This window comes from Enterobacter sp. 198 (assembly GCF_009025585.1).
GTDB lineage: Bacteria > Pseudomonadota > Gammaproteobacteria > Enterobacterales > Enterobacteriaceae > Enterobacter > Enterobacter ludwigii.
The window spans coordinates 229461-287131 of record NZ_WCIM01000022.1; the positions used below are offsets into that span (position 1 = coordinate 229461).

A 57671-nucleotide genomic window follows, 5' to 3' on the forward strand; every position below is an offset into this window, starting at 1 on the left:
ACCGCAAGATAGCTTCGCACACCGTGCACAGGACGTTTAAGGGTCAGACGCTGCCCGGCTTTCGCCCGCAGCCGCCAGCCTGTCCAGACCGCTTTGCCATCCAGCTCGGCGTCACAAGCGGCCCCGGTTAAGGCAAACCAGGTCTCCTCGCCGAATTCAATCACACACTGGCCAAGCGTAATTTCGAGTGCCGCCGTGCTGCCAGGGTTGCCCACCAGCACGTTAGCAATCTCCAGCGCAGGCCTGTCCAGCGCACCACAGTAGCTCACGCCCGACTGACGCATGCCAAAGCGGCCGGCATCCTGTACGGACGTGTAAAGCCCGGCGCGAATCAGCGTTAACATACCCCCTCCTTCTGCGGGATAAAGCGCAGGGTATCGCCGGGACGAAGGAGTATGGGAACCTCCTGCCCTGGTTCAAATAACGGCCTGGACGTATGCCCGATAAGCTGCCAGCCCCCCGGTGACGTCAGAGGATAAATGCCGGTCTGTTCACCACCGATAGCCACCGTGCCCGCCGGCACGCTCAGGCGGGGTTCGGCGCGACGCGGCGTATGCAATTGCGGTGAGAGCCCCCCCAGATAGGGGAAGCCCGGCTGGAAACCTAAGAACCAGACCACGTAATCAACGCAGGCGTGCAATTCAACCACCTGCTTTTCCGTTAATCCGCAGTGTTCCGCCACTACGCCAAGATCGGGTCCATGCTCGCCGCCATACACCACCGGGATCTCAATTGTCCGGGAATCCGGCTCCAGCGCCTCGCTCTCTTCCCACCAGCGCTGCAAACGTTCAATAGCATCCAGCGCCAGCGTATGCGGATTACGCAGCACCACGGTGATGTTATTCATACCCGGAATCGCTTCAACCACTTCAGGCACATCGGCCAGGCGCTGCGTTAGCCGCCAGATACGCTTTTGCGTGGCAAGGGTCACTGGCGGTTCCAGCTCCAGAACCACTGCCGTTTCCCCCAGAAGATAACAACGCGCTCGCTGCACTCAGATACCTCTCATCAGGCCGGGTTAGGGATATCAATAAACGTGACATCCAGATCGGTATTTTCGGTCAGCCATTCACTGAGGGCGCGAATTCCGCCACGCTCGGTGGCATGGTGACCTGCCGCGTAAAAATGCAGACCTTGTTCACGCGCCGAATGGACGGTCTGCTCGGACACTTCTCCAGTGATGAAGGCGTCGACACCAAAGCGTGCCGCGCTGTCAATAAAGCCCTGACCACCACCAGTACACCAGGCAACCCGCTTCACCGTATCCGGACCGGTGTCACCGCACCAGAGCGGACGGCGTCCCAGACGCGCTTCAATCCATGAGGCCAGCTCCAGGCCGGGCACCGGCATGGCCAGCTCTCCCCAGGGCACCAGCGGCTCAATTTCACCCATGACGGTAATCCCCAACAGCTGCGCGAGCTGTACGTTATTGCCCAGCTCCGGGTGCGCATCCAGCGGCAGATGGTAACCGTACAGGTTGATATCATTTGCCAGCAGCGTTTTCAGGCGGTTTCGCTTCATACCGCGAATGATCGGTGCTTCGTTTTTCCAGAAATAACCGTGATGGACAATAACGGCATCCGCTTCCTGACGGACGGCTTCGTCCAGCAGCGCCTGGCTTGCCGTCACGCCAGTGACAATTTTCTGCACCGTTTCGCGTCCTTCAACCTGGAGGCCGTTCGGGCCGTAATCGCTGAAGGAGGCGCTGTTCAGTTTTTCGTTAATCAGGCTTTCCAGTTCGCTGTTTTTCATCATCACTCTCTTAAGCTTTGCGAGCGGCCTCGTACGCCGCCAGCGTGGCGACACGCGCCTGTTTATGGTCAACAATCGGACGGGGATAATCGAGCTTCACACCCTGTTTATCCGCCCATGCCCACGGGTCGTGGATCGCTTTTGCAGGGACATTGCTCAGCGCGGGCAACCAGCGGCGGATAAACTCGCCGTCTGCATCAAATTTTTGTCCCTGCGTGGCAGGATTAAAAATACGGAAATAGGGCGCGGCGTCGGTTCCAGTGGACGCCGCCCACTGCCAGCCGCCGTTATTCGCCGCCAGATCGCCATCGATCAGCTGAGAAATAAAATACCGCTCCCCGACACGCCAGTCGATAAGCAGATCCTTCACCAGGAAGCTGGCGGTAATCATTCGCAGCCGATTGTGCATCCATCCGGTTTCATTGAGCTGGCGCATCGCGGCATCAACAATCGGGAAGCCCGTTTCGCCTTTCTGCCAGGCCTGTAAGTGGCTCTCGTTGTGTTGCCATTTTACGTTATCAGTCCAGGGTATAAACGGACGATGCTTACATAAATCAGGGTGATACGTCATCAAATGGCGATAAAATTCGCGCCAGATAAGTTCGTTAAGCCAGACGGAGCCGGGCCCCCCGTCCAGTGCCTGCGGTTGTTCCGCCAGAAGACGATGCAGACACTGGCGCGGAGAGAGCACGCCCAGCGCCAGACAGGCCGATAAACGGCTGGTGCCCTCTGTCGCGGGAAAATCCCTGCGCGCGTCGTAATCGCCTGCGCCCGCTTTACAAAACTGGCGCAGCTTCGCGATAGCGTTTTTTTCGGTAGCCGGGAACAGAGTCTCATCAAACGCCTGTTGCGGATAGTCAAACTCCCGCTCGGGTATCTCCGTTATGGCGTCTCCCCTCACGTTAGGTGCAGCCACGCATTCCGGCAGTGCCTCCTTCAGTCTTTTAATGAAGGCATTTTTAAACGGCGTAAAGACTTTATACATCTCGTGGTTGCCGGTCATGACACTGCCCGGCGGCAGCATGACGCTGCCCGGCGGCAGCATGACGCTGTCATCAAAACCCTGACACTCTACATCCTGCAGGATTTTCTCCAGCTGACGATCCCGCTGACGTTCATTGAATTCGTACTGATAGTTGTAAAAAAGGTGGGTGACATCGTACTGCTCACAGATTGCCTTCACAGCCTGGCATTGCGCGGAGAAGTCACTGACCTCTTTATAAATGAGCGGGATCCCTTTTTCGGCAAGCGAACACTGCAAGCCATTCAGATGTGAGCTGAGGTAAGCCGCCTGGCGTGGTGCCATAGCATGCTGCTGCCACTGCCCGGGGGTGGCGATAAACACCGCCAGCACGCGGGCTTCCGGGGAGCGGCAGGCAGCCGCAAGGGCGAGATTGTCATGTACGCGCAGGTCCGCGCGAAACCAAACCAGATGGGTGGGCATAAAACTCCTGGCAATTATCCATTATGTCCGTAAGGCCATGCCACTAAAGAGAAAATGCGGCTGGCTTTTATCTACTTTGCCATGAAGTGTAGACGCGATGAAATAAAAAAGGCCGCCCGGGGCGGCCTTAACGCTACGTGTCCTGCGCCATCATGGTAAAAGCAATAAACACTGTCGGTTCATCACGTCTTACCACGAGTACGCTGGCGATAATGAACGCAATGCAAAAAGAGCGTTTCATCATGCGGCCCCTGCTGCTAACCGCTCCACCGTTCACCACCGGTGATAAGTCGGTGGACACACGCTCTGACGAGAGCCCAAAAACGGCCCAACGGACCGCGGACCCTGAGGAATAAAAAAAACCGCCACATTGCTGTAGGCGGTTTTTTTTATTGCTGTGTGTCGTCTTCGTATCAGTAAAAATCGCAGGTCGCTTTCTCGGCCTGATCCATCCACACCGGCTTCTCGCTGGTTTTGGCCCAGACGCGGTGCAAATAGCTATAAAAACGTGCGCGGTCTTTCCAGAAGAGCATCACCGGCAGGGCCAGCACGCCAGCCACTACGGCGAAAGTGCGACGCATGAAAACGATATGAGCCGGATACGCTTTATAAAGATCCATATTTTCTCCCCTATAGTTGGCCGGAAACATGCTCCGGAAAATTTGAAATCTGTGATCTGGCTAAAATAATACCGCTTTGTTTGTAATTTTACTACTCATCAGACCAGTTATTTTCATCCATTTAGTGAATATTTACATTTCCGCCGTAAGTAAGTTACAAAAAAGTTAACGATTTACTTACCAATAGTTAAATTGTGCCTTTTCCATTTTTATACTTTTTTTACACCCACCCTGCCGATTTTTGCGAAATCTTTGCGCCATAAATCCTACCGTTAACACAAATACAAATGTCACTCGGAGGTGGATTGTGAGTGCAGGTCTGATTACCGGCATCGTGCTGGTGTTCCTGTTATTGGGTTATCTGGTCTACGCCCTGATTAATGCGGAGGCCTTCTGATGGCTGCTCAGGCGTTTTTACTTATAGCCAGCTTTTTACTGGTCTTATTGGTGCTTGCCAGACCGCTGGGAACGGGGCTCGCGCGGCTGATCAACAACGTGTCCTTACCGGGTACGGGAAGTATCGAAAAAGGGATCTGGCGCGTACTGGGAATACGCGATCAGGAGATGAACTGGCGTCAGTATCTGGTCGCTATTCTGTTGCTGAATATTGTTGGGCTGGTCGCGCTCTTTGTCATGCTGATGTTGCAGGGTAGCCTGCCGCTGAACCCGCAACAGTTACCGGGCCTGTCCTGGCATCTTGCGCTGAATACGGCCGTCAGCTTTGTCACCAATACCAACTGGCAATCCTACGCCGGCGAAACCACGCTGAGCTACTTCAGCCAGATGGTGGGATTAACCGTACAAAATTTCCTCTCAGCAGCCAGCGGCATCGCGGTTGTCTTCGCGCTGACGCGTGCGTTTGCACGTCAGAATATGGGTACGCTGGGCAATGCCTGGGTTGATCTCACGCGCATTACTCTGTGGGTCTTACTTCCAATTGCTCTGCTCATCGCGCTGTTCTTTATTCAGCAAGGTACGCTGCAAAACCTGCTGCCTTACGCCCCTTATACCTCGCTTGAAGGGGCAAAACAGCTTCTGCCGATGGGGCCTGTGGCCTCACAGGAAGCCATTAAGATGCTCGGTACGAATGGTGGCGGTTTCTTCAATGCCAACTCATCGCATCCGTTTGAAAACCCAACGGCACTGACCAACGCTGTGCAAATGCTGGCGATCTTCCTGATCCCCGCAGCGCTGTGCTTTGCTTTTGGCGATGTAGTGAACGATCGTCGTCAGGGTCGCACCCTGCTCTGGACCATGTCGCTCATCTTTGTCGTCTGTGTTGCGCTGGTGATGTGGGCCGAATGGCAAGGTAACCCGCATTTCCTGACGCTGGGCGCTGACGGCACCATGAATATGGAAGGGAAAGAGAGCCGCTTTGGCATTCTCGCCAGTAGCCTTTATGCCGTGGTCACGACGGCGGCATCCTGCGGGGCGGTCAATGCTATGCACGACTCCTTCACGGCACTGGGCGGCATGATCCCGATGTGGCTGATGCAGATCGGTGAAGTGGTATTCGGCGGCGTAGGCTCGGGTCTTTACGGCATGCTGCTGTTTGTTCTGCTGGCGGTGTTCATTGCGGGTCTGATGATTGGTCGCACCCCGGAATATCTGGGCAAAAAAATCGATGTCCGTGAGATGAAGTTAACCGCGCTGGCGATTCTGGTCACCCCCGCCCTCGTGCTGGCTGGTACCGCACTGGCACTGATGACGGAGGCCGGACGCAGCGGCATCTTCAACCCTGGCATCCACGGCTTTAGCGAAGTGCTTTATGCCGTCTCTTCTGCTTCTAACAATAACGGTAGTGCCTTCGCAGGCTTAAGCGCTAACTCACCGTTCTGGAACTGTCTGCTGGCGTTCTGCATGTTCGTGGGTCGTTTCGGGGTCATTGTGCCGGTGCTGGCGATTGCCGGGTCGCTGGTGAGCAAAAAAATTCAACCGACCACCAGCGGGACGTTGCCGACCCACGGCGCGCTGTTTATCGGACTGCTGACCGGTACCGTGCTGCTGGTCGGCGCCCTGACCTTTATCCCCGCCCTCGCGTTAGGCCCGGTCGCGGAATACCTCTCTTTACGCTGATTTTGCGGAGAATTTGTCATGAGTCGTAAACAAATGGCCCTGTTCGAACCGTCGTTAGTTCGACAGGCCCTCATGGATGCGGTGAAAAAGTTGAGCCCGCGCGTGCAGTGGCACAACCCGGTGATGTTTATCGTCTGGATAGGGAGTTTACTCACCACCGCGCTGGCGATTGCCATGGGAACGGGTCATCTGCAGGGGAATGCGATGTTCACCGGCGCTATCAGCCTGTGGCTGTGGTTCACCGTACTGTTTGCCAACTTTGCGGAAGCGCTGGCGGAAGGCCGCAGCAAAGCGCAGGCCAATAGCCTCAAAGGGGTGAAAAAGACCGCTTTTGCGCGCAAATTACGCGAACCGAAATACGGTGCCCAGATGGACCATGTCCCGGCAGATGAACTGCGTAAAGGTGACGTGGTGCTGGTCGAAGCCGGGGACATTATCCCCTGCGACGGTGAAGTCATCGAAGGCGGCGCGTCGGTAGATGAAAGTGCCATCACCGGGGAATCCGCTCCCGTCATACGTGAATCCGGGGGTGATTTCGCCTCCGTAACGGGCGGGACACGCATTCTCTCCGACTGGCTGGTGATCCAGTGTAGCGTCAACCCGGGTGAAACCTTCCTTGACCGTATGATTGCCATGGTGGAAGGCGCGCAGCGTCGTAAAACACCAAACGAAATTGCCCTGACCATCCTGCTGGTGGCGCTGACGATTGTCTTTCTGCTGGCAACCGCCACGTTGTGGCCATTCTCCGCTTACGGCGGTACCGCGGTCACCACCACCGTTCTGGTGGCGCTGCTGGTCTGCCTGATCCCGACCACCATCGGGGGGCTGCTGTCGGCCATCGGTGTGGCCGGTATGAGCCGTATGCTGGGCGCGAACGTCATCGCGACCAGCGGACGTGCGGTCGAGGCCGCAGGGGATGTGGACGTTCTGCTGCTGGATAAAACCGGGACAATTACCCTCGGTAACCGCCAGGCGTCAGAGTTCTTACCTGCCCCCGGCGTGGATGAAAAAACGCTGGCGGATGCGGCGCAACTCTCTTCCCTCGCCGATGAAACGCCGGAAGGCCGCAGTATCGTGATCCTCGCCAAGCAGCGCTTTAACCTGCGCCAGCGCGACGTTCAGAGTCTCCATGCGACTTTCGTTCCCTTCACGGCACAAACCCGAATGAGCGGCATCAACATTCAGGACCGCATGATCCGTAAAGGCTCCGTCGACGCAATTCGTCGCCACATTGAAGCCAATAATGGTCATTTCCCACCAGAAGTGGACAATCTGGTCGAGAGCGTGGCACGTCAGGGCGCGACGCCGCTGGTGGTGGCTGAAGGGGCACATGTGCTGGGGGTGATTTCGCTGAAGGATATCGTAAAAGGCGGGATTAAAGAGCGCTTTGCCCAGCTGCGGAAAATGGGGATCAAAACGGTGATGATCACCGGGGACAACCGTCTGACCGCCGCCGCGATTGCTGCCGAAGCGGGCGTGGATGATTTTCTCTCGGAGGCAACGCCTGAAGCCAAGCTGGCGTTAATTCGTCAGTATCAGGCGGAAGGTCGCCTGGTGGCGATGACGGGTGATGGCACCAACGATGCCCCAGCCCTTGCGCAGGCCGACGTGGCGGTGGCCATGAACTCCGGTACCCAGGCGGCGAAAGAGGCGGGCAACATGGTCGACCTCGACTCGAACCCGACCAAGCTGATTGAAGTTGTGCACATTGGTAAGCAGATGCTGATGACGCGCGGTTCACTGACAACGTTCAGTATCGCCAACGACGTCGCAAAATACTTTGCCATCATTCCCGCGGCGTTTGCGGCCACCTATCCGCAGCTTAATGCGCTGAACGTGATGCATCTGCACTCGCCAGCATCAGCCATTCTCAGTGCGGTTATTTTTAACGCCCTGATTATTGTCTTCCTGATCCCGCTGGCGCTCAAAGGGGTGAGCTACAAACCGCTGACCGCGGCGGCCATGCTGCGCCGCAACCTGTGGATTTACGGGCTGGGTGGGCTGATTGTCCCCTTCATCGGTATCAAGGTTATCGACCTGCTGTTGACGCTGTTTGGGCTGGTTTAAAAGGTGAATCAAATGACGATGTTACGTCCCGCTATACTTCTGTTTATTCTGTTGTCGCTTATTACCGGCGGGCTTTATCCGCTGGTGACCACCGCGCTGGGCCAGTGGTGGTTTAAGGATCAGGCCAACGGCTCGCTGATCATGCAAAACGGTGAAAACCGCGGTTCGCGTCTGATTGGACAGAATTTTACCGACGCCCGTTACTTCCAGGGACGCCCTTCCGCCACTGCCGAAAGCCCGTATAATCCGATGGCATCCGGTGGCAGTAACCTGGCCGGCAGCAACCCGGAGCTGGATAAAGCCATTGCCGAACGTGTAGCCGCCCTGCGCGCCGCAAATCCACAGGCCAGCCGGGAGGTGCCTGTGGAGCTGGTGACGGCCTCTGCAAGCGGGCTGGACTACAGCCTGACGCCGAAGGCGGTGGCATGGCAGATCCCCCGCGTCGCGGCGGCCCGTCAGCTGACGGTGGAACAGGTGAGCAAGCTGGTCGCAGAGCATACGCAAAAACCGCTGGTCAGCTTCATCGGCATGCCCGTGGTGAATATTGTTGAGCTGAATCTGGCGCTGGACGCGCTAAGGAAAAACTAAATGACCGACGAGCCCATGCGCCCGGATCCGGACAGGCTGCTCGAACAGACGGCTGAAGCCCATCGCGGCAAACTGAAAATCTTCTTCGGCGCCTGTGCTGGCGTCGGGAAAACCTTCGCCATGCTGACAGAAGCCCAGCGGCTTCGGGCGCAGGGGCTCGATATTCTTATCGGCGTGGTGGAAACCCACGGCCGGAAAGAGACGGCAGCACTGTTGAAGGGGCTGGCGACACAGCCGCCTCGCCGTATCAGCCATCGTGGGCGTCTGGTCACGGAGTTCGATCTCGACGCCGCCCTCGCCCGCAGGCCCGCGCTTATCCTGATGGACGAACTGGCACACAGTAATGCCTCAGGCTCGCGCCACCCCAAACGCTGGCAGGACGTTGAAGAACTGCTTGAAGCAGGCATTGATGTTTTCACCACGGTAAATGTTCAGCATCTCGAAAGCCTGAACGACGTGGTCAGCGGCGTGACCGGGATTCAGGTTCGCGAAACCGTACCCGATCCCTTTTTCGACTCTGCGGACGAAGTGGTGCTGGTCGATCTGCCTCCAGACGATCTGCGCCAGCGACTGCATGAAGGAAAAGTCTATATTGCAGGTCAGGCCGAACGCGCCATCGAACATTTCTTTCGCAAAGGCAACCTGATAGCCCTGCGCGAGCTGGCCCTGCGTCGCACGGCGGATCGCGTGGACGATCAGATGCGCGCCTGGCGTGACCTGCAAGGGCAGGAGCGCGTCTGGCATACGCGGGATGCCATTCTGCTGTGTGTGGGTCACGGCAGCGGCAATGAAAAGCTCGTCCGCACCGCAGCGCGCCTGGCGGCCAAGTTTGGCAGCGTCTGGCATGCGGTCTATGTCGAGACGCCGCAGCTTCACGCGCTGCCTGAAAACCAGCGCCGCGCGATCTTAAGTTCGCTGCGTCTGGCACAGGAGCTGGGCGCAGAAACCGCCACTCTCTCCGATCCCCAGGAAGATAAAGCCATTCTGCGCTACGCGCGTGAGCACAACCTCGGGAAAATTGTCATTGGCCGTCGTCAGCATCGTCGCTGGTTTAGCCGCGAATCCTTTGCTGACAAACTGGCCCGGCGTGCTCCCGACCTCGATCTGGTGATTGTCGCACTGGATGACAAACCCACCCCTTTACCCAACCGCGCACCGGACAGCCGCACTTTTAATGATAAATGGCGAATTCAGATCCGCGGCTGTCTTGTTGCCGTCGTGCTCTGCGCGCTGATCACCGTGATTGCCAGCCACTGGCTGATTGCCTTCGATGCGGCCAATCTGGTGATGATCTACCTGCTCGGCGTGGTCGTGGTGGCGCTCTTTTACGGGCGCTGGCCCTCGGTACTGGCAACGTTCATCAACGTCATCAGCTTCGATCTGTTCTTTATCGCGCCCCGCGGAACGCTCGCCGTTTCGGATGTGCAGTACATTCTCACCTTTGCCGTGATGCTTACCGTTGGGCTGGTGATCGGTAATCTGACGGCGGGCGTACGCTATCAGGCCCGTATCGCCCGCTACCGCGAACAGCGCACACGGCATCTCTATGAGATGTCTAAATCGCTGGCGGTTGGCCGTACACCGCTGGATATTGTGCAGACCAGCGAGCAGTTTATCCGCTCGACCTTTCACGCCAGCAACCTGATTTTACTTCCGGACGAACACGGGAAACTGCGCCCGCTGACCTCGGCCTCAGGTATGACGCCCTGGGATGAAGCCATTGCGCGCTGGAGCTTTGATAAAGGACTCCCTGCGGGTGCAGGAACGGACACCCTGCCCGGCGTACCGTATCAAATTCTGCCGCTGCGCAGTGCCGATAAAAATCAGGGGCTGGTGATCGTTGAACCTTCGAATCTGCGCCAGCTGATGATCCCCGAACAGCAGCGATTGCTGGAAACATTTACCCTGCTGGTGGCAAGCGCGCTGGAACGGCTGGCGCTTACCGCCAGCGAAGAACAGGCCCGTCTGGCAAGCGAGCGCGAGAGCATTCGTAACTCATTGCTGGCCGCCCTCTCCCACGACCTTCGCACCCCACTCACCGTGCTGTTTGGCCAGTCAGAAATTTTGACGCTGGATTTGGCAGCGGAAGGCTCGAAACATGCGTTGCAGGCCAGCGAGATCCGCCAGCATGTGCTGAACACCACACGCCTGGTAAATAATCTGCTTGATATGGCGCGTATTCAGTCGGGCGGATTTAACCTCAAAAAAGAGTGGCTCACGCTCGAAGAGGTGGTGGGTAGCGCCCTGAAAATGCTGGAGCCAGGCCTCGGTGGGCGCCATATTGCGCTGAACATGCCCGAACCGCTGACGTTAATTCACGTTGATGGCCCGCTGTTTGAACGCGTGCTGATCAATCTGCTGGAAAATGCCGGCAAATACGCAGGAGCAAACGCCCGGATTGGGGTGGATGCCACAGTGGAAGATCACACGCTACGGCTTGACGTCTGGGATACCGGGCCGGGTATCCCTGCCGGACAGGAGTTCGCTATTTTCGAGAAATTTGCCCGCGGTAATAAAGAGTCGGCCATTCCCGGCGTGGGTCTGGGTCTGGCGATTTGCCAGGCGATTATTGACGTTCATGGCGGTACCATTTCGGCGGAGAATCGCCCGGAAGGCGGTGCACGTTTTTGTGTTAAACTTCCTCTGGAAGCCCCGCCAGAACTTAATGAATTACCAGAGGATTTGTGATCAACGTTCTGATTGTTGAAGATGAGATCGCCATTAGCCGGTTTCTGCGTGCTGCGCTGGAAGGCGATGGCCTGCGCGTTCATGACGCCGGCACGCTCCAGCGGGGTTTGATTGAAGCGGCCACGCGCAAACCTGATCTGGTGATCCTCGATCTCGGCCTGCCGGATGGCGACGGCATCGATTTTATTCGTGAGGTTCGACAGTGGAGTCAGATGCCCATTCTGGTGCTGTCAGCCCGTACCGAAGAGTCGGATAAAATCGCGGCGCTGGATGCCGGAGCGGATGACTATCTGATTAAGCCTTTTGGTATTGGCGAACTGCAGGCTCGCCTTCGTGTCGCGCTGCGTCGTCACAGCGCCACCACCCCTGCCGACCCAACATACACGTTTGGTGATATTCGGGTTGATCTGGCAGCACGGCGCATCGCTCGCGGTGAAGAGGAAATCCATCTCACCCCCATCGAGTTTCGGCTACTCGCCGTTTTGCTCAATAATCACGGTAAGGTACTCACCCAGCGCCAGCTGTTGAGTCAGGTGTGGGGGCCAAACGTCGTGGAACATAGTCACTATTTACGCATATATATGGGACACCTTCGACAAAAACTGGAAGTTGACCCCGCGCGTCCTCGTCATTTATTAACTGAAACCGGTATCGGTTATCGGTTCATGCTTTGAATAACTATTCAGTTTATTTTTAAATAAAAATCCACCCTCCCATAAAATACGCGCAAAAATAATCTCTGGGTTATTTTTTGGTGTATTTATGTCCATTCAGCACATTCATAACACAATCCGTTAACGCAACATCAACATATCAGCATTTTGATCTGCAATATTCATCAAAATCGAATATTTATTTCTGATTTGATCGGTTAACGGTGATCTGTTTCACAGTTAATCGCTTTTTCCAGGATAAAATGTCCATGCTTTCAATTACTGAAAGGAAATGAAACATGGAAAACAATAATCGTTTAATGCCCCATATAAGGCGGACAACTCATATCATGATGTTTGCCCACCGAAACTGTTTTGACTTTCATATCTTTAATGCCCGGTAGTCCTTCGACTTCTGGCGCACCCGCTTACAGGTTATCCTGAAACACCCTATTTTACAGGCCCTTGCCTGTGAACCCGTGCGCTCATTCATCTTAATTCAGGCTCATCCGCGACCGGGCGGACTGAATTCTATTCAGCAAAAAACGCATTACTGATTTTTTTAATCAGCGGCCTCCTTTTGCTGTTTTCCGGCATATTATCGATTTCTTTTCTGCAAGAAATCGAGGGACTGTTATTACCTAAAATAAAGAGAGAAAGATGAAAAGTTTAAAAATTGCAGCCAGCCGCGCCTGCCCTGATTGCTTTACCACTCACCGTGAACTGGTGGATATCAACGCCACGGATTATATTGATGTTGCCGCCATTGTTCTGGCCGTCAGCGATATTTTCACTGGTCGTATAGAAGAAATAGAAGCAACCGGATTTGGCATTCCTGTTTTTGTCGCGACGCATAAAGAAGAAATTATCCCGGCAGAGTATTTATCGCGGATCCACGGCGTATTCGAAGCATCAGACACCAGCAACGACTTCCACGGACGCCAACTGGAAGCGGCCGCGCAGAAGTATGAAACCCAACTGCGTCCGCCGTTTTTCCGGGCTCTGGTCGACTATGTCAAACAGGGTAACAGTGCCTTCGACTGTCCGGGTCACCAGGGCGGGCAATTCTTCCGCCGTCACCCTGCCGGCAATCAGTTTGTCGATTTCTTTGGCGAAACCCTTTTCCGCTCAGACCTGTGCAACGCCGACGTGGCGATGGGCGATCTGCTGATCCACGAAGGGGCACCCTGCATTGCGCAGCAGCATGCGGCGAAAGTCTTTAATGCCGATAAAACCTACTTCGTGCTGAACGGAACCTCATCGTCCAACAAAGTGGTGCTCAACGCCCTTCTCACTCCGGGCGACCTGGTCCTGTTCGATCGCAACAACCATAAATCCAACCACCACGGAGCACTTCTTCAGGCGGGCGCAACGCCGGTCTATCTGGAAACCGCACGTAACCCGTACGGCTTTATTGGCGGCATCGACGCCCACTGCTTCGAGGAGAATTATCTGCGTGAGCTGGTGTCCGAAGTGGCGCCGGGCCGTGCCCGCGACGCGCGTCCGTTCCGCCTGGCGGTGATCCAGCTGGGTACCTACGATGGCACCATCTATAACGCTCGCCAGGTCGTGGATAACATCGGCCATCTGTGCGACTACATCCTGTTTGACTCTGCCTGGGTGGGTTACGAGCAGTTTATTCCGATGATGGCCGATTGCTCTCCGCTGCTGCTGGAGCTGAATGAAAACGATCCGGGGATCCTGGTCACCCAGTCAGTCCATAAACAGCAGGCCGGTTTCTCGCAGACCTCGCAAATCCACAAGAAGGACAGCCACATCAAAGGCCAGCAGCGCTATGTTCCGCATAAGCGGCTGAATAATGCCTTCATGATGCACGCGTCCACCAGCCCGTTCTATCCGCTGTTTGCTGCACTGGATATCAACGCCCGCATGCATGAGGGACAGAGCGGCCGCAACATGTGGATGGACTGCGTGGTGACCGGTATCGAAGCCCGTAAGCTGATCCTGCAGAACTGCCTGTATCTTCGCCCATTCGTGCCGGAACTGGTTGATGGCCGTCCGTGGGAAAGCTGGGACACCGCTGAGATTGCCACGGACCTGCGCTTCTTCCATTTCGTGCCCGGTGAACACTGGCACGCCTTCGAAGGCTATGCCGAACATCAGTATTTTATCGATCCGTGCAAACTGCTGCTGACCACGCCGGGTATTAACGCCCGGACCGGTGAGTACGAGGATTTCGGCGTCCCCGCCACTATTCTCGCCAACTTCCTGCGTGAAAACGGCATCGTGCCGGAAAAATGCGATCTCAACTCCATCCTGTTCCTGCTCACGCCTGCCGAGGATATGGGCAAACTGCAGCAACTGGTCGCGCAACTGGTGCGCTTCGAAAAACTGCTCGAGACGGATGCCCCCCTCAAAGAGGTGCTGCCTTCTGTCTGTAAACAGTACCCGGAGCGCTATGCAGATTACACCCTGCGCCAGATTTGCCAGGAAATGCATGAGCTGTACGCCCGCCACAACGTGAAGCAGCTGCAAAAAGAGATGTTCCGCAAGTCTCACTTCCCGCGCGTCATGATGAACCCGCAAGAGGCGAACTATGCCTACCTGCGGGGTGAGGTCGAGCTGGTCTCGCTGCGCGATGCGGAAGGTCGCATTGCCGCCGAAGGTGCCCTTCCTTATCCACCGGGGGTGTTGTGCGTTGTGCCGGGTGAAGTCTGGGGCGGTTCCGTGCTGCGCTACTTTGCTGCGCTGGAAGAGGGTATCAACCTTTTACCGGGCTTCGCGCCGGAACTGCAGGGTGTTTACGTTGAGGAGTGTGACGGTCGTAAGCAGGTTCGTTGTAACGTCATCAAACACGCTGCCGCTCAGCCATCGCTGCTGAAAGGAGAAAAATTATGAGCAAGTCCAATAAAATGGGCGTGGTGCAGCTGACCATTCTCACCATGGTAAACATGATGGGGTCCGGGATCATCATGCTGCCCACCAAGCTTGCGGAAGTAGGAACCATTTCGATTATCTCCTGGATGGTGACCGCAGTGGGGTCAATGGCACTGGCCTGGGCATTCGCCAAGTGCGGTATGTTCAGCCGCAAGCCCGGGGGGATGGGCGGCTACGCCGAGTATGCCTTTGGCAAATCCGGTAACTTCATGGCCAACTACACCTACGGCGTTTCTTTGCTGATCGCTAACGTGGCGATTGCCATTTCCGCCGTGGGTTACGGTACGGAGCTGTTCGGTGTGGCGCTGACCCCGGTGCAAATCGGGCTGGCGACCATCGGCGTGCTGTGGATCTGCACCGTGGCTAACTTTGGCGGCGCGCGCATTACCGGACAGATCAGCAGTATTACCGTCTGGGGGGTCATTATCCCGGTGGTTGGGCTGTGCATCATCGGCTGGTTCTGGTTTAGCCCCACGCTGTACGTCAACTCCTGGAACCCACACCATGTTCCGTTCTTCACCGCAGTGGGCTCTTCCATCGCCATGACGCTGTGGGCCTTCCTGGGGCTGGAATCTGCGTGTGCTAACGCCGAAGTGGTGGAAAACCCGGAGAAGAACGTACCGATTGCCGTGCTTGGCGGTACGCTGGGCGCTGCGGCCATTTACATTGTCTCAACCAACGTGATTGCAGGGATTGTACCGAACATGGATCTTGCCAGTTCCACGGCACCGTTCGGTCTGGCCTTTGCGCAGATGTTTACGCCGGGTGTCGGGAAAGTGATCATGGGGCTGATGGTGATGTCCTGCTGCGGCTCGCTTCTCGGCTGGCAGTTCACCATCGCTCAGGTCTTTAAATCATCCGCTGACGAAGGGTATTTCCCGAAAATCTTCTCCCGGGTCAGCAAAGCAGAGGCACCGGTTCAGGGCATGCTGGCGATTGTTATCTTCCAGAGTGGGTTATCTTTGATGACCATCAGCCCGTCGCTGAACAGCCAGTTCAACGTGCTGGTCAACCTGGCGGTAGTGACCAATATCATTCCGTATATTCTGTCGATGGCGGCGCTGGTCATCATTCAGAAGGTGGCGAAGGTGGACGCAGGCAAAGCGAGGGTGGCGAATATTGTGGCGCTGATTGGGGCAATTTACAGCTTCTATGCGCTCTACTCTTCCGGCCAGGAAGCCATGCTGTATGGTGCGATGGTGACCTTTATGGGCTGGACACTGTACGGTCTGGTATCACCGCGGTTTGAATTGAAAAATAAACACAGTTAATGCAAAAGCAAAACGGCAACCCTGGGGTTGCCGTTTTGACTGCATCGTGAGGGCATCAGCCCACCGCGATTTACGCGTTTTTCAGCACTTCGCTGACAATCTCTACCGCTTCTTTCTCAATCAGCTTACGGTGTTCGTCGCCGAGGAAGCTCTCACAATAGATTTTGTATGCATCTTCCGTACCGGATGGACGCGCGGCAAACCAGCCGTTTTCGGTCATCACTTTCAGACCACCGATAGAGGCACCGTTACCCGGGGCAGCCGTCAGACGGGCCGTGATAGGGTCACCGGCCAGCGTGCTGGCACTGACCATCTCCGGAGAGAGTTTAGACAGCGCCGCTTTCTGCGCGGAGGTCGCGCCAGCCTGAATACGGTTATAGCTTGGCGCGCCAAAGCGTGCCGCCAGCTCGTTATAGTGTTCCTGCGGATTTTTACCGGTGACAGCCGTGATTTCCGCTGCCAGCAGGCACATGATAATCCCGTCTTTATCGGTAGACCATGGCGTGCCGTCGAAACGCAGGAAGGATGCGCCCGCGCTCTCTTCACCGCCAAAACCGAAGCTGCCGTCGTGCAGACCGTCAACAAACCATTTGAAGCCTACCGGTACTTCCACCAGCTTACGGCCCAGCGCCTCAACCACGCGGTCAATCATCGCCGAGGAGACCAGCGTTTTACCTACAGCCACCTCTTTGCCCCACTGCGGACGATGCTGGAACAGGTAGTTGATGGCAACCGCAAGATAATGGTTCGGGTTCATCAGCCCTGCCGGGGTGACAATACCGTGGCGGTCATAATCCGGGTCGTTGGCAAACGCCAGGTCAAATTTATCACGCAGCGCCAGCAGGCCCGCCATCGCACACTCGGAAGAGCAGTCCATACGGATTGCGCCGTCTTTATCCAGGTGCATAAAGCGGAAGGTCTGATCAACGTGATCGTTAACGATGGTCAGGTTCAGCTTGTAATGCTCTGCGATGCGTTTCCAGTATTCGATACCGGAGCCGCCGAGAGGGTCAACGCCCAGCTTCAGACCGGCTTTCTGGATGGCCGCCATATCGACGATATCCGCCAGACCTTCCACAAATGGCTGTACCAGATCCTGCTCTTTCACATGGCCGGATGCCATGGCCGCATCCAGAGAGAGGCGTTTCACCCCTTTCAGGCCATCCGCCAGCAGCGCATTGGCACGATCTTCAACCACTTTCGTGACGTTCGTGTCTGCCGGTCCACCGTTAGGCGGGTTGTATTTGATCCCACCGTCTTCCGGCGGGTTGTGTGATGGGGTGATCACAATCCCGTCAGCCAGCGCACCGCCTTTTTTGTTGTGGACAAGGATCGCGTTAGAGACCGCAGGGGTCGGCGTGAAGCCGTTATTTTCCTGAACAATGACGTCAACGCCATTCGCCGTCAGCACTTCCAGCACGGAAATGAACGCCGGTTCAGACAGAGCATGGGTATCTTTTCCCACATAGCACGGACCGGTAACGCCGTTTTTAGCGCGCTCTTCCGCGATGGCCTGAGCAATAGCCAGAATGTGCGGTTCGTTAAAGCTATGGCGCGCCGCGCTACCGCGGTGGCCAGATGTACCAAACTTCACTGCGTGTTCTGCGTTGCCCACGACCGGTTTCAGCACGTAATACTGCGCGGTCAGCTGAGCGACGTTAATCAAATCGCTTTGTTGTGCAGGTTGGCCTGCACGGCTGTGATTTGCCATTACCGGGTCCTTCTGATGCAAGGGTTAAATTGTACCGCAAACCTTTTCAATCAATTCCGCCGGGAACTGCATGGACTGCATGATGTGTTCAACCATGCTGCACTTGCGGCCCGTATTGGTATTGGTGATGACCCAGTACGGCGTGCCGGGGACATGTTTAGGTTTGGTTTGGTTGCCATTTTGCAGCAGCGTTTGCTCGTCGCCCGCGAAATAGACGCGGGTACGACCGTGCAGCGACTCGGTCGCTTCAGCAAACGCTTTGTTATCCAGTGAATAGAGTGTAGACAGCACCAGCATGAAGCGGTTAACCGCTTTTTTCTGCTCGGCGTACTCATCAGAGAGCAGCAACTCGCGCATCGCACGTACTTTGTCTTTCACTTGCGCGACGGCAGGTTTTGCTTGTGCAACAACGTTTTGTTGAGACACGACATCTTTAGTGACTGGGGTAGCAGGCTGTGAGGCGGCGGAAATTTTAAGCATGCGCCGTAAAATGTCGGACGCACTCTCCCCGATATGCCGCGTCTGGCTGGCAATATACTGATAGAGTTCGTCATCAACTTCGATTGTTTTCATCTTAATCCAGTGCGATATCTTATCTGAATACAAGTCGTTGGGATTATAAAGTTAAATTCCAACAGCGGATAGCGTCAAACCAGGTTGGCGGCAAAAGTCAGATTAAACTGGAACCTTGCAGCCGGGCGGCAGAATGGTCAACATGATACCCTAACCTGACATACGTAAAAAAAGAACTTTGCCATGAAATTGAATACCCGAGCGCAAACTGCACAATCGCCGAACAATAATTCTCCCATCGTACTGGTTCACGGGCTTTTTGGCAGCCTGGATAACCTGGGGGTGCTGGCGCGCGATCTGGTTACCGATCACGATATTTTGCAGGTCGATATGCGAAATCACGGTCTTTCCGGGCGTTCAGAGGAGATGACCTACGCGGCAATGGCCCAGGATCTGCTCGATACGCTTGATGCCAACCATCTTCAGAAGGTGACGCTCATCGGGCATTCTATGGGCGGCAAGGCGGTAATGGCCCTGACGGCGCTGGCACCGGACAGAATCAACGGTCTGGTCGTGATCGACGTTGCCCCGGTGGATTACGACGTGCGCCGTCATGACGACATTTTTGCTGCCATCAATGCGGTGACAGAGGCTGGGGTTTCAACCCGCCAACAGGCCACAGCCGTCATGCGCGAACATCTTAATGAAGAAGGCGTTATTCAGTTTCTGCTGAAGTCGTTTGTCGACGGCCAGTGGCGTTTCAACGTGCCGGTACTCTGGGCGCAGTACAACAACATCGTCGGCTGGGATACGGTGCCCGCCTGGCAACACCCTACCCTCTTTATTCGCGGCGGTAACTCCCCTTATGTCACCGATGCCTACCGCGACATCTTGCTGGCGCAATTCCCTCAGGCCCGCGCCCATGTCATCGCCGGTGCCGGACACTGGGTTCACGCGGAAAAACCTGACGCCGTGTTACGCGCCATCCGACGCTATCTCTCTGATACTGCGAATTGATTAAAAAGAGAGCGACTGGAAGGTTGCGGGCTTCCAGTCGTTGGCGTGCCGTTTTTGGTGATGTATGATGGCGCGCTCATCGCCCGGGCAATAGCAGGGCGGCTTGTTTCCCCCGAAGTCTCAGAATCATGGCCAAAGAACAAACGGACCGTACGACACTAGATCTGTTCGCGAATGAGCGTCGACCGGGACGACCGAAAACGAATCCGCTTTCGCGCGATGAACAGCTGCGTATTAATAAACGCAACCAGCTTAAACGCGATAAAAATCGTGGGCTTAAGCGTGTCGAACTGAAGCTCAATGCCGACGCCGTCGATGCGCTTAACGAACTGGCTGAAGCGCGTAATATCAGCCGTAGCGAGCTCATTGAAGAGATGTTGATCGCCCAGCTTGAGACGTTGCGCCGCCAGGCATAAGTCTGAAAATCCCCTTTCTTACCCTTTTCATGTAGCACAGAGTGCAGTCCTGCGCGATAGCTGTTTCCGCGGGGTTGCCAGTTCTGCTATTATTGCCCTTATCCGTGGACAAATTGCGCCACCATACCATTAAGTTTCAAGAGGTTATTTTACTCATGGCAATCATCGGCATTTTCTTCGGCAGTGATACCGGCAATACCGAAAATATCGCAAAAAACATTCAAAAACAGCTCGGTAAAGACGTTGCCGATGTGCATGACATCGCCAAGAGCAGCAAAGAAGATCTCGAAGGCTATGACATCCTGTTGCTGGGTATCCCAACCTGGTACTACGGTGAAGCCCAGTGTGACTGGGATGATTTCTTCCCGACGCTGGAAGAAGTGGACTTCAACGGCAAGCTGGTCGCCCTGTTTGGCTGCGGCGATCAGGAAGACTACGCTGAGTACTTCTGTGACGCGCTGGGCACTATCCGCGATATCATTGAACCGAATGGTGCAGTTATCGTAGGCCACTGGCCGACTGCCGGTTACCACTTCGAAGCGTCTAAAGGCCTGGCCGATGACGACCACTTCGTGGGTCTGGCGATCGACGAAGACCGTCAGCCAGAACTGACCGCAGAGCGCGTTGAGAAGTGGGTGAAGCAGATCCGCGAAGAACTGCACCTGGACGATATTCTTAACGCCTGATTGTTAGTGTGGCGCAACCCCGGTTGCGCCCAGGAACCAGGTCAAACGATTAAATTAATCGCTACAATCTTTTAACTTTTTCGCCCAGACCTGTACAATGTCTCCCAGGTAAAATGGGGTGCCATTGAGTAAGTTTGTCGGTGATACCACGTTTTTATAAGCATACTTTGCCTGAGACTTGCAGTTTTCATTTAGCCATGGCAGTTCTATAATGAGACGCATTATTCCAGGTGCATTTTCTGTCACTTCCTCCAGAAGTGAATCGTTTAGCAACAGGACAGATTCCGCATGACTGACAACAATACCGCATTAAAGAAGGCTGGCCTGAAAGTTACGCTTCCTCGGTTAAAAATCCTTGAAGTGCTTCAGGGTCCAGACAATCACCATGTCAGTGCGGAAGACCTTTACAAGCGTCTTATCGACATCGGTGAAGAGATTGGGCTGGCAACCGTCTATCGCGTGCTGAACCAGTTTGATGACGCGGGCATTGTTACCCGTCATAATTTCGAAGGCGGTAAATCTGTATTCGAACTGACCCAGCAGCAGCACCACGATCACCTGATCTGCCTGGATTGTGGCAAGGTCATTGAATTTAGCGATGATTCCATCGAAGCACGTCAGCGTGAAATCGCTGCTCGTCATGGTATCCGCCTGACCAACCATAGCCTGTATCTGTATGGTCACTGTGCTGAAGGTGATTGCCGCGAAGACGATCACGCACACGACGCCAAATAAGTCGAACTTTCATACTCTGAGCCAGCCGCAAGGTTGGCTTTTTTTTGCCTGTCATCCGGCAAAAAAAAGCCCGGTAAGCACAGCGCCACCGGGCCTTAACACACTTACTTAATTTCCGTTGTTACTGCGTATTTCCTTCCAGATCTGGTCGCAACGCTTCGCCACTTCCTGATCGTTACCGGTTTTACGCGCCTGAATACAGGCCTGATAGTCCATTACGCGAACATTTTCCTGCGTCGCAAACTGCTCATGCGCCTTCTCTTTCTTCAGCACATTCAGCACGCTCTGGCAGGCTTCAATTTTCTCCGGTGAACCTTCAGCGGTGTTAATGCAGGCGCTGTAAGCCTCCTTCAGGCGAGAATCTTCTTTCGGTGCCGGGTCCTGGGCGCAAGCCACCAGCCCCGAGGCCAGCAACGCGACGATTACCATTTTTTTCATCATGTGCAGTCTCCATTCCGGCGGGACGGAACCCGCCGGAGCGTTCATCAGAAGATAGTGAATGGTGCGATAACCATGAATTTCACGTCACGTTCATCCTGGAAGATGTTGCCGTAACCGCCCGCGTAGCTTGGAATATCAGAGTGGTTGTCATACTGCGTGAAGTGCAGCTTGAACATCGTGCCTTTCGCACGTCCATCCTGCACGGTATAGATGGCATCCAGGCTGTAAGAGGACTCTTTCAGACGGTAGTTCGGATCGTAGTACGCATCCGGTGTGGCCATGTCGCCCGGTTTGGCGTCCCAGGCATACGCGTAGGAGGCGCCCACCGCCCAGCCCGGCAGGTTCCAGTTTTTCAGGTCATACATTGCGCCGAAGAAGACCGCTTTTTCGCCATCGGCGTTGAAGTCAGAGCGGTTATCCCACCAGATATCCAGACGACCGTTGGAAGATGCGTAAGTCGGGGTCATACGCTGCAGGAAGTAGCCCTGCTGCCCTTCCGCCTTCACCCATGTCCCTTCCAGACGCAAATCCACCTGCCCCACTTTGTAGCCAAAGGTCAGCGCCTGCAGCCAGGCCGTGCCGTCATAAATATCGTTGACGCCACCATCGCTGACTTTGTCTCGCGTTCCATAGAACTGGTAACTGGTACTCAACGGACTCCCTGCGATATCAAACTTGTAGCTGGCTTTGGCAAAATACTGATCGATATAGCCTTCAGCCTGACCAAAGGCGGCTTCTAACACGAGGTCGTTTTTAAAATCGTACTTCGCACCCAGCGAGTGGAGGTAATCCACTTTGGTTTTTTTATCGTTCTGGTAAAACTTATCCATTTCGATATGCCACGGGGCTTTGTATTCGTTGGTCCACATATAGGAGAAACTCAACGCACCCGCATCACCGTAGTCAAAGTTAGCGCCAGCTTCAGCGCCCTGGTAAGTACCAGGCATAAAACTCCAGTGTGGCGCTAACAGGGTTTGGCCAGTTGGCTGAATATATCCGCCGCGCGCCCAGACTGGACCATATTTGAATTTTGCAGCGGCTTTATACAGACTGATACCGCTTTTATCGCCGGACCAGTCTTCTTTATAGGCCTTATTGCTGGACGAGAAGGCAATTTCGTTCGGGTGTCCGCTGTCGCCATTTTCCGCCATTTCAATTGCCGTGAATGCGGCAATATCCAGGCCGAACATATCGGCGGCATAGCCTGACTGGAAGTCGAGGTTGGCGTTCCAGGTAGAGTGAGAAAGGTTGGTTTTGTATTTGTCTTCGGTAACGTCTTTACGGTCACGTTCACGCTGCCAGTAATAAATACCGCCCGTGAGGGTAGAATCTTCGATGAAACCTGCTGCCTTAGCCTCTGGCGCAATCACCAGGCCTGACATTGCTGTCACACCGGCGATAGCCAGCGCCAGCGCACTACGTTTGCCACTGAACGTACGCATAGATTATTCCTCTTTGACGAATTAAAACGCCTGAACGGCGAAAAATATAAAAGACCAAAAGGTCAGGGGTAGTCAGAAATACCCTCGAATTAACTACCGCCTTTAGGTTATTTTTCGCGACGCGAATTATCAATGCTTTTCAGTGGGCAAAAGTCAGGATTATGACGAAGTGCACATAATTAGTAGTGCTTTGTAACATTTAGCGGGAGACGAGATTTGGCGGGGCAAGTCATTAAATTTAAGCCAGTAATTGTGTAAATTACTGGTTGTTTTCAGGCCTTCACTATTTTCAGAAATATACAAACTTTTTTTAGAAAAATAAGTAGCACCACATTGACCTGAATATTGCGCAGACATTATTTTTGCTCGCGCTTAACGATATGATCATTCAATAAAAAAACGCCGCATTACGCGGCGTTTGTCTCTCATTGACCAGAGCAGCGTTATTATTCGCCGACTTTAGTCCAGGTATCACGCAGACCAACGGTACGGTTAAACACCGGTTTTTCCGAGGTACTGTGACGGCTGTCGAGGCAGAAGTAGCCTTCACGTTCGAACTGGAACGCTTTGCCCGCTTCAGCGGCTTTCAGAGACGGCTCAGCATACCCCTGCTTGATGACCAGAGATTCCGGGTTGATTGTCGCCAGGAAGTCTTCTGCTGCACCTGGGTTAGGCACGCTGAACAGACGATCGTACAGGCGAATTTCAACCGGCAGCGCATGTGTTGCACTTACCCAGTGGATCACGCCTTTCACTTTGCGGCCATCTGCCGGATCTTTGCTCAGGGTTTCAGCGTCGTAAGAGCAGAAGATGGTAGTGATATTCCCTTCTGCATCTTTCTCAACACGCTCAGCTTTGATCACGTATGCGTTACGCAGACGCACCTCTTTACCCAGCACCAGACGCTTGTACTGCTTGTTCGCTTCTTCGCGGAAGTCAGCACGATCGATCCAGATTTCACCGCTGAACGGCACGTCACGTGTGCCCATTTCCGGCTTGTTCGGATGGTTAGGCATGGAGACCATTTCGCTCGCGCCCTGCGGGTAGTTTTCGATAACCAGTTTAACCGGATCGATGACGGCCATTGCGCGCGGCGCGTTGTCGTTCAGATCTTCACGGATGCAGGATTCCAGAGAGGCGATCTCAATGGTGTTATCCTGCTTGGTCACGCCGATGCGCTTACAGAACTCGCGAATAGACGCGGCAGTATAACCACGGCGACGCAGACCCGAGATGGTTGGCATACGCGGATCGTCCCATCCCTCAACGTGCTTGTCGGTCACCAGCAGGTTCAGCTTACGCTTGGACATCACCGTGTATTCCAGATTCAGACGAGAGAATTCGTACTGACGCGGATGCACCGGGATCGTGATGTTATCCAGAACCCAGTCGTACAGACGGCGGTTATCCTGGAACTCCAGCGTACACAGGGAGTGCGTAATGCCTTCCAGCGCATCGCTGATGCAGTGGGTAAAGTCGTACATCGGGTAGATGCACCACTTGTTACCGGTCTGATGGTGTTCAGCGAACTTGATACGGTACAGAACCGGATCGCGCATCACGATGAACGGTGATGCCATGTCGATTTTGGCACGCAGGCACGCTTTACCTTCCTCGAAGCCACCCGCACGCATTTTTTCAAACAGCGCCAGGTTCTCTTCAACGCTGCGATCGCGGAACGGGCTGTTTTTACCCGGCGCGGTCAGCGTGCCGCGGTATTCGCGGATCTCTTCAGCAGACAGCTCGTCGACATACGCCAGACCTTTATTGATAAGCTCGACCGCATAGGCATACAGCTGATCAAAATAGTCAGAGGAGTAGCAGATATCGCCAGACCAGTTGAAGCCCAGCCATTGCACGTCATTCTTAATAGACTCAACGTATTCGATGTCTTCTTTTACTGGGTTGGTGTCATCGAAACGCAGGTTGCACTGTCCCTGGTAGTCTTGCGCGATGCCAAAGTTCAGGCAGATCGATTTTGCATGACCAATATGCAGGTAGCCGTTTGGCTCCGGCGGGAAACGGGTATGAACTGTGGTGTGCTTACCACTGGCCAGATCTTCATCGATGATCTGACGAATAAAGTTACTCGGGCGGGCTTCAGCCTCACTCATCGTGGATTCCTCAAAGCGTAAACAACGTATAACGGCATATGATCTTATAAGCCGGACGTAGTGACAACCCTTAAAACGTCTCTGAAGAAAATAATGGGGGCAATTGCTGCAAAAAAAAGCGGCGGAGGAAAACCCCCGCCGCTTAAGGCATGACTCTACTCAGGAGCGATTACTTGCCTTTAATCTCATACAGTGGCGTCTGGCCCGCAACGACCTGACCTCTCGCCTGAATTACCAGGCCGCTGAAGTCGTCGATATTGCTGCAAACGACCGGGCTAATCATGGAGCGCGCGTTAGCGTTCAGGTAATCCAGATCCATTTCCAGAATCGGCTGACCTGCCACCACGTCGGCCCCCTCTTCCACCAGGCGAGTAAAGCCCTGACCGTTCAGCGCGACGGTATCGATACCCATATGGACAACGATCTCCGCGCCCTTTTCAGTTTCGAGGCAGAACGCATGGTTGGTGTTGAAGATTTTAACGATGGTCCCGGCAGCCGGTGACACCACAGTTTTGTCCGTTGGTTTCACCGCCACACCGTCACCGACAGCTTTGCTGGCAAACGCTTCGTCAGGCACCTGCTCAATCGCAACCACTTCACCGGTAATCGGTGAAACCAGCGCGGCAATGGTCGTTGCGTTAGGGACGGCCTGCGGTTTTGCCACCGGGGCTTCCGTCACTGGCGCGCTGTTCGCTGCAGAAGCCGCGATCGGTCCACGGGCAACCACTTTCTTCATTTCATCGCCAATCGATTCCGCTTTCGCACCCACGATAACCTGGATGGTCTGCTTGTTCAGTTTCACCACACCGGATGCGCCAAGGCGTTTACACATGGCATCGTTAACGCGCGCAGAATCCCCTACCGTCAGGCGCAGACGGGTAATACATGCATCGATAGCTTTCAGGTTATCCGTACCGCCTACTGCGGCAATATAATTGGTTGCCAGCTGGGTCAGCCCTTCTTCGGTATTGCTGTTAGCTTCGCCAGTAACGATGTCGTCTTTCGTATCTTCGCGGCCTGGTGTTTTCAGGTTAAACATACGAATGACTGCGCTGAACAGAACGAAGTAGATAACGAAGAACACCAGACCCATTGCGACCAGCATCCAGACGTTCTTGCTCGCCGCGGGCAGGTTGTACATCAACACGTAGTCGATCGCGCCTGCGGAGAAGGAGAAGCCCGCATGGATACCCAGCAGCGTTGCAACAAACAGGCTAATACCCGTCAGCACAGCGTGCATGAGGTACAGCAGCGGAGCCAGGAACATGAACAGGAATTCCAGCGGCTCAGTAACACCGGTCAGGAACGCGGTGATGGCAACTGACAGCAGCATCCCGCCAACCATTGGACGACGCGCTTTCGGTGCGGCCAGGTACATAGCCAGCGCCGCGCCCGGCAGACCAAACATCATGATAGGGAAGAAGCCCGACATGAACATGCCCGCGGTGCCGTCACCTGCATAGAAGCGGTTGATATCCCCGTGGAATACCGCGCCCGCGGCGTTGGTAAACTCACCAATCTGGAACCAGGCAATGGTGTTCAGCACCTGATGCAGGCCGGTTGGGATCAACAGACGGTTGATGAAACCGAAGATACCCGCACCCACTGCGCCAGCGGAAACAATCCACTCACCGCCCGCATGGATAGCGTGCTGCACCGGTGGCCAGATGTAGCCAAAGATCGCGGCCAGAATCAGACAGAAGAAGCCTGTCGCAATCGGCACAAAACGTTTTCCACCAAAGAAGCTCAGGAAGTCTGGCAGTTTGATCCCCGCCCAACGGTTATAAACAGCCCCGCCGACCAGACCGGTAATGATACCTGCCAGAACGCCCATGTTAATTTCTGGGTTTATCGTCACCATCGCTTTCGTCAGGATGAAGTAACCGACAGCCCCGGCCAGCGCCGCTGCACCCGCGCTGTCTTTTGACCAGCTGGATGCCACACCGATGGCGAAAATCAGCGCCAGATTGTCAAAAATCGCGCCACCCGCTTGCGCGATAAATGGCACATTAAGCAGATCGGGTTGCCCGAATCGCAGCAGCAGTGCTGCAACCGGTAGCACGGCGATAGGGAGCTGCAAAGCCCTACCGAGGCGCTGGAAAAAACCTAAAATATTCATCCTATTCCCCCTACGAGACCCTTATTAAGGCTCGTGCATAAACTATGTTTTTATTGTGTCGACAACGATAAATACAGTTGATGATTCACTGGCATTGTGAGTGTGTGAAAAATTAATTCGTATCGCAAATTAAACACGTATTTTTTGTGATTTTTGTCACCAAATATCGTTAATAACCCTCCCTTTCTCTGGCTAACAGTGAAAACTTATTTTATCATTCAAAAAATCAAGACGGATTGATCCGGCCTGAAAGGTTCCAGGTTACGCTTAGTTCAGGTTCCGATAGCCATCCGCCCACTCTTCTACTTTAACTCTTGAGGTGAACAATGAGACTGATTCCCCTGGCAACTGCTGAACAAGTCGGTAAATGGGCCGCCCGTCATATCGTTAACCGTATTAACGCGTTCAAACCCACCGCCGATCGTCCTTTCGTTCTCGGCCTTCCTACCGGCGGCACGCCGCTGACCGCGTATAAAGCCCTGGTTGAGATGCATAAAGCAGGCCAGGTTAGCTTTAAACATGTTGTGACCTTCAACATGGATGAGTATGTCGGCTTACCCAAGGATCATCCGGAAAGCTACCATAGCTTTATGCACCGTAATTTCTTTGATCACGTTGATATTCCGGCTGAAAACATTAACCTGCTGAATGGAAACGCGCCTGATATTGACGCAGAATGCCGTCAGTATGAAGAAAAAATCCGTTCCTACGGTAAAATCCACCTGTTCATGGGTGGCGTGGGCAACGATGGTCATATCGCGTTCAACGAACCGGCCTCTTCTCTGGCTTCCCGTACGCGTATTAAAACCCTGACCCATGACACGCGCGTGGCAAACTCCCGCTTCTTTGACGGTGATGTTAACCAGGTTCCAAAATACGCCCTGACCGTAGGCGTAGGCACCCTGCTGGATGCCGAAGAAGTGATGATTCTGGTTCTGGGCGGCGTGAAAGCGCAGGCGCTCCAGGCTGCCGTTGAAGGCAACGTTAACCACATGTGGACCATCAGCTGCCTGCAGCTGCATCCAAAATCAGTCATCGTGTGCGACGAACCGTCCACGATGGAGCTGAAAGTGAAAACGCTTAAATACTTCAACGAGTTAGAAGCTGAGAACATCAAAGGTCTGTAATTGAATAACCGCCTCTTCATCAAGAGGCGGCCGCTTTTTTTAACCGGGGGTCGTTATGTACGCTTTAACCCACGGTCGGATTTATACCGGCCATGATATTCTGGATGACCATGCGATTGTTATCGCCGATGGCCTGATTGAACGTGTTTGCCCGCTGGCAGAGCTGCCGCCGGGGATTGAACAGCGCTCACTCAATGGAGCAGTAATCTCCCCCGGTTTCATCGACGTACAGCTGAACGGCTGCGGCGGTGTGCAATTTAATGACACGGCGGAGGCGGTGACGGTCGACACGCTGGAAATCATGCAGAAAGCCAACGAGAAATCGGGCTGCACCAGCTATCTGCCAACCCTCATCACCAGCAGTGATGAGCTCATGAAACAGGGTATCCGCGTGATGCGCGACTACCTGGCAAAACACCCTAATCAGGCGCTGGGTCTGCATCTTGAAGGACCGTGGCTGAACATCGTGAAAAAAGGGACGCATAACCCGGATTACGTGCGTAAACCTGACGCTGAGCTGGTTGACTACCTGTGTGCCAACGCCGATGTGATCACCAAAGTGACGCTGGCTCCTGAAATCGCGGGACCTGACGTTATCAGCAAACTGGCCGCCGCCGGGATTGTCGTTTCAGCGGGCCATTCAAACGCAACGCAAAAAGAAGCGAAAGCAGGTTTCCGCGCCGGCATTACCTTTGCGACGCACCTGTACAACGCGATGCCGTATATCACCGGTCGTGAACCTGGGCTGGTCGGGGCAATTCTCGATGAGCAGGACGTTTACTGCGGCATTATTGCTGACGGCTTGCACGTCGATTACACCAACATTCGCAACGCCAAGCGCCTGAAAGGTGACAAACTCTGTCTGGTAACCGATGCCACCGCACCGGCAGGGGCAAATATTGAGCAGTTCATTTTTGCCGGTAAAACAATATACTACCGCAATGGACTGTGTGTTGATGAAAACGGTACGCTGAGTGGTTCCTCCCTGACGATGATTGAAGGGGTGCGTAACCTGGTTGAACATTGCGGGATTGCGCTTGATGAAGTCCTGCGTATGGCGACCCTTTATCCTGCGCGCGCGATGGGCGTAGATAAACAGCTTGGCGGAATTGCACCAGGTATGGTTGCAAACCTGACGGCATTCACACACGATTATAAAATTATCAAGACCATCGTTAATGGTAACGAGGTCGTCACTGAGTAAGTAAAAGTATGACACCAGGCGGACAAGCTCAAATCGGTAATGTCGATCTCGTTAAACAACTTAACAGCGCGGCGGTTTATCGTCTGATTGACCAACACGGGCCAATCTCGCGCATTCAGATAGCCGAACAAAGCCAGCTTGCTCCCGCCAGCGTGACAAAAATTACCCGTCAGCTCATTGAGCGCGGACTGATCAAAGAAGTCGATCAGCAGGCCTCCACCGGAGGCCGCCGCGCCATCTCCATTATTACCGAAACCCGCAATTTTCAGGCGATCGGCGTCCGTCTTGGTCGTCATGACACCACCCTTACGCTCTATGATCTGAGCAGCAAAGCCATCGCGGAAGAACACTACCCGCTTCCGGAGCGCACTCAGGAGACCCTGGAACACGCGCTGCTGAATACCATTGAACACTTTATCGAGAGCTGTCAGCGCAAAATCCGTGAACTGATTGCGATCTCGGTGATCCTGCCAGGCCTGGTGGACCCCGAAAGCGGCGTGATCCGTTATATGCCCCATATAAAGGTTGAGAACTGGGGGCTGGTAGATGCGCTGGAAAAACGCTTTAAAGTGACCTGTTTCGTGGGTCACGACATCCGCTCTCTGGCCCTGGCAGAGCACTACTTTGGTGCGAGCCAGGATTGTGAAGATTCGATTCTGGTGCGCGTACACCGCGGGACAGGGGCAGGCATCATCTCTAACGGGCGCATTTTTATTGGCCGCAACGGTAACGTCGGTGAGATTGGTCATATTCAGGTAGAGCCGCTTGGCGAACGCTGCCACTGCGGAAACTTTGGCTGTCTGGAGACGATTGCCGCCAACACGGCGATTGAACAGCGGGTGCGCCATCTGCTTGAACAGGGTTACCAGAGCCGCGTCACGCTGGACGATTGCAAGATAGGGACTATCTGCAAAGCCGCCAACAAAGGCGACGCGCTGGCCTGTGAAGTTATTGAGCAGGTGGGTCGCCATCTGGGTAAAACCATCGCCATCGCCATCAACCTGTTTAACCCGCAAAAAGTGGTGATCGCCGGTGAGATTGTGGAGGCCGAGAAGGTCCTGCTGCCCGCCATTGAAGGCTGCATTAACACTCAGGCGCTGAAAGCCTTCCGCCAGAACCTTCCCGTCGTTCGTTCTAAGCTTGACCATCGCTCAGCGATAGGCGCATTTGCGCTGGTTAAACGCGCCATGCTCAACGGTATTCTGTTGCAACATTTGCTGGAAAGTTGATCGGGTCTTATAGTAACGCCTTCTTTTTTTGATGTCGGAATGTCCATGACCATTAAGAATGTAATTTGTGATATCGACGGCGTGCTGATGCACGACAACGTTGCTGTACCAGGTGCTGCGGAGTTTCTTCACCGCATCATCGACAAAGGAATGCCTCTGGTTCTTCTCACGAACTACCCTTCTCAGACCGGTCAGGACCTGGCAAACCGCTTTGCCACAGCAGGCGTCAACGTGCCGGACAGCGTGTTTTATACCTCTGCCATGGCCACCGCAGATTTCCTCAAGCGCCAGGAAGGAAAAAAGGCCTACGTGGTGGGTGAAGGGGCGCTGATCCACGAGTTATATAAGGCAGGGTTTACCATCACAGATGTGAACCCGGACTTTGTGATCGTTGGCGAAACGCGCTCCTATAACTGGGATATGATGCACAAAGCCTCCTACTTTGTTGCCAACGGTGCGCGTTTTATTGCCACCAACCCGGATACCCACGGCCGTGGTTTTTACCCTGCCTGCGGCGCGCTGTGTGCCGGTATCGAAAAGATCTCTGGCCGGAAACCGTTCTACGTGGGCAAGCCCAGCCCGTGGATCATCCGTGCCGCGCTGAACAAGATGCAGGCCCACTCCGAAGAAACGGTGATTGTCGGCGACAACCTGCGCACCGATATCCTGGCCGGATTCCAGGCGGGCCTGGAAACCATTCTGGTGCTTTCCGGTGTCTCCACCCTCGACGATATTGACGCCATGCCCTTCCGACCGAGCTGGATTTATCCCTCCGTCGAAGAAATTGATATTATCTGATCCCAAACCACGCCTCAGCGCGTGGTTTTTTATTTTCACGCCCGATAAACAACCTCACATCTAACAAAACAGCCGATTTATTGCATAATCATCAATAAAAGCGTTCATGACGTACTCGTTTTTCACTATTCGGCAATCAGCATTGCACTATTTCCGTTTTATCCCGTAAAACCCTTGCGCGCCCTCCCCCTTTGCGGCATTTTCATAAGCAAGCAACATTACAAAGCAACAGGGTTAACGGAGAAGGTTATGTGTTCAATTTTTGGCGTACTGGATATTAAAACTGACGCAGGCGAACTGCGTAAAAAGGCACTCGAATTGTCCCGCCTGATGCGCCATCGCGGCCCGGACTGGTCCGGCGTTTACGCCAGCGATAAAGCCATCCTGGCACACGAACGGCTGTCCATTGTTGACGTCAACGCCGGTGCGCAGCCGCTGTATAACGAGAAAAAAACACACGCGCTGGCTGTCAACGGTGAAATCTATAACCATCAGGCGCTGCGCGCCGAGTACGGCGACCGTTACGCCTTCCAGACCGGTTCTGACTGTGAAGTGATCCTGGCGCTGTATCAGGAGAAAGGCCCGGAATTCCTCGATGATCTGCAGGGTATGTTTGCCTTCGCCCTGTACGACAGCGAAAAAGATGCCTATCTGATTGGCCGCGACCATATTGGTATTATCCCGCTGTATATGGGTCACGATGAACACGGCAACTTTTATGTCGCCTCAGAAATGAAAGCCCTGGTGCCGGTTTGCCGCACCATTAAAGAGTTCCCGGCAGGAAGTTACCTGTGGAGTAAAGACGGCGAGATCCGTCAGTACTATCAGCGCGACTGGTTCGACTATGATGCGGTTAAAGACAACGTGACTGATAAAGCCGAACTGCGTCAGGCGCTGGAAGATTCTGTTAAAAGCCACCTGATGTCAGATGTGCCATACGGCGTACTGCTCTCCGGCGGGCTGGACTCGTCCGTGATCTCCGCGATCACCAAGAAATTCGCCGCGCGTCGTGTTGAAGATCAGGAACGTTCAGAAGCCTGGTGGCCGCAGCTGCACTCCTTTGCTGTGGGCCTGGAAGGCGCACCGGATCTGAAAGCCGCGCAGGAAGTGGCAAACCATCTCGGTACCGTGCACCATGAGATCCACTTCACCGTGCAGGAAGGCCTGGATGCGATCCGCGATGTTATCTACCACATCGAAACCTACGATGTGACCACCATTCGCGCTTCCACGCCGATGTACCTGATGTCGCGTAAGATCAAAGCGATGGGCATTAAGATGGTGCTCTCCGGTGAAGGGTCTGACGAAGTGTTTGGCGGCTACCTCTATTTCCACAAAGCGCCGAACGCAAAAGAGCTGCATGAAGAGACAGTACGTAAACTGCAGGCGCTGCATATGTTTGACTGCGCACGCGCCAACAAAGCAATGTCTGCCTGGGGTGTGGAAGCCCGTGTTCCCTTCCTGGATAAGAAATTCCTCGACGTGGCAATGCGCATCAACCCGCAGGACAAAATGTGCGGCAACGGCAAAATGGAGAAACATATCCTGCGTGAATGTTTCGAATCCTACCTGCCGGCGAGCGTGGCATGGCGTCAGAAAGAGCAGTTCTCTGATGGTGTCGGGTATAGCTGGATCGATACCCTGAAAGAGGTGGCGGCAAAACAGGTTTCCGATCAGCAACTGGAAACCGCGAGCTTCCGCTTCCCGTACAACACACCAGGCTCCAAAGAAGCGTATCTGTACCGTGAAATCTTTGAAGAGTTGTTCCCGGTGCCGAGTGCGGCGGAGTGTGTTCCGGGCGGCCCGTCCGTTGCCTGTTCTTCGGCTAAAGCCATTGAATGGGATGAATCTTTCAAGTCAATGAACGATCCATCAGGACGTGCGGTAGGCGTACACCAGTCTGCCTATAAGTAATCGAAAAGCATCCAATCAGGCCCTGCGGGGCCTGATTTTTTTTGCCCCCTATTTCACTCCCCAAAAACGATAAATAACCAATAATTGCCGAATATTCGGTCACGCTGTTCGCAACCTAACCAAACAGTCACATTCCGGCTATTTTCGTTGAAAAAGGTGTTGACGCTGCAAGGGTCTATACGCATAATGCGCCCCGCAACGCCGATAAGGTAACGCGAAAAAAAGATGGCTACGTAGCTCAGTTGGTTAGAGCACATCACTCATAATGATGGGGTCACAGGTTCGAATCCCGTCGTAGCCACCATCTTTTTTGCGGGAGTGGCGAAATTGGTAGACGCACCAGATTTAGGTTCTGGCGCCGCAAGGTGTGCGAGTTCAAGTCTCGCCTCCCGCACCATTCCCAGGTAAGCGTTGCACGGATGGGGTATCGCCAAGCGGTAAGGCACCGGTTTTTGATACCGGCATTCCCTGGTTCGAATCCAGGTACCCCAGCCATATTTCTTCGATTTTGCGGTTCTCCGCGGTATTGGGGTATCGCCAAGCGGTAAGGCACCGGTTTTTGATACCGGCATTCCCTGGTTCGAATCCAGGTACCCCAGCCATCGAAGATTGCAGTACTGGCTACGTAGCTCAGTTGGTTAGAGCACATCACTCATAATGATGGGGTCACAGGTTCGAATCCCGTCGTAGCCACCAAATTAATCATCTGTCGAATGATTCGGTAGACGAGAAAAAATTGTTGGGGTATCGCCAAGCGGTAAGGCACCGGATTCTGATTCCGGCATTCCGAGGTTCGAATCCTCGTACCCCAGCCAATTTAAAAAGTCGTTAAGCACATTGTTTAACGCAATTGGGGTGTCGCCAAGCGGTAAGGCTCTGGTTTCTGATACCAGCATTCCGGGGTTCGAATCCCTGCACCCCAGCCACTTAGTAACAAAAAAGCCCGCTCTGCGGGCTTTTTTGTTTTTGTTGGATTATGTACCGCATCCGAAAGCCCTCTCCCGCAGGAGAAGGCCCCAGATTAAAGGCCTAATGCGTACTTCAGCGCCTGACGCTTCAGCCCACCGGCACGTTCCGCCGCCATCAAACCAATGTTACGCAGAATGCGCACCGGACCAAGATCGTTACTGAACCCGGCGTAAAACAGATCCATCCCCGACTGCATGATAAAGTTATCCGCCATACGTCGCGTCTGGTAACGTTTCAGTACCGGATGGCTGGCCCAGGCCTCCGCGTGAGCGCGCGCATTGCCCAGCACATCCAGTAAAGCCTCAACGTCACGGTATCCCAGGTTCACGCCCTGCCCCGCCAGCGGGTGAATGGTGTGTGCCGCATCCCCCACCAGCGCCAGCCCTGCACGGGCATACTGCAATGCATGGCGACGCGTAAGCGGAAACGCCCCGGCGGCAACCGGCATGACGTTGCCCAGACGGCGTGGGAAGTGCTGATGGATCTCTCGCTGCAGCTGCTCCATTGAAAGCCCCTGCAACTGACGAATGCGCGCCGGTTTGTCATACCACACCAGCGACGCCCAGCGATCAAACAACGGTAAAAAAGCATGCGGGCCATTCGGGGTAAAGTGCTGCCAGGTGCTCTCACCCGGGTCATTCTCACACTGCACGGTGATCAGCATGCACGCCTGCTGGTACTGCCAGGCATGAATGCCAATTCCCGCCATTTGCCTGACCTGTGAGTTGGCACCATCCGCTCCGACAACCAGCCTCGCGGCCAGCTCATCACCCTTATCCAGCTCAAGCAAATACCCGCCTTCGTGGGGATGCAGTGCTTTAAGTGACGCCGGGACGCGCAGCGCCACTTTCGGATGCGCCTCCAGGGCCTGCCAGAGCGCCAGCTGGAGGACCGTGTTTTCCACCATATAGCCCAGACGGGGCAGCTTCAGTTCAGCGGCATCAAACGCGACATGCGCATTCTCCCACTCCCAGGTTTCGAGACGGCTGTAAGGGTGCGCGCGCATCCCGAGCACGGCATCCCAGACGCCCAGCCCGCGCAGCAGATCGACAGAGGCGGCGCTGATAGCTGAAATTCGCACATCCGGCTTTGCCGTCGGGTCAAACGCAACAGGGGCAGCCTGCTCGATAACCGTCACCTCAAATCCCTGCTGCGCCAGCCCCAGCGCGAGTGCGCCGCCGACCATACCGCCGCCGACAACGGCAATTTCGGTTTGTTGGAGAGTCATGGTCAATTATCCTTAATGGTATATACCTTAAGTTTACCGGATTTTTTCGGTCTTGAGGTTGACAACCTTCATACTGGTCACAACCGCAGCAAAGCATTACAATACGCGCCCTGCATTCCTGAGCATGAGCAAGTCGATGACAAAAAAACTCCATATAAAAACCTGGGGCTGTCAGATGAACGAATACGATTCATCCAAGATGGCCGATCTGCTGGATGCCACGCACGGGTATCAACTGACTGACAACGCGAACGAAGCGGACGTGTTGCTGCTCAATACCTGTTCGATCCGTGAGAAGGCGCAGGAGAAGGTGTTCCATCAACTGGGCCGCTGGAAGCTTATCAAACGCAAAAGACCCGATGTGATCATTGGCGTGGGTGGCTGTGTGGCCTCGCAGGAAGGCAAACTGATCCGCCAGCGTGCTCACTATGTTGATATTATTTTTGGCCCGCAGACGCTGCACCGTCTGCCGGAGATGATCAACGCCGTTCGCGAGAATCGCCGCCCGGTGGTTGACGTAAGCTTCCCGGAAATCGAAAAATTTGACCGTCTGCCAGAACCACGCGCGGATGGTCCAACAGCCTACGTCTCCATTATGGAAGGCTGTAACAAGTACTGCACCTATTGTGTCGTACCGTATACCCGCGGCGAAGAAGTGAGCCGTCCGACCGACGACATTCTGTTTGAAGTGGCGCAACTGGCGGCACAGGGTGTGCGTGAAATTCATCTGCTGGGCCAGAACGTCAACGCCTGGCGCGGTGAGAACTACGACGGTACCACCGGCAGCTTTGCAGAACTGCTGCGCCTGGTGGCCGCGATCGACGGCATCGACCGCCTTCGCTTCACCACCAGCCACCCGATGGAATTTACCGATGACATCATTGATGTGTATCGCGATACGCCAGAGCTGGTGAGCTTCCTGCATCTGCCGATTCAGTGCGGTTCCGACCGCGTGCTGAACCTGATGGGACGTCCACATACGGTACTGGAGTACAAATCCATCATCCGCAAGCTGCGTGAAGCCCGTCCTGACATCCAGATTAGCTCCGACTTTATCGTTGGCTTCCCGGGCGAAACCACGGATGACTTTGAGCGCACGATGAAGCTCATTGGCGAAGTGAATTTTGACGTCAGCTACAGCTTTATCTTCTCAGCGCGTCCAGGTACTCCTGCGGCCGATATGGTCGACGATGTGCCGGAAGAAGAGAAAAAGCAGCGTCTGTATATTCTGCAGGAGCGTATCAACCAGCAGGCCAACGCCTGGAGCCGTCGTATGGTCGGCACCGTCCAGCGTATTCTGGTGGAAGGCACCTCCCGTAAGAGCATTATGGAGCTGTCAGGACGCACCGAAAATAACCGCGTCGTGAACTTTGAAGGCACGCCAGACATGGTCGGTAAATTTGTGGACGTGGAGATTGTCGACGTGCTGACCAACTCCCTGCGCGCGAAAGTGGTCCGTACCGAAGACGAAATGGGTCTGCGCATCGCACAGTCGCCGGAATCCGTCATGTCCCGCACCCGCAAAGAAAGCGACGCTGGCGTCGGTATTTACCAGCCATAACGCCATCCGGCCTGCCGTTTCGGCAGGCCTTGTATTTCCTCTCATCGCCCCCAATATCTTCCGCAACGCTTGCGCCTTTATTCTATGGCGTGAATAATTTCGGTAATGACCGTTTTATTACGCCAGGTGGCACCGGGTCAGTTAATCAATCAAAGAGGAACAGTTTGAACATAGATACGCGTGAAATTAGCCTTGAGCCAGCAGACAACGCTCGCCTGCTGAGCCTGTGCGGGCCGTTTGATGACAACATCAAACAACTGGAGCGACGTCTGGGTATCGAAATCAATCGTCGCGATAATCATTTCAAACTCACCGGACGCCCTCTCTGCGTCAACGCCGCTGCGGATATTCTGCGTAGCCTGTATGTGGATACCGCCCCAATGCGCGGTGAAATACAGGATATCGAGCCAGAACAGATCCACCTCGCGATCAAAGAGGCGCGCGTGCTTGAGCAAAGCGCAGAAAGTGTGCCGGACTATGGCAAGGCCATCAATATTAAGACCAAACGTGGCGTCATTAAGCCGCGTACGCCAAACCAGGCACAGTACATCGCCAACATTCTCGACCATGACATCACCTTCGGTGTGGGCCCGGCGGGTACGGGTAAAACCTATCTGGCCGTTGCCGCGGCGGTCGATGCGCTCGAACGCCAGGAGATTCGTCGCATCCTGCTGACCCGTCCGGCGGTGGAAGCGGGTGAAAAACTGGGCTTCCTGCCAGGCGATCTGAGCCAGAAGGTTGACCCTTACCTTCGTCCGTTATACGACGCACTGTTCGAGATGCTCGGCTTTGAGAAAGTTGAGAAGCTGATTGAGCGTAACGTGATTGAAGTTGCCCCGCTCGCCTATATGCGCGGCCGTACGCTGAATGATGCTTTCATTATTCTCGATGAAAGCCAGAACACCACCATCGAACAGATGAAAATGTTCCTGACACGTATCGGCTTTAACTCAAAAGCGGTCATTACCGGTGACGTCACGCAGATTGACCTGCCGCGCAGCACCAAATCGGGTCTGCGCCATGCCATTGAAGTGCTGGCCGACGTCGACGAAATCAGCTTTAACTTCTTCCACAGCGAAGACGTGGTCCGTCACCCGGTTGTGGCGCGCATCGTTAACGCTTATGAAGCATGGGAAGAAGCAGATCAGAAGCGTAAGGCCGAACTGGCAGCAGAACGTAAGCGCGAAGCGCAGGAGCAAGAACAAAAATGAGTCAGGTGATCCTCGATTTACAACTGGCATGTGACGATAATTCCGGCTTGCCAGAAGAGGCGCAGTTTCAGACATGGCTGGATGCGGTTATCCCCCCGTTTCAGGAAGAATCAGAAGTCACGATTCGTCTGGTGGATGAAGCCGAAAGCCATGAGCTTAACCTGACCTACCGCGGGAAAGATAAGCCGACCAACGTGCTCTCTTTCCCCTTCGAAGCCCCACCGGGAATTGAGATGCCGCTGCTGGGCGATCTGATCATCTGCCGCCAGGTCGTGGAACAGGAAGCTAAAGAGCAGCAAAAACCGCTGGAAGCCCACTGGGCGCATATGGTGGTACACGGTAGCCTGCATCTGCTCGGCTACGACCATATTGAAGATGACGAAGCGGAAGAGATGGAGTCCCTCGAGACAGAGATAATGCTTGCTCTGGGCTATGAGGATCCGTACATTGCCGAGAAAGAATAGTCAGTCGACCGACTGACTAACATGCCGCCGCGTAGGGAAATAGCGCGGCGGTAAACGTTGAACTAACAAGAGAACCCTTAACAAACGCCATGAGCGACGACAATTCACACAGTAGCGACACGACAAACACCAAAAAGGGATTTTTCTCCCTCATTCTGAACCAGCTTTTCCACGGCGAACCTAAAAACCGTGACGAACTGCTGGAGCTGATTCGTGATTCCGGGCAAAACGACCTTATCGATGAAGATACGCGCGAAATGCTCGAAGGAGTAATGGACATCGCCGACCAGCGCGTTCGCGACATCATGATCCCCCGCTCGCAGATGATCACCCTGAAACGTAACCAGACTCTGGACGAGTGCCTCGATGTGATCATCGAATCCGCACACTCGCGTTTCCCGGTCATCAGCGAAGATAAAGATCACATCGAAGGGATTTTGATGGCGAAAGATCTGCTGCCGTTTATGCGCAGCGATGCCGAAGCCTTCAGCATGGAAAAAGTGTTACGCCAGGCCGTGGTTGTGCCGGAAAGTAAACGTGTGGATCGGATGCTGAAAGAGTTTCGCTCTCAGCGCTACCACATGGCGATTGTTATTGATGAATTTGGTGGCGTTTCCGGTCTCGTCACGATCGAAGATATCCTTGAGCTGATCGTGGGCGAAATCGAAGATGAGTATGACGAAGAAGAAGATATCGACTTCCGTCAGCTTAGCCGTCACACCTGGACCGTTCGCGCGCTGGCCTCGATTGAGGACTTTAACGACGCCTTTAGTACCCATTTCAGCGATGAAGAGGTCGATACCATTGGCGGGCTGGTGATGCAGGCCTTTGGCCACCTTCCGGCACGCGGCGAGACCGTTGACATCGACGGTTACCAGTTCAAAGTGGCAATGGCCGACAGCCGACGTATTATACAGGTTCATGTCAGAACGCCGGACGACTCACCGGTGCCAAAACTGGAAGATTAATGTAAATGGCATTTGCCCCATTACTTGAACGCCAGCGCGTACGTCTGCTGCTGGCGCTGTTACTCGGAGCCAGCGGAACGCTGGCTTTTTCTCCTTACGATATCTGGCCTGCAGCCATTCTCTCCCTGATGGGACTTCAGGGTTTAACCCTGAATCGTCGTCCCGTCCAGGCGGCAGCGATTGGCTACTTCTGGGGACTGGGGCTGTTTGGCTCCGGCATCAACTGGGTCTATGTCAGCATCGCCCAGTTTGGCGGTATGCCAGGCCCCGTTAACGTCTTCCTCGTGGTGCTGCTGGCCGCTTATCTCTCGCTCTATACCGGTCTGTTCGCGGGTATCCTTTCTCGCCTGTGGCCAAAAACCACCTGGCTGCGCGTTGCCATTGCTGCGCCGGTTGTCTGGCAAATTACCGAGTTCCTTCGCGGCTGGGTACTGACCGGCTTCCCGTGGCTGCAGTTCGGTTACAGTCAGATTGATGGCCCGCTAAAGGGGCTTGCTCCGGTAATGGGCGTTGAAGCGATTAACTTCCTGTTGATGGTGGTGAGCGGACTGCTGGTCCTGGCGCTGGTCACACGTAGCTTGAAGACGCTGGTCGTGGCGCTGGTGTTGTTTGCCCTGCCTTTCCCACTGCGTTATGTCCAGTGGTACAGCCTGGTGCCAGAGCGCACTACACAGGTTTCAATGGTGCAGGGGAATATCCCTCAGTCAATGAAATGGGACGAGAAAGAGCTGCTGAATACGCTGAAGATCTACGCTAACGCCACCGAGGCGGTCATGGGTAAATCGCAGCTGATCATCTGGCCAGAGTCGGCGATTCCGGATCTGGAAATTAACCAGCAGCCGTTCCTGAACATGATGAACGATCTACTGCTGGCTCGCGGCAGTACGCTGGTTACCGGGATTGTCGATGCGCGTCTGAATCAGCAGAACCGCTATGACACCTACAACACCATCATTACGCTGGGTAAAGACAGCGAATACAGCTACAACTCCACTGACCGGTATAACAAGAATCACCTGGTACCGTTTGGCGAATTTGTACCGCTGGAGTCCATTCTGCGCCCGTTAGCACCGTTCTTTGACCTGCCGATGTCCTCATTCAGCCGTGGCCCGTACGTTCAGCCCCAGCTGCATGCGCACGGTTTTGCCCTGACGGCGGCCATCTGCTACGAAATTATCCTCGGCGAGCAGGTGCGCGATAACTTCCGTCCGGACACTGACTTCCTGCTGACTATCTCCAACGATGCCTGGTTTGGTAAGTCGATTGGCCCGTGGCAGCATTTCCAGATGGCGCGGATGCGCTCCCTGGAGCTGGCGCGCCCGCTGCTGCGTAGCACCAACAACGGCATTACCGCCGTGATTGGCCCGCAGGGCGAAATCCAGGCCATGATCCCGCAGTTCACCCGTGAAGTGCTGACGACCAACGTCACGCCTGCGACGGGCCTGACGCCTTATGCCCGCACCGGCAACTGGCCGCTGTGGATCCTGACCGCGCTGTTCGGATTTGGCGCGGTGCTGATGAGCTTGCGTCAGCGTCGTCGATAATTTCCCCTCTCTTCCCCTCTCCCGTTGGGAGAGGGCATTTCTGGCACGTCTCTTGCTTTATTTCCCCACGTAAACGCAGTTTGGCTTAACGTGCAACTTCGTCGCACCAGCGTAGATCACCGGTAGCACCGAAACGGTGCAACGAGAGATATTTGCCTCTGATTGGTGCGGCGCGCTTCGCAAAAATAAACAATAACGCAGCAAAATCTTTACATTAAGCCAAACTAAATGTTAACAAGCTTGCATAACACTGCACTCGCATAGCGCGAGATATAACAACATCACAATGGGTATCAATGCGTCACTGGCGCTGATAAGAAAGGAGTTGGGTATGCAATTACGTAAACTGGCCACAGCAATGCTGGTTATGGGGATGTCGGCAAGCGTCGTTCACGCTGAAGATGCTCCGGCTGCCGGGAGCACTCTCGACAAGATTGCCAAAAACGGCGTGATCGTGGTCGGCCACCGTGAATCTTCTGTCCCGTTCTCTTACTACGACAACACGCAAAAAGTCGTGGGCTATTCACAGGATTACTCCAACGCTATCGTTGAAGCTGTGAAGAAAAAGCTGAACAAACCTGACCTGCAGGTGAAGCTGATTCCAATCACTTCACAAAACCGTATTCCACTGCTGCAAAACGGCACGTTCGATTTTGAGTGCGGTTCCACCACCAACAACCTTGAGCGTCAGAAACAGGCTGCCTTCTCTGACACCATCTTCGTCGTGGGCACCCGCCTGCTGACCAAGAAAGGCGGCGAGATCAAAGACTTTGCGGACCTGAAAGGTAAAGCCGTTGTTGTTACCTCCGGTACCACTTCCGAAGTGTTGCTGCACAAGCTGAACGACGAGAAGAAAATGGATATGCGCATCATCAGCGCGAAAGATCATGGCGACTCTTTCCGTACCCTGGAAAGTGGCCGTGCTGTGGCGTTTATGATGGATGATGCCCTGCTGGCAGGCGAACGTGCAAAAGCGAAGAAACCAGACAACTGGGATATCGTCGGCACGGCGCAATCTAAAGAAGCGTACGGCTGTATGCTGCGTAAAGACGATCCGCAGTTCAAGAAGCTGATCGATGACACCATCGCTCAGGTTCAGACCTCCGGTGAAGCGGAAAAATGGTTCGATAAATGGTTCAAGAACCCGATTCCACCCAAAAATCTTAACATGAACTTCGAACTGTCTGACGACATGAAAGCGCTGTTCAAATCACCAAACGACAAGGCTCTTAACTAATTAGAACAACAGGGGCGGGATCTCCTGCCCTCTCGATTGTCGGGAAGCATGGACAGACTATACGTTGAGTGGTCGTTCCCCACTCAGCGCGAAAAATGAGCTTCTCACCAATCTTCGAGGGTAGCGCTGCTACCCTTTTTTTTCTGGAGTTTATTATGTCAATAGACTGGAACTGGGGCATATTCCTGCAACAAGCCCCGTTCGGCAACACCACCTATCTTGGCTGGCTGTGGAGCGGTTTTCAGGTTACCGTCGCCTTATCGATCACGGCGTGGATTATCGCGTTTCTTGTCGGTTCACTGTTCGGTATTTTGCGCACCGTGCCTAACCGTTTTCTCTCATCTCTCGGCACCCTGTATGTGGAACTGTTCCGTAACGTTCCGCTGATTGTGCAATTTTTCACCTGGTATCTGGTCGTCCCGGAACTGCTGCCGGAAAATATTGGCATGTGGTTTAAGTCGGAACTGGATCCGAACGTGCAGTTCTTTGTCTCCTCCATGCTCTGCCTGGGGCTCTTCACCGCCGCGCGCGTTTGCGAGCAGGTGCGTGCCGCCATTCAGTCACTGCCGCGCGGACAAAAAAATGCTGGCCTGGCGATGGGCCTGACGCTGCCACAAACTTACCGCTATGTACTGCTGCCTAACGCTTACCGCGTCATTGTTCCACCGATGACGTCTGAGATGATGAACCTGGTGAAAAACTCGGCCATCGCCTCGACCATCGGTCTGGTGGATATGGCCGCACAGGCGGGCAAGCTGCTGGATTATTCCGCCCACGCGTGGGAATCCTTCACAGCGATCACACTCGCCTATGTTCTGATTAACACTTTCATCATGCTGGTGATGAACCTGGTTGAACGCAAAATCCGCCTGCCGGGCAATCTGGGGGGCAAATAATGTACGAATTTGACTGGAGTTCTATCGTTCCATCCATGCCTTACCTGCTGGATGGCCTGCTGATCACCTTAAAAATCACCGTGATTGCTATTGTGGTGGGTATCGTCTGGGGCACCCTGCTGGCGGTCATGCGCCTGTCGGCCTTTAAACCGTTCGCCTGGTTTGCCACGGCCTACGTTAACGTTTTCCGCTCCATTCCCCTGGTGATGGTACTGCTGTGGTTTTACCTGATTGTTCCCGGCTTTCTGCAAAACGTGCTGGGGCTGTCGCCGAAAACCGATATCCGCCTGATCTCCGCGATGGTCGCGTTCTCAATGTTTGAGGCTGCTTACTATTCAGAGATTATCCGAGCGGGTATTCAGAGTATTTCCCGTGGGCAGTCCAGCGCCGCGCTGGCGCTGGGGATGACGCACTGGCAATCCATGCAGCTCATTATTCTGCCGCAGGCGTTTCGCGCCATGGTTCCCCTCCTGCTGACCCAGGGCATCGTACTGTTCCAGGATACCTCTTTGGTCTACGTATTGAGCCTGGCAGACTTCTTCCGTACCGCGTCTACCATCGGTGAACGTGACGGTACGCAGGTCGAAATGGTGCTCTTCGCGGGTGGCGTCTATTTTGTGATTAGTTTAAGCGCGTCGCTGTTGGTCAGCTGGCTGAAGAAAAGGACTGTATAATGATTTCCCTGAAAAATGTTTCTAAATGGTATGGGCACTTTCAGGTGCTGACCGACTGCTCAACCGAAGTGAAAAAAGGTGACGTGGTGGTGGTATGTGGGCCATCCGGCTCCGGTAAATCCACGCTGATCAAAACCGTTAACGGCCTGGAGCCGGTGCAGCAAGGTGAGATCCTCGTCAATGGCACCAAAGTCAATGACAGGAAAACCAACCTTGCTCAGCTGCGTTCCCACGTCGGCATGGTGTTCCAGCACTTTGAGCTGTTTCCGCACCTCTCCATTATCGAGAACCTGACGCTGGCGCAGGTAAAAGTGCTGAAACGCGATAAAAAGCTCGCGCGCGATAAAGGTCTGAAACTGCTGGAACGCGTGGGGCTCTCTGCGCATGCTGATAAATTTCCGGCGCAGCTCTCTGGCGGTCAGCAGCAGCGTGTGGCTATTGCCCGCGCCCTGTGTATGGATCCGGTCGCCATGCTGTTTGATGAACCGACTTCCGCTCTCGATCCCGAGATGATCAACGAAGTGCTGGACGTAATGGTTGAGCTGGCGCACGAAGGGATGACGATGATGGTGGTGACCCACGAAATGGGCTTTGCCCGCAAAGTGGCGAACCGCGTGATCTTCATGGACGAAGGGAAGATTGTTGAAGACTCGCCGAAAGAAGAGTTCTTCGCCAATCCAAAATCCGAGCGAGCAAAAGACTTCCTCGCCAAAATCCTGCACTAATCTCCCCGGTGCGCAATCTGCGGATTGCGCACTGCTTCACGCTTTAGCTCTCTTCTTCTCGTCGGCGTCACATTGCAGCGTTAACCTTGTCACAAAATAATGCTACGTATGGAGCACGCTATGGCACAACCTATCCTTCTCGATTGCGACCCGGGTCATGATGACGCGATCGCCCTCGTCCTTGCACTTGCCTCCCCTGAACTGGACGTCAAAGCCGTCACGTCCTCTGCCGGAAACCAGACCCCGGAGAAAACGCTGCGTAACGTCCTGCGTATGCTGACGTTGCTCAAACGCACCGATATACCGGTCGCCGGTGGTGCCGTCAAACCGCTCATGCGCGATCTGATCATTGCCGACAACGTGCACGGTGAAAGTGGGCTGGATGGCCCGGCACTGCCCGAACCGGGGTTTGAAGCGCAACCCTGCACCGCCGTAGAGCTGATGGCGAAAGTGCTGCGTGAAAGCGCGGAACCGGTCACGCTGGTGGCCACCGGCCCGCAAACCAACGTTGCGCTGCTGCTCAACAGCCATCCGGAATTGCACAGTAAAATCGCCCGAATCGTGATCATGGGCGGCGCAATGGGACTCGGGAACTGGACGCCAGCGGCGGAGTTCAACATTTTTGTCGATCCGGAAGCCGCAGAGATTATCTTCCAGTCTGGCCTGCCGATTGTCATGGCCGGCCTGGACGTCACCCATCGCGCACAAATAATGGCGCACGACATTGCGCGCTTTCGTGCCATTGGCAACCCGGTGGCGACAACCGTCGCAGAGTTGCTGGACTTCTTTATGGAGTATCACAAAGCCGCGAAATGGGGTTTTCACGGCGCGCCGCTGCACGATCCGTGCACCATTGCCTGGCTGCTCAAACCGGAGATGTTTACCACGGTAGAACGGTGGGTAGGCGTGGAAACCCAGGGGAAATACACTCAGGGTATGACGGTAGTGGACTACTATTCGCTGACGGGCAATCAACCCAACACCACGCTGATGGTGGATATCGACCGTGAAGCGTTCGTGGATTTGCTGGCGGAAAGACTCAACTATTACAGTCAGGCCCGGTAAGCGATGGCCGCCGGGCATGGTAAACTGCTCTGCGGCCTGATGCCCTCCCCCTGGCCTGCAGGGAGAGGGCGGCTTTTACTTAGGGTTCAAACGGCCGACGCTGGAACTGATCGTGTCCACACTTTGGACACAGCGGCAACACATCCGGCGTATAGACCGCAATGTGGTGATGGCATTTCTCGCACACCAGATTCCCCAGCCCGACCACTTCTCCGCTGTGATAGACCCCGTGGTGGTTGAGGTCCTGAAAGACTTCACGCCACTCCAGCTGCGTTTTATCGGTGATATCCGCCAGCTCCTGCCACAGGCTTTCTTTAATTACCCGCATAAAGACACTGTCGGTAACCTGGTTCTGACTCTCTTCGTAGCTTCGCGCAAACTCTTCCAGGTCGCGGCGTACGGCGCGCGTCACCTCTTCCACTTCGGTTCGCGTTAACTCACCCGTTTGCGTCACGCGGGCCCGCGCCTGTTCCACCAGCGCATCGATATCACGCTCGCCGTTACGCAACCGTTCCGTCAGTGTTGTCACCAGTTCTCGGTAAAATTGAGCAACCTTGTTCATCATTTTGCCTCCCGGGTAAGTAACTGACTCTAATAATAGACCTTATTTCGCCACCGCTTTGCCAGGTGAACCACAGACCCGACAAATTCCTCACGCGCGCATTTGTGCGAAAGGCTGTTTTGGCGCGGGCGTTTGGGCTATGCTATGCGGATCTGAATTACCACATCCATTGGCTACATTTGTAGCTGTATTGAAAACAGGACCACTGGCTGCCATGCAAGAGCAATACCGCCCGGAAGAGATAGAATCAAAAGTCCAGCAACACTGGGACGAGAAGCGCACCTTTGAAGTAACCGAAGACGAGAGCAAAGAGAAGTATTACTGCCTGTCGATGCTTCCCTATCCTTCTGGTCGACTACACATGGGCCACGTGCGTAACTACACCATTGGTGATGTGATTGCCCGCTATCAGCGTATGCTCGGCAAAAACGTCCTGCAGCCAATCGGCTGGGATGCGTTTGGTCTGCCTGCAGAAGGCGCGGCGGTCAAAAACAACACGGCACCTGCCCCGTGGACGTACGACAACATCGCTTACATGAAAAACCAGCTCAAAATGCTGGGCTTTGGCTATGACTGGAGCCGCGAGCTGGCGACCTGCACCCCAGAATACTACCGCTGGGAGCAGAAATTCTTCACCGAGCTGTACAAAAAAGGCCTGGTGTACAAGAAGACCTCTGCCGTTAACTGGTGTCCGAACGACCAGACCGTACTGGCGAACGAGCAGGTTATCGACGGCTGCTGCTGGCGTTGTGATACCAAAGTTGAGCGTAAAGAGATCCCACAGTGGTTTATCAAAATCACCGCCTACGCTGACGAGCTGCTGAACGATCTGGATAATCTGGATCACTGGCCTGATACCGTCAAGACTATGCAGCGTAACTGGATCGGCCGTTCAGAAGGCGTGGAGATCACCTTCAACGTTGAGAACGACGATCGGACCCTGACCGTCTACACTACCCGTCCGGACACCTTCATGGGTGCGACCTATCTGGCCGTGGCCGCTGGTCACCCGCTGGCGCAGAAAGCCGCGGAAAACAACCCGGAGCTGGCGGCCTTCATCGACGAGTGCCGCAACACCAAAGTGGCCGAAGCCGACATGGCGACGATGGAGAAGAAAGGCGTTGATACCGGCTTTAAGGCTATCCATCCACTGACGGGCGAAGCAATCCCTGTCTGGGCAGCCAACTTCGTGCTGATGGAGTACGGTACGGGTGCCGTCATGGCCGTTCCAGGCCACGATCAGCGTGACTACGAATTTGCCACCAAATATGGCCTGACCATCAAGCCTGTCATCCTCGCGGCTGACGGTTCTGAGCCAGACCTCTCCGCACAAGCCCTGACCGAAAAAGGCACCCTGTTCAACTCGGGTGAATTCAGCGGTCTGAGCTTTGAAGATGGCTTCAACGCGATTGCCGACAAGTTAGCGTCGCTGGGCGTCGGTGAGCGTAAAGTCAACTACCGCCTGCGCGACTGGGGTGTCTCTCGCCAGCGCTACTGGGGAGCACCTATCCCAATGGTGACGCTGGAAGATGGTACCGTGATGCCAACGCCAGAAGATCAACTCCCGGTGATCCTGCCGGAAGATGTGATCATGGACGGTATCACCAGCCCAATCAAAGCCGATCCTGAGTGGGCAAAAACGACCGTTAACGGCCAGCCAGCGCTGCGTGAAACTGACACCTTTGATACCTTTATGGAATCGTCATGGTACTACGCGCGTTACACCTGCCCACAGTATCAGGAAGGCATGCTGGATTCCGATGCAGCAAACTACTGGCTGCCTGTGGACATCTACATCGGTGGTATTGAACACGCCATCATGCACCTGCTCTACTTCCGCTTCTTCCACAAGCTGATGCGCGACGCAGGCATGGTCAACTCTGACGAACCAGCAAAACAGCTGCTGTGTCAGGGCATGGTGCTGGCCGATGCCTTCTACTACGTCGGGGCGAACGGCGAGCGTAACTGGGTGTCTCCGGTTGACGCGATCGTTGAGCGCGACGAGAAAGGCCGTATCGTGAAGGCGAAAGACGCCGAAGGTCATGAACTGGTTTATACCGGCATGAGCAAGATGTCGAAGTCTAAAAACAACGGCATCGACCCTCAGGTGATGGTTGAGCGTTACGGCGCAGATACCGTGCGTCTGTTTATGATGTTTGCCTCTCCGGCTGACATGACCCTGGAATGGCAGGAATCGGGCGTTGAAGGGGCTAACCGCTTCCTGAAGCGTGTCTGGAAACTGGTTTACGAGCACACCTCTCAGGGTGATGCTCCGGCAGTGAACGTCGCGGCACTGACTGAAGATCAGCAGGCGCTGCGTCGTGATGTTCATAAAACGATTGCAAAAGTGACCGATGATATTGGTCGTCGTCAGACCTTCAATACCGCAATTGCGGCTATTATGGAACTGATGAACAAGCTGGCAAAAGCCCCGCAGGACGGCGAGCAGGATCGTGCCTTAATGCGTGAAGCGCTGCTGGCCGTCGTTCGCATGTTGAACCCGTTCACCCCGCACGTCAGCTTCACCCTCTGGCAGGAGCTGAAAGGCGAAGGCGATATCGACAACGCACCGTGGCCAGTGGCTGACGAATCCGCGATGGTGGAAAACACCACGCTGGTTGTGGTCCAGGTTAACGGCAAAGTTCGCGGTAAAATTACCGTGGCGGTCGATGCTACCGAAGAACAGGTTCGCGAACGCGCAGGCCAGGAACATCTGGTTGCGAAATATCTTGAGGGCGTTACCGTACGTAAAGTGATCTACGTACCGGGTAAATTGCTGAATCTGGTCGTTGGCTAAGCGCGGGAGGAAACGTGCGACAACTGGCAACAATACTCTTATCTCTGGCGGTGCTTGTCACCGCTGGTTGTGGCTGGCATCTGCGCAATACCACGGCAGTGCCTGCTGAAATGAAAACGATGATTTTCGACTCATCGGATCCGAATGGTCCACTCAGCCGGGCAATTCGAAACCAGCTGCGTCTTAACGATGTTGAGTTGATTGAGAAAGGGACGTTACGTCAGGATGTTCCATCCCTGCGCGTTCTGGGCTCAACCTTAGCCAAAGACACGGCGTCCATTTTCCAGGACGGCCGTACCGCAGAGTATCAGATGGTCCTGTCGGTTAATGCCTCCGTTCTGATCCCGGGTAAAGACATCTACCCAATCAGCACGAAAGTGTACCGTTCGTTCTTCGATAACCCGCAGACGGCTCTGGCAAAAGACGCCGAGCAGCAGATTATCATTAACGAAATGTACGATAAGGCCGCAGAGCAGCTGATCCGTAAGCTGCCGGGCGTTGCCGCGTCAACGAAACAGGGTTCTGACATCATCGAAAAACCGGATGCCAACACGCCTCCTGTTTCTGCCTCCATGGGTAACTGATGATCAGGCTGTATCCTGAACAACTCCGCGCGCAGCTCAATGAAGGGCTGCGCGCGGCGTATCTGCTTCTCGGAAACGATCCGTTATTACTTCAGGAAAGCCTGGATGCCGTCCGACAGGCGGCGGCCGCGCAGGGCTTTGATGAACACCACACCGTCCAGTTGGATAACAACACCGACTGGAATGCCCTCTTCTCGCTTTGCCAGGCGATGAGCCTCTTCGCATCGCGCCAGACCATCCAGATCCTGCTGCCGGAGAATGGCCCTAACGCGGCCATCAATGAACAGCTGGCAACGCTGGTCAGCCTGCTGCACAGCGATCTGCTGTTTATTGTGCGTGGCAACAAGCTCACCAAAGCGCAGGAAAACGCGGCCTGGTTTACCCAGCTCGCGGCCAATGCGGTTATGGTGACCTGTCAGACGCCTGAGCAAGCCCATCTGCCAAAATGGGTCGCGACAAGAGCGAAGCAAAACAATCTTCAGCTGGACGACGCCGCAAACCAGCTCCTCTGTTACTGCTATGAAGGCAACCTGCTGGCACTGGCTCAGGCGCTGGACAGGCTCTCCCTGCTCTGGCCAGACGGTAAGCTGACACTGCCACGCGTGGAGCAGGCCGTTAACGATGCCGCGCACTTTACGCCCTTCCACTGGGTGGATGCACTGCTGGCAGCGAAAAGCAAACGCGCCCTGCATATATTGCAACAGCTGCGCCTGGAAGGTAGCGAACCGGTTATTTTGCTGCGCACTCTTCAGCGTGAATTATTACTGCTGATTACGCTCAAGCGTCAGTCTGCACATACGCCATTACGTTCGCTGTTTGATAAACATCGGGTGTGGCAAAACCGTCGGGCGATGACCACCGAGGCCATCAACCGCCTGAGTCATGAACAGCTGCGTCAGGCCGTGCAGCTTCTGATGCGCGCTGAGCTTACGTTGAAACAAGATTATGGTCAGTCGGTCTGGGCGGAGCTGGAAAGTCTCTCTTTGCTGCTCTGCCATAAGGCGCTGGCAGACGTATTTATCGATGGATAGTATGCATTCTTTACAGGCCCTGTACGGTGGCACCTTCGACCCGGTCCATTACGGACATCTGAAGCCGGTTGAAATTCTGGCGAATCTGATCGGCCTTCAGCGCGTAATCATCATGCCCAATAATGTGCCGCCACACCGTCCGCAACCTGAGGCGAGCAGCGAGCAGAGAAAAGAGATGCTCGCTCTGGCCATCGCGGATAAACCGCTTTTTAGCCTTGATGAGCGAGAACTGCGCCGCGACACACCGTCCTGGACGTCGCAAACGCTGCAGGAGTGGCGAGCGGAGCAAGGGCCGGACACGCCGCTGGCCTTTATTATTGGTCAGGACTCCCTGCTCAATTTTCCCACCTGGCACCAGTATGAAACGATTCTGGAAAACAGCCACCTGCTTGTCTGTCGCCGTCCGGGCTATCCGCTGACCATGCGAGAAGAGCAGTACCAGCAGTGGCTTGAGGCGCATCTCACAGACAATATTGAAGACTTGCACAACCAGCCTGCCGGGAAGATTTATCTGGCAGAGACGCCGTGGTTCGATATTTCTGCGACCCTCATTCGCGAGCGTCTGCAGCAGGGATTAGCCTGTGACGATCTGCTGCCATCAGCTGTGCTGAACTACATTCACGCGCATGGGTTGTATCAGAAAAGCGCAGACGCATAGCGGGGGCGCATGAAAAAGCGGCGTAATGATTATCCTGCCTTGACAGGTTAAGCCATACTGTTATCCTCCGCTGCCAGACTTTCCCGCCGATCATTGCTTTACAGAAATTGTTTTACAAAAATGGCGATGCAATCTCAGGCGGAGGGTGGGATGATACCCGCCTTCAAAAGCCCGGCCGGAGACATTTGTCCCGACACTGGCGTCAGTTCAGGTATACTGTCTGGCCACGAATTCATAGTTATACAATCTCATTCACCCCAGGGGGAAAACTTGCAGGGTAAAGCACTCCAGGATTTTGTTATCGACAAAATTGATGACCTGAAAGGTCAGGACATCATCGCTATCGACGTTAAGGGTAAATCCACCATCACCGACTGCATGATTATCTGCACCGGTACTTCAACGCGTCATGTTGTTTCGATTGCCGACCACGTTGTTCAGGAATCGCGTGCAGCAGGCCTGTTACCGCTTGGCGTTGAAGGTGAAGCGACCGCTGACTGGGTGGTTGTCGATCTCGGCGATGTGATTGTCCATGTCATGCAGGAAGAGAGCCGTCGCCTGTATGAGCTGGAAAAACTCTGGGGTTAATGCGTGAAGTTGCAACTGGTCGCCGTCGGCACCAAAATGCCGGACTGGGTACAAACCGGTTTTACTGAATATCTGCGTCGTTTTCCAAAAGACATGCCGTTCGAACTGGTGGAAATTCCCGCCGGGAAACGCGGCAAGAACGCCGATATCAAACGTATTCTCGATAAAGAGGGAGAGCTGATGCTGGCTGCCGCAGGCAAAAACCGCATCGTCACCCTCGATATTCCAGGTAAACCCTGGGATACGCCGCAGCTGGCGCACGAACTGGAGCGCTGGAAGCAGGATGGTCGTGACGTCAGTCTGTTGATTGGCGGGCCTGAAGGGTTATCTCCTGCCTGCAAAGCGGCGGCAGAACAAAGTTGGTCTCTCTCCGCGCTGACGCTTCCCCACCCGCTCGTTCGGGTACTGGTGGCAGAAAGCCTGTATCGCGCGTGGAGCATTACTACCAACCACCCATATCACCGCGAGTAGTGACTGACCAGGGTAGATTAAGCAGCGGATGAAACTACAGAATTCTTTTCGCGACTATACGGCTGAGTCCGCGCTGTTTGTGCGCCGGGCGCTGGTCGCCTTTACGGGGATTTTGCTGCTTACCGGCGTGCTGATCGCCAACCTCTATAATCTGCAAATTGTCCGCTTTACCGATTATCAGACGCGTTCAAACGAAAACCGTATCAAGCTGGTGCCCATCGCGCCCAGCCGCGGCATTATCTACGACCGTAACGGCACTCCGCTGGCGTTAAACCGCACCATTTATCAAATCGAAATGATGCCGGAAAAAGTCGATAATGTGCAGGATACGCTTGAAGCGCTAAAAGGTGTTGTCGATCTGACCGACGATGATATCGCCGCGTTCAAAAAAGAGCGTGCCCGCTCCCACCGTTTCACCTCAATCCCGGTTAAAACGAACCTGACGGAAGTCCAGGTGGCCCGCTTTGCCGTGAACCAGTATCGTTTTCCCGGCGTGGAAGTGAAAGGTTACAAGCGTCGCTACTACCCTTATGGTTCCGCGCTGACGCATGTCATTGGTTACGTTTCCAAGATCAACGATAAAGACGTTGAACGCCTCGATAAAGACGGCAAACTGGCGAACTACGCAGCGACGCACGATATCGGTAAGCTGGGGATCGAACGCTACTACGAAGATGTCCTGCACGGGCAGACCGGCTATGAAGAGGTTGAAGTTAACAACCGTGGCCGCGTCATTCGCCAGCTCAAAGAAGTGCCACCGCAGGCGGGGCATGACGTCTACCTGACGCTCGACCTCAAGCTGCAGCAGTATATTGAAACCTTACTGGCGGGCAGCCGTGCTGCCGTTGTCGTCACCGATCCGCGTTCCGGCGGCATTCTGGCGATGGTGTCCATGCCAAGCTACGACCCGAACCTCTTTGTCGATGGTATCTCCAGCAAGGACTATTCCGGTCTGCTCAATGACCCGAATACGCCGCTGGTGAACCGCGCCACACAAGGGGTTTACCCGCCAGCGTCAACGGTAAAACCGTACGTGGCGGTCTCTGCGCTGAGCGCGGGCGTCATCAACCGCAATACCAGTCTGTTTGACCCGGGCTGGTGGCAATTACCAGGCTCTGAAAAACGCTATCGCGACTGGAAAAAATGGGGTCATGGTCACCTCAACGTTACCAAATCGCTGGAAGAGTCTGCGGATACCTTCTTCTACCAGGTTGCGTATGACATGGGCATTGACCGCCTGTCAGAGTGGATGAGCAAATTCGGCTATGGACATTACACCGGCGTTGACCTTTCAGAAGAACGTTCCGGTAACATGCCAACCCGTGAGTGGAAGCTGAAGCGCTTTAAGAAGCCGTGGTATCAGGGTGATACCATTCCGGTGGGTATCGGTCAGGGCTACTGGACGGCGACCCCGATTCAGATGAACAAAGCGATGATGATCCTCATCAACGATGGCGTAGTGAAAGTTCCGCACCTGCTGCAAAGTACGGTTGAAGACGGCAAAAAAGTGCCGTGGATCCAACCGCATGAGGCCCCGGTGGGTGACATTCATTCCGGTTACTGGGAAATTGCCAAAGACGGTATGTACGGCGTGGCGAACCGCCCGAACGGGACCGCACATAAGTATTTCGCCGGCACACCGTATAAAGTGGCCGCCAAATCCGGTACTGCGCAGGTCTTCGGTCTGAAAGCCAATGAAACCTATAACGCGCACCGCATTGCTGAACGTCTGCGTGACCATAAGCTGATGACGGCCTTTGCCCCTTATGATAACCCGCAGGTTGCGGTGGCGATGATTCTGGAAAACGGCGGCGCAGGTCCGGCCGTAGGGACCATCATGCGCCAGATCCTCGACCACATTATGCTGGGTGATAACAACACCGAACTGCCGGCAGAAAACCCGGCCGCCGCTGCGGCGGAGGACCAATAATCATGACGGATAATCCAAATAAAAAATCGCTGTGGGATAAAATCCACATCGACCCAGCCATGCTGCTGATCCTGCTGGCTCTGCTGGTTTACAGCGCCCTGGTTATCTGGAGCGCCAGCGGCCAGGACATCGGCATGATGGAGCGCAAAATCGGCCAGATCGCGATGGGCCTGGTCATTATGGTGGTCATGGCGCAGATCCCGCCGCGGGTCTATGAAGGCTGGGCACCGTATCTGTACATATTCTGTATTGTGCTGCTGGTTGCGGTAGATGCCTTTGGGGCCATCTCTAAAGGCGCGCAGCGCTGGCTGGATCTGGGCGTTGTCCGCTTCCAGCCCTCTGAAATAGCCAAAATAGCGGTTCCCTTGATGGTGGCGCGTTTTATTAACCGTGACGTCTGCCCGCCTTCGCTGAAAAATACCGCCATTGCGCTGGTGCTGATTTTCCTGCCGACGCTGCTGGTTGCGGCGCAGCCTGACCTCGGTACCTCGATTCTTATCGCCCTCTCCGGCCTGTTTGTCCTGTTCCTGTCGGGTTTAAGCTGGCGTCTGATTGGCATTGCAGTCGTGCTGGTGGCAGCGTTCATCCCGATTCTCTGGTTCTTCCTGATGCATGATTACCAGCGACAACGCGTCATGATGCTGCTCGATCCGGAAACCGATCCGCTGGGTGCGGGCTATCATATTATTCAGTCCAAGATTGCGATCGGTTCCGGCGGCCTGCGCGGTAAAGGCTGGCTGCACGGCACCCAGTCCCAGCTGGAGTTCTTACCGGAACGCCACACCGACTTTATCTTTGCGGTTCTGGCGGAAGAGCTGGGCCTGGTTGGCATCCTGATTCTGCTGGCGCTGTATGTGCTGTTGATCATGCGAGGGCTGTGGATCGCCGCGCGTGCGCAAACCACCTTTGGCCGCGTGATGGCAGGCGGGTTGATGCTGATTTTATTCGTTTATGTCTTCGTAAATATTGGTATGGTGAGTGGTATTCTGCCGGTTGTTGGCGTCCCGCTCCCGCTGGTGAGCTACGGAGGCTCGGCACTGATCGTGTTGATGGCCGGGTTTGGTATCGTGATGTCGATCCATACCCACAGAAAAATGTTGTCAAAAAGCGTATAAAAATAAGGGGATCGGAATGCGTAAGCAGTGGCTGGGGATCTGCATTGCGGCAAGTTTACTTGCGGCCTGCACAAGTGATGATGGTCAGCAACAGGCAACCGTCGCGCCGCCGCAGCCTGCGGTTTGTAATGGCCCGATCGTTGAAATCAGCGGTGCCGATCCCGTTTATGAACCGCTCAATGCCAGCGCGAATCAGGATTACGAGCGCGACGGCAAAAGCTACAAAATTGTTCAGGATCCCTCCCGCTTTAGCCAGGCTGGCTTTGCCGCCATTTATGATGCCGAGCCAGGCAGCAACCTGACGGCGACCGGCGAAGCGTTCGATCCGATGCAACTGACGGCGGCTCACCCGACCCTGCCTGTCCCGAGCTACGCCCGTATCACCAACCTGGCGAATGGTCGTATGATCGTGGTACGCATTAACGATCGTGGTCCCTACGGTAACGACCGGGTGATCTCCCTGTCACGCGCGGCTGCAGACCGCCTGAACACCTCGAACAATACCAAAGTCCGTATTGACCCGATTATCGTGGCGCAGGATGGCACCCTCTCCGGGCCAGGTACCGCGTGTACGACGGTGGCGAAACAGACTTACGCCCTTCCTGACCGCCCGAACCTGGACGGCGGCATGGGAAGCGTCTCTTCTCCGGCAGAGCCTTCTCAGCCAGCAGGAGAAGTGCGCCCAATCAGTAATGATACGCTGCAGAGTGAAGACACGACGAGTGCGCCGGTAAAGAGTAGCGGCTTCCTTGGCGCGCCGACAACGTTAGCCACCGGCGTCCTGGAAGGCAGCGAACCTACGCCAGCACCGGCTCCTGTTGCCGCTCCTGCCACAGAGCCTGCGCCCGTAACGGCTCCGACGACGGCGCAAAGCACACCGGTTGCGGCTCCGGCGGCGGCCAGCGGCGGCTTTGTGGTTCAGGTTGGGGCGGTAAGCGATCAGGCCCGTGCGCAGCAGTATCAACAGCGTCTGAGCCAGCAGTTTGGTGTTCCGGGACGCGTTGCGCAAAACGGCGCAGTATGGCGTATTCAGATGGGACCGTTTGCCAGCAAATCGCAGGCAGCGTCTCTGCAGCAGCGCCTGCAAAATGAAGCCCAACTACAATCATTTATCGCTGTAGCGAAATAATGAACTGGCGGCATCCAAAGTGTCAATTTGTGTAAAACACATTCACAAACTCATGCTTAAAGTCGGATGCCTGCCTGAATAGCATTTGCTATAGTAAGGCACTTTTTTTAATTCCATCACGGATGTCGTTGTTCTGACCATGAAGACCACTTTTTCTGCTCGTTTTGTGCAGCGCATGGCGCTGACCACGGCCCTTTGCGCAACTGCTCTCTCTGCAGCTCACGCCGATGACCTGAATATCAAGACCATGATCCCTGGCGTTCCGCAAATCGACGCGGAATCGTATATCCTGATCGACTACAACTCTGGCAAAGTGTTGGCTGAACAGAATGCCGACGCCCGCCGCGATCCGGCAAGCCTGACCAAAATGATGACCAGCTACGTTATCGGCCAGGCCATGAAAGCAGGGAAGTTCAAAGAAACGGATCTGGTCACCATCGGTAACGATGCGTGGGCAACCGGCAACCCGGTATTTAAAGGTTCATCATTGATGTTCCTGAAACCGGGCATGCAGGTTCCTGTTTCTCAGCTGATCCGTGGTATTAACCTGCAATCCGGTAACGATGCGTGCGTGGCAATGGCCGATTTCGCCGCGGGAAGCCAGGATGCCTTCGTCGGTCTGATGAACAGCTACGTCACCGCGCTGGGTCTGAAGAACAGCCATTTCCAGACCGTACATGGTCTGGACGCAGATGGTCAGTACAGCTCCGCACGTGATATGGCGTTGATTGGTCAGGCGCT

The 57671-nt window shown here is 54.7% G+C and carries 51 protein-coding genes and 7 tRNA genes (2 of these 58 cut by a window edge); 45 read left to right on the top strand and 13 right to left on the bottom strand.

Features of this window, described 5'->3' with window-relative positions:
• The 5 genes from pxpC to F8561_RS13965 all read right to left on the bottom strand — a co-directional run.
• Positions 1-344: the 5' portion of a 5-oxoprolinase subunit PxpC gene (pxpC, locus tag F8561_RS13945; protein ID WP_025204656.1), read on the bottom strand. Its footprint begins 589 nt before the window's first position; only the first 344 of its 933 coding nucleotides appear in the window; its start codon is at positions 342-344; its stop codon lies off the left edge, out of view.
• Positions 338-994: a 5-oxoprolinase subunit PxpB gene (gene pxpB, locus F8561_RS13950; RefSeq protein ID WP_014169163.1), complete on the bottom strand. Its 657-nt coding sequence runs from the start codon at positions 992-994 to the stop codon at positions 338-340. Before pxpB ends, pxpC begins: the two co-directional genes overlap by 7 nt.
• A gap of 14 nt (positions 995-1008) precedes the next feature.
• The gene (locus F8561_RS13955; RefSeq protein WP_086532787.1) at positions 1009-1752 is read right to left on the bottom strand and encodes a type 2 GTP cyclohydrolase I; all 744 of its coding nucleotides are present in this window, start codon (positions 1750-1752) and stop codon (positions 1009-1011) included.
• 10 nt (positions 1753-1762) lie between these two features.
• On the bottom strand, positions 1763-3196 hold the full coding sequence (gene phrB, locus F8561_RS13960; protein ID WP_151887598.1) for a deoxyribodipyrimidine photo-lyase: 1434 nt from the start codon (positions 3194-3196) through the stop codon (positions 1763-1765).
• A 413-nt stretch (positions 3197-3609) separates the two neighbouring features.
• Positions 3610-3816 carry a YbfA family protein gene (locus F8561_RS13965; protein WP_014883027.1) on the bottom strand — a complete coding sequence of 69 codons (207 nt, stop codon included), beginning with the start codon at positions 3814-3816 and terminating at the stop codon, positions 3610-3612.
• A gap of 307 nt (positions 3817-4123) precedes the next feature.
• Between F8561_RS13965 and kdpF the strand changes: the two genes are divergently transcribed.
• The 9 genes from kdpF (at position 4124) to potE (ending at position 16057) form a co-directional block, all read left to right on the top strand.
• A complete protein-coding gene (kdpF, locus tag F8561_RS13970) occupies positions 4124-4213 on the top strand; it encodes a K(+)-transporting ATPase subunit F (RefSeq protein WP_015386886.1) in 90 nt (29 codons plus the stop codon).
• Positions 4213-5892 carry a potassium-transporting ATPase subunit KdpA gene (gene kdpA, locus F8561_RS13975; RefSeq protein ID WP_014169158.1) on the top strand — a complete coding sequence of 560 codons (1680 nt, stop codon included), beginning with the start codon at positions 4213-4215 and terminating at the stop codon, positions 5890-5892. The genes kdpF and kdpA overlap by 1 nt, the downstream gene beginning before the upstream one ends.
• A gap of 18 nt (positions 5893-5910) precedes the next feature.
• On the top strand, positions 5911-7959 hold the full coding sequence (gene kdpB, locus F8561_RS13980) for a potassium-transporting ATPase subunit KdpB (RefSeq protein ID WP_014169157.1): 2049 nt from the start codon (positions 5911-5913) through the stop codon (positions 7957-7959).
• Between the two features lie 12 nt (positions 7960-7971).
• Positions 7972-8547 (top strand): potassium-transporting ATPase subunit KdpC, encoded by a 576-nt coding sequence (gene kdpC / locus F8561_RS13985; RefSeq protein ID WP_020884974.1) that lies wholly within the window; start codon positions 7972-7974, stop codon positions 8545-8547.
• Entirely contained in the window at positions 8548-11235 is a 2688-nt protein-coding gene (kdpD, locus tag F8561_RS13990; RefSeq protein WP_014169155.1) for a two-component system sensor histidine kinase KdpD, read from the top strand. It begins immediately after the preceding gene.
• Positions 11232-11909, top strand: a complete 678-nt coding sequence (kdpE, locus tag F8561_RS13995) for a two-component system response regulator KdpE (RefSeq protein WP_151887599.1) — start codon at positions 11232-11234, stop codon at positions 11907-11909. Before kdpD ends, kdpE begins: the two co-directional genes overlap by 4 nt.
• A 278-nt stretch (positions 11910-12187) precedes the next feature.
• Positions 12188-12292, top strand: coding sequence for a leader peptide SpeFL (speFL, locus tag F8561_RS14000; protein WP_106503839.1), 105 nt, complete (start codon positions 12188-12190; stop codon positions 12290-12292).
• A 256-nt stretch (positions 12293-12548) separates the two neighbouring features.
• Complete coding sequence (speF, locus tag F8561_RS14005) at positions 12549-14747, top strand: ornithine decarboxylase SpeF (RefSeq protein ID WP_151887600.1); 2199 nt, start codon at positions 12549-12551, stop codon at positions 14745-14747.
• Positions 14744-16057 (top strand): putrescine-ornithine antiporter, encoded by a 1314-nt coding sequence (gene potE, locus F8561_RS14010; RefSeq protein WP_014169152.1) that lies wholly within the window; start codon positions 14744-14746, stop codon positions 16055-16057. Before speF ends, potE begins: the two co-directional genes overlap by 4 nt.
• Positions 16058-16127: 70 nt before the next feature.
• Here the strand turns inward: potE and pgm are convergent, their stop codons facing one another.
• Complete coding sequence (gene pgm, locus F8561_RS14015; protein ID WP_020884976.1) at positions 16128-17768, bottom strand: phosphoglucomutase (alpha-D-glucose-1,6-bisphosphate-dependent); 1641 nt, start codon at positions 17766-17768, stop codon at positions 16128-16130.
• A 24-nt stretch (positions 17769-17792) separates the two neighbouring features.
• Positions 17793-18341 carry a replication initiation negative regulator SeqA gene (gene seqA / locus F8561_RS14020; protein ID WP_020884977.1) on the bottom strand — a complete coding sequence of 183 codons (549 nt, stop codon included), beginning with the start codon at positions 18339-18341 and terminating at the stop codon, positions 17793-17795.
• A gap of 183 nt (positions 18342-18524) precedes the next feature.
• Here seqA and ybfF point away from each other — a divergent pair, with 183 nt between their 5' ends.
• The 4 genes from ybfF to fur all read left to right on the top strand — a co-directional run bounded on the left by ybfF (position 18525) and on the right by fur (position 21135).
• Positions 18525-19298 carry an esterase gene (gene ybfF, locus F8561_RS14025; RefSeq protein WP_151887601.1) on the top strand — a complete coding sequence of 258 codons (774 nt, stop codon included), beginning with the start codon at positions 18525-18527 and terminating at the stop codon, positions 19296-19298.
• 128 nt (positions 19299-19426) lie between these two features.
• Positions 19427-19714 (top strand): LexA regulated protein, encoded by a 288-nt coding sequence (ybfE, locus tag F8561_RS14030; RefSeq protein WP_014169148.1) that lies wholly within the window; start codon positions 19427-19429, stop codon positions 19712-19714.
• A 155-nt stretch (positions 19715-19869) separates the two neighbouring features.
• Positions 19870-20400 carry a flavodoxin FldA gene (fldA, locus tag F8561_RS14035; protein WP_008501067.1) on the top strand — a complete coding sequence of 177 codons (531 nt, stop codon included), beginning with the start codon at positions 19870-19872 and terminating at the stop codon, positions 20398-20400.
• 288 nt (positions 20401-20688) lie between these two features.
• Positions 20689-21135: a ferric iron uptake transcriptional regulator gene (fur, locus tag F8561_RS14040; RefSeq protein WP_151887602.1), complete on the top strand. Its 447-nt coding sequence runs from the start codon at positions 20689-20691 to the stop codon at positions 21133-21135.
• A 108-nt stretch (positions 21136-21243) separates the two neighbouring features.
• Here fur and chiQ read toward each other — a convergent pair whose 3' ends face one another.
• From chiQ to nagE, 4 genes are all read right to left on the bottom strand, one after another.
• Positions 21244-21573: a ChiQ/YbfN family lipoprotein gene (gene chiQ, locus F8561_RS14045; RefSeq protein WP_025204664.1), complete on the bottom strand. Its 330-nt coding sequence runs from the start codon at positions 21571-21573 to the stop codon at positions 21244-21246.
• 47 nt (positions 21574-21620) lie between these two features.
• Positions 21621-23018: a chitoporin ChiP gene (gene chiP, locus F8561_RS14050; RefSeq protein WP_020884980.1), complete on the bottom strand. Its 1398-nt coding sequence runs from the start codon at positions 23016-23018 to the stop codon at positions 21621-21623.
• Positions 23019-23464: 446 nt separating this feature from the next.
• Positions 23465-25132, bottom strand: coding sequence for a glutamine--tRNA ligase (glnS, locus tag F8561_RS14055; protein WP_025204665.1), 1668 nt, complete (start codon positions 25130-25132; stop codon positions 23465-23467).
• Between the two features lie 169 nt (positions 25133-25301).
• Positions 25302-27251, bottom strand: a complete 1950-nt coding sequence (gene nagE / locus F8561_RS14060) for a PTS N-acetyl glucosamine transporter subunit IIABC (protein ID WP_025204666.1) — start codon at positions 27249-27251, stop codon at positions 25302-25304.
• Between the two features lie 326 nt (positions 27252-27577).
• Here nagE and nagB point away from each other — a divergent pair, with 326 nt between their 5' ends.
• The 12 genes from nagB (at position 27578) to F8561_RS14120 (ending at position 34449) form a co-directional block, all read left to right on the top strand.
• Entirely contained in the window at positions 27578-28378 is an 801-nt protein-coding gene (gene nagB, locus F8561_RS14065) for a glucosamine-6-phosphate deaminase (protein WP_008501061.1), read from the top strand.
• 55 nt (positions 28379-28433) lie between these two features.
• Positions 28434-29582, top strand: a complete 1149-nt coding sequence (gene nagA, locus F8561_RS14070) for an N-acetylglucosamine-6-phosphate deacetylase (RefSeq protein ID WP_032681419.1) — start codon at positions 28434-28436, stop codon at positions 29580-29582.
• An 8-nt stretch (positions 29583-29590) separates the two neighbouring features.
• On the top strand, positions 29591-30811 hold the full coding sequence (gene nagC, locus F8561_RS14075; RefSeq protein ID WP_014169139.1) for a DNA-binding transcriptional regulator NagC: 1221 nt from the start codon (positions 29591-29593) through the stop codon (positions 30809-30811).
• Positions 30812-30856: 45 nt separating this feature from the next.
• Positions 30857-31609, top strand: coding sequence for a ribonucleotide monophosphatase NagD (nagD, locus tag F8561_RS14080; protein WP_151887603.1), 753 nt, complete (start codon positions 30857-30859; stop codon positions 31607-31609).
• A gap of 249 nt (positions 31610-31858) precedes the next feature.
• Complete coding sequence (gene asnB / locus F8561_RS14085) at positions 31859-33523, top strand: asparagine synthase B (protein WP_010428626.1); 1665 nt, start codon at positions 31859-31861, stop codon at positions 33521-33523.
• Between the two features lie 227 nt (positions 33524-33750).
• A tRNA-Met gene (locus F8561_RS14090) sits at positions 33751-33827 on the top strand.
• A gap of 8 nt (positions 33828-33835) precedes the next feature.
• Positions 33836-33920: transfer RNA gene (locus F8561_RS14095), tRNA-Leu, on the top strand.
• Between the two features lie 23 nt (positions 33921-33943).
• Positions 33944-34018: transfer RNA gene (locus tag F8561_RS14100), tRNA-Gln, on the top strand.
• 32 nt (positions 34019-34050) lie between these two features.
• Positions 34051-34125, top strand: a tRNA-Gln gene (locus F8561_RS14105).
• A gap of 17 nt (positions 34126-34142) precedes the next feature.
• A tRNA-Met gene (locus F8561_RS14110) sits at positions 34143-34219 on the top strand.
• Positions 34220-34263: 44 nt separating this feature from the next.
• Positions 34264-34338, top strand: a tRNA-Gln gene (locus F8561_RS14115).
• Positions 34339-34374: 36 nt separating this feature from the next.
• Positions 34375-34449: transfer RNA gene (locus F8561_RS14120), tRNA-Gln, on the top strand.
• A 95-nt stretch (positions 34450-34544) separates the two neighbouring features.
• On the opposite strand, the gene ubiF is transcribed toward F8561_RS14120, so the two are convergent.
• Positions 34545-35720, bottom strand: coding sequence for a 3-demethoxyubiquinol 3-hydroxylase (gene ubiF, locus F8561_RS14125; protein WP_151887604.1), 1176 nt, complete (start codon positions 35718-35720; stop codon positions 34545-34547).
• 136 nt (positions 35721-35856) lie between these two features.
• Here ubiF and miaB point away from each other — a divergent pair, with 136 nt between their 5' ends.
• The 10 genes from miaB to rihA all read left to right on the top strand — a co-directional run bounded on the left by miaB (position 35857) and on the right by rihA (position 46065).
• Positions 35857-37281 (top strand): tRNA (N6-isopentenyl adenosine(37)-C2)-methylthiotransferase MiaB, encoded by a 1425-nt coding sequence (gene miaB, locus F8561_RS14130; RefSeq protein WP_020884986.1) that lies wholly within the window; start codon positions 35857-35859, stop codon positions 37279-37281.
• A gap of 164 nt (positions 37282-37445) precedes the next feature.
• A complete protein-coding gene (locus F8561_RS14135) occupies positions 37446-38492 on the top strand; it encodes a PhoH family protein (protein WP_020884987.1) in 1047 nt (348 codons plus the stop codon).
• Entirely contained in the window at positions 38489-38956 is a 468-nt protein-coding gene (ybeY, locus tag F8561_RS14140) for an rRNA maturation RNase YbeY (protein ID WP_040016936.1), read from the top strand. The genes F8561_RS14135 and ybeY overlap by 4 nt, the downstream gene beginning before the upstream one ends.
• An 89-nt stretch (positions 38957-39045) precedes the next feature.
• Entirely contained in the window at positions 39046-39924 is an 879-nt protein-coding gene (corC, locus tag F8561_RS14145) for a CNNM family magnesium/cobalt transport protein CorC (RefSeq protein WP_014169132.1), read from the top strand.
• 5 nt (positions 39925-39929) lie between these two features.
• Entirely contained in the window at positions 39930-41468 is a 1539-nt protein-coding gene (lnt, locus tag F8561_RS14150; protein ID WP_151887605.1) for an apolipoprotein N-acyltransferase, read from the top strand.
• A gap of 331 nt (positions 41469-41799) precedes the next feature.
• Positions 41800-42705 (top strand): amino acid ABC transporter substrate-binding protein, encoded by a 906-nt coding sequence (locus tag F8561_RS14155; protein WP_020884991.1) that lies wholly within the window; start codon positions 41800-41802, stop codon positions 42703-42705.
• Positions 42706-42860: 155 nt separating this feature from the next.
• A complete protein-coding gene (locus tag F8561_RS14160; protein WP_020884992.1) occupies positions 42861-43601 on the top strand; it encodes an amino acid ABC transporter permease in 741 nt (246 codons plus the stop codon).
• Entirely contained in the window at positions 43601-44275 is a 675-nt protein-coding gene (gltK, locus tag F8561_RS14165; RefSeq protein WP_014169128.1) for a glutamate/aspartate ABC transporter permease GltK, read from the top strand. Before F8561_RS14160 ends, gltK begins: the two co-directional genes overlap by 1 nt.
• Positions 44275-45000: an amino acid ABC transporter ATP-binding protein gene (locus tag F8561_RS14170; protein ID WP_014169127.1), complete on the top strand. Its 726-nt coding sequence runs from the start codon at positions 44275-44277 to the stop codon at positions 44998-45000. The genes gltK and F8561_RS14170 overlap by 1 nt, the downstream gene beginning before the upstream one ends.
• A 120-nt stretch (positions 45001-45120) precedes the next feature.
• Positions 45121-46065 carry a pyrimidine-specific ribonucleoside hydrolase RihA gene (gene rihA, locus F8561_RS14175; protein WP_040016929.1) on the top strand — a complete coding sequence of 315 codons (945 nt, stop codon included), beginning with the start codon at positions 45121-45123 and terminating at the stop codon, positions 46063-46065.
• Between the two features lie 79 nt (positions 46066-46144).
• Here the strand turns inward: rihA and F8561_RS14180 are convergent, their stop codons facing one another.
• Positions 46145-46627, bottom strand: a complete 483-nt coding sequence (locus F8561_RS14180) for a zinc ribbon-containing protein (protein ID WP_151887629.1) — start codon at positions 46625-46627, stop codon at positions 46145-46147.
• A 214-nt stretch (positions 46628-46841) separates the two neighbouring features.
• On the opposite strand from F8561_RS14180, the gene leuS reads away from it, so the two are divergent.
• The 10 genes from leuS to dacA all read left to right on the top strand — a co-directional run.
• Positions 46842-49424 (top strand): leucine--tRNA ligase, encoded by a 2583-nt coding sequence (gene leuS, locus F8561_RS14185; RefSeq protein ID WP_020884994.1) that lies wholly within the window; start codon positions 46842-46844, stop codon positions 49422-49424.
• Positions 49425-49438: 14 nt separating this feature from the next.
• Complete coding sequence (gene lptE, locus F8561_RS14190; protein ID WP_014169123.1) at positions 49439-50008, top strand: LPS assembly lipoprotein LptE; 570 nt, start codon at positions 49439-49441, stop codon at positions 50006-50008.
• Positions 50008-51039 carry a DNA polymerase III subunit delta gene (holA, locus tag F8561_RS14195; protein ID WP_040016926.1) on the top strand — a complete coding sequence of 344 codons (1032 nt, stop codon included), beginning with the start codon at positions 50008-50010 and terminating at the stop codon, positions 51037-51039. Before lptE ends, holA begins: the two co-directional genes overlap by 1 nt.
• Entirely contained in the window at positions 51032-51697 is a 666-nt protein-coding gene (gene nadD / locus F8561_RS14200; RefSeq protein ID WP_151887606.1) for a nicotinate-nucleotide adenylyltransferase, read from the top strand. Before holA ends, nadD begins: the two co-directional genes overlap by 8 nt.
• A 270-nt stretch (positions 51698-51967) precedes the next feature.
• Complete coding sequence (gene rsfS, locus F8561_RS14205; RefSeq protein ID WP_047743933.1) at positions 51968-52285, top strand: ribosome silencing factor; 318 nt, start codon at positions 51968-51970, stop codon at positions 52283-52285.
• Between the two features lie 3 nt (positions 52286-52288).
• Positions 52289-52756 carry a 23S rRNA (pseudouridine(1915)-N(3))-methyltransferase RlmH gene (gene rlmH, locus F8561_RS14210; RefSeq protein WP_003858701.1) on the top strand — a complete coding sequence of 156 codons (468 nt, stop codon included), beginning with the start codon at positions 52289-52291 and terminating at the stop codon, positions 52754-52756.
• 28 nt (positions 52757-52784) lie between these two features.
• Positions 52785-54686, top strand: coding sequence for a peptidoglycan DD-transpeptidase MrdA (gene mrdA, locus F8561_RS14215; RefSeq protein ID WP_014169119.1), 1902 nt, complete (start codon positions 52785-52787; stop codon positions 54684-54686).
• Between the two features lie 2 nt (positions 54687-54688).
• On the top strand, positions 54689-55801 hold the full coding sequence (gene mrdB, locus F8561_RS14220) for a peptidoglycan glycosyltransferase MrdB (RefSeq protein ID WP_014169118.1): 1113 nt from the start codon (positions 54689-54691) through the stop codon (positions 55799-55801).
• Between the two features lie 16 nt (positions 55802-55817).
• On the top strand, positions 55818-56930 hold the full coding sequence (gene rlpA / locus F8561_RS14225) for an endolytic peptidoglycan transglycosylase RlpA (RefSeq protein ID WP_151887607.1): 1113 nt from the start codon (positions 55818-55820) through the stop codon (positions 56928-56930).
• Between the two features lie 139 nt (positions 56931-57069).
• On the top strand, positions 57070-57671 hold the 5' end (the start) of the coding sequence (dacA, locus tag F8561_RS14230; RefSeq protein ID WP_014169116.1) for a D-alanyl-D-alanine carboxypeptidase DacA. The gene runs 610 nt beyond the window's last position; only the first 602 of its 1212 coding nucleotides appear in the window; its start codon is at positions 57070-57072; the stop codon falls past the right edge of the window.

Coding starts and splice junctions, on each gene's coding strand:
- F8561_RS13955 (WP_086532787.1), bottom strand. CDS start 1,752: ATGAAAAACAGCGAACTGGAAAGCCTGATTAACGAAAAACTGAACAGC.
- phrB (WP_151887598.1), bottom strand. CDS start 3,196: ATGCCCACCCATCTGGTTTGGTTTCGCGCGGACCTGCGCGTACATGAC.
- F8561_RS13965 (WP_014883027.1), bottom strand. CDS start 3,816: ATGGATCTTTATAAAGCGTATCCGGCTCATATCGTTTTCATGCGTCGC.
- kdpA (WP_014169158.1), top strand. CDS start 4,213: ATGGCTGCTCAGGCGTTTTTACTTATAGCCAGCTTTTTACTGGTCTTA.
- kdpB (WP_014169157.1), top strand. CDS start 5,911: ATGAGTCGTAAACAAATGGCCCTGTTCGAACCGTCGTTAGTTCGACAG.
- kdpC (WP_020884974.1), top strand. CDS start 7,972: ATGACGATGTTACGTCCCGCTATACTTCTGTTTATTCTGTTGTCGCTT.
- kdpD (WP_014169155.1), top strand. CDS start 8,548: ATGACCGACGAGCCCATGCGCCCGGATCCGGACAGGCTGCTCGAACAG.
- speFL (WP_106503839.1), top strand. CDS start 12,188: ATGGAAAACAATAATCGTTTAATGCCCCATATAAGGCGGACAACTCAT.
- speF (WP_151887600.1), top strand. CDS start 12,549: ATGAAAAGTTTAAAAATTGCAGCCAGCCGCGCCTGCCCTGATTGCTTT.
- potE (WP_014169152.1), top strand. CDS start 14,744: ATGAGCAAGTCCAATAAAATGGGCGTGGTGCAGCTGACCATTCTCACC.
- pgm (WP_020884976.1), bottom strand. CDS start 17,768: ATGGCAAATCACAGCCGTGCAGGCCAACCTGCACAACAAAGCGATTTG.
- seqA (WP_020884977.1), bottom strand. CDS start 18,341: ATGAAAACAATCGAAGTTGATGACGAACTCTATCAGTATATTGCCAGC.
- ybfF (WP_151887601.1), top strand. CDS start 18,525: ATGAAATTGAATACCCGAGCGCAAACTGCACAATCGCCGAACAATAAT.
- ybfE (WP_014169148.1), top strand. CDS start 19,427: ATGGCCAAAGAACAAACGGACCGTACGACACTAGATCTGTTCGCGAAT.
- fldA (WP_008501067.1), top strand. CDS start 19,870: ATGGCAATCATCGGCATTTTCTTCGGCAGTGATACCGGCAATACCGAA.
- fur (WP_151887602.1), top strand. CDS start 20,689: ATGACTGACAACAATACCGCATTAAAGAAGGCTGGCCTGAAAGTTACG.
- chiQ (WP_025204664.1), bottom strand. CDS start 21,573: ATGAAAAAAATGGTAATCGTCGCGTTGCTGGCCTCGGGGCTGGTGGCT.
- chiP (WP_020884980.1), bottom strand. CDS start 23,018: ATGCGTACGTTCAGTGGCAAACGTAGTGCGCTGGCGCTGGCTATCGCC.
- glnS (WP_025204665.1), bottom strand. CDS start 25,132: ATGAGTGAGGCTGAAGCCCGCCCGAGTAACTTTATTCGTCAGATCATC.
- nagE (WP_025204666.1), bottom strand. CDS start 27,251: ATGAATATTTTAGGTTTTTTCCAGCGCCTCGGTAGGGCTTTGCAGCTC.
- nagB (WP_008501061.1), top strand. CDS start 27,578: ATGAGACTGATTCCCCTGGCAACTGCTGAACAAGTCGGTAAATGGGCC.
- nagA (WP_032681419.1), top strand. CDS start 28,434: ATGTACGCTTTAACCCACGGTCGGATTTATACCGGCCATGATATTCTG.
- nagC (WP_014169139.1), top strand. CDS start 29,591: ATGACACCAGGCGGACAAGCTCAAATCGGTAATGTCGATCTCGTTAAA.
- nagD (WP_151887603.1), top strand. CDS start 30,857: ATGACCATTAAGAATGTAATTTGTGATATCGACGGCGTGCTGATGCAC.
- asnB (WP_010428626.1), top strand. CDS start 31,859: ATGTGTTCAATTTTTGGCGTACTGGATATTAAAACTGACGCAGGCGAA.
- ubiF (WP_151887604.1), bottom strand. CDS start 35,720: ATGACTCTCCAACAAACCGAAATTGCCGTTGTCGGCGGCGGTATGGTC.
- miaB (WP_020884986.1), top strand. CDS start 35,857: ATGACAAAAAAACTCCATATAAAAACCTGGGGCTGTCAGATGAACGAA.
- ybeY (WP_040016936.1), top strand. CDS start 38,489: ATGAGTCAGGTGATCCTCGATTTACAACTGGCATGTGACGATAATTCC.
- corC (WP_014169132.1), top strand. CDS start 39,046: ATGAGCGACGACAATTCACACAGTAGCGACACGACAAACACCAAAAAG.
- lnt (WP_151887605.1), top strand. CDS start 39,930: ATGGCATTTGCCCCATTACTTGAACGCCAGCGCGTACGTCTGCTGCTG.
- F8561_RS14155 (WP_020884991.1), top strand. CDS start 41,800: ATGCAATTACGTAAACTGGCCACAGCAATGCTGGTTATGGGGATGTCG.
- F8561_RS14160 (WP_020884992.1), top strand. CDS start 42,861: ATGTCAATAGACTGGAACTGGGGCATATTCCTGCAACAAGCCCCGTTC.
- gltK (WP_014169128.1), top strand. CDS start 43,601: ATGTACGAATTTGACTGGAGTTCTATCGTTCCATCCATGCCTTACCTG.
- F8561_RS14170 (WP_014169127.1), top strand. CDS start 44,275: ATGATTTCCCTGAAAAATGTTTCTAAATGGTATGGGCACTTTCAGGTG.
- rihA (WP_040016929.1), top strand. CDS start 45,121: ATGGCACAACCTATCCTTCTCGATTGCGACCCGGGTCATGATGACGCG.
- F8561_RS14180 (WP_151887629.1), bottom strand. CDS start 46,627: ATGAACAAGGTTGCTCAATTTTACCGAGAACTGGTGACAACACTGACG.
- leuS (WP_020884994.1), top strand. CDS start 46,842: ATGCAAGAGCAATACCGCCCGGAAGAGATAGAATCAAAAGTCCAGCAA.
- holA (WP_040016926.1), top strand. CDS start 50,008: ATGATCAGGCTGTATCCTGAACAACTCCGCGCGCAGCTCAATGAAGGG.
- nadD (WP_151887606.1), top strand. CDS start 51,032: ATGGATAGTATGCATTCTTTACAGGCCCTGTACGGTGGCACCTTCGAC.
- mrdA (WP_014169119.1), top strand. CDS start 52,785: ATGAAACTACAGAATTCTTTTCGCGACTATACGGCTGAGTCCGCGCTG.
- mrdB (WP_014169118.1), top strand. CDS start 54,689: ATGACGGATAATCCAAATAAAAAATCGCTGTGGGATAAAATCCACATC.
- rlpA (WP_151887607.1), top strand. CDS start 55,818: ATGCGTAAGCAGTGGCTGGGGATCTGCATTGCGGCAAGTTTACTTGCG.